This is a genomic window from Litchfieldia alkalitelluris, from assembly GCF_002153425.1.
Classification (GTDB): Bacteria; Bacillota; Bacilli; order Bacillales; family Salisediminibacteriaceae; genus Evansella; species Evansella alkalicola.
Window position 1 is genome coordinate 4,129,437 of record NZ_KZ119600.1, and the last position, 57,671, is coordinate 4,187,107.

Sequence of the window (57,671 nt, forward strand, 5' to 3'; positions counted from 1 at the left end):
AAAGTGTACTGTCTTATATACTTCAGTTTCATTTTTTCTCTATTTCGAGATATTTTCACTACTTTTGCCAAAAAACAAGAATACAGTCTTATATACTTCGGATTCATGTTCCTCTATTTCTAGATAACCCCGCTAGTTTTATAAAAACCTAAGTATACAGTCTTATATAATTCAGTTTCATTTTTCTTCATTTCGAGATAACCCCGCTAGTTTTGTAAAAAACTAAGTGTACTGTCTTATATACTTCGGTTTCATTTTTCTCTAATTCGAGATATCTACTCTTTTTTTTCGCCAAATTGACGCTTTAAATATCTCAATTCCATTCATCTTTAATTCGAGATATCCGCGCTGTTTTTACATAATAAGCATTTATCTACGCAGTTTTCACAAAAGAATCATCGTTGTCTTGGCCTCTAAAAATTAGTTGGCCAATTGACAGCAGCTTGCTACCATTCAAAACTAAGTAAACAGCCATGATCAGTAGAACAAGATCGTAGGCATACCCATCTAAAAATCCTGCGGCAAATTGTACAGTCACAATTGCACCAATCATGATCAACCCTATCAAAGCAGAAACAATTCGCGTTCCGATACCTAGGATCAAGGCAATTCCCCCAACTAGTTCAATCGTTGCTACAACGTAAGCCAGTGCTCCTGGTAAGCCGATACTTTCGAACCAGCCTACAATATTTTCAATTCCACCTTGGAATTTAGAAGCACCATGCGCTAGGAACACAATCCCTAACATGACACGCAATAATAGTGCCCCAATTTCATTTTTGTCTGACACACCGCTCTCCTCCTACACAATCAATATTTTTAGCATGAATCAAATATCACTATTTAGTATATTATCATTTAATATATTACGAATTCAAGATATTTGTTTTAGAAAAAAATAGTATCATGGTTTTACCCTTGATTTTACTAACAAATTGCCTAACTTTCTTTTCAACGAACCTCCAGCTTTCCCAAGTTTTCTTCAATTAATCCTCGATGGGCTTCATACTGCTGAGGTAACATCAAGTTTTTCCCCATCGTTTCATGAGTTTCATCATGGGAAAAACCAGGTGGATCCGTCGCAATCTCAAACAATAATTCCCCCTGCTCCCTAAAGTAAATGGCATTGAAATAGTTTCGGTCTTGCACTGGTGTAACCCTATAGCCAAAGTTTTCAACAAAAGCCTTCCACGCCAGTTGATCTTCATCATCACTCGCTCTCCATGCAATGTGATGGACTGTCCCAACTCCCATTGATCCACGGGCCACAGGAGATCGCTTCAGATCAATGATGTTTCCAATATCTGCAGTTGAGCGGTAGCGAACCATGTCTCCCTCTTCTGCAATCAACTCTAACCCCATCGTTTCCACTAACAGTTTTGCTGTTTTCTCAGGGCGAGTCGAGAATAGAGTTGCGCCCCCGAATCCTTTAATGGCAACGTCTGAAGTTACCCCTCCAGAGCTCCACGTATTGATATCCCCCTCTTCCCTTTCCACGATCTCCAGTTGAAGTCCATGGGGGTCATCGAACTGCAAATATTGCTCACCGAACCGCTTTGTTTTTCTAAAAGAAACGTTATGCCTCTCTAATCGCTCTTCCCAAAACTCCATAGCCCCTCTAGGAACAACATACGATGTGACGCCAACCTGTCCACCTCCAATTTTGCCTTTGTGAGCACCAGCCCATGGGAAAAATGTGATAATTGTCCCTGGTTTCCCGCCTTCATTCCCAAAATAAAGATGATAAGTCCCAGGGTCATCAAAGTTAACAGTTTTTTTAACTAAACGCAGCCCTAATACCCCAGCATAGAAGTCTACATTCTCTTGCGGGTGCCCAACAATCGCCGTGATATGATGAATCCCCATCGTTTTTCTACTCACTTCCTTGCACTCCTCTCAATTTAAATTAATTTAGAACAAACCTACTTTTTGAAAAAATGTAGTGTTACGTTTGGGCAAAAATGTTGTGTTGCGTTTTGAAAAAAATGTTTTGTTACGTTTTGAAGAAAATTGAGTTCTACTGTTTTTGAAAAACTAAGCTCCGAAGTTGTCTTTAATTAATATATTACTAATTCGAGATATTATTTTAAAAAAATTAGAGTTCTAAGCCTTGAGCATGATACCCTAACTTTTTTAACTGTTCGATCAAGTTCTTCTTTTCATCCAAATCTAGACCTGCGCAAATTTCTTGAATCGCAGTTTTATGTTTTGGAAAAATCTCATTCATTAGTTCAGTTCCATCTGTCGTTATTGCAGCATAGGTAATACGGCGGTCTTTTGGACAAGGCTTTCTCTCTAGGTATTTCTTCTTTTCCAACTTGTCGACCACATATGTTATACTGCTGCTCGCAATCAATACTTTATCACCGATTTTCTGAATGGGCTGCTCACCTTTGTTATAAAGCAACTCAAGAACGGCAAATTCCGTTGGATTAAGGTCAAAACTCTTTATATCTTCTTCCACACGTTTTTTTATTGACTGCAATGATCGGGATAAAACAACAAATAACTTTAATGACAAATCCTCGTCTAATTGTTTATTGTTTTGAATATCCATAACAATCATTCCTTTTTTATTGTCTCGAATTCGAGATAATTATATAACAATTTATTTTCTAGTGTCAACCTAAAAACACAGGGACGGTTCTTGCGTTCACAAAAACGCAAGAACCGTCCTTTTTCTGTCTCATCTGTGTGTGGTCTTCACTACCATTGCATATCCTGCACTTACTACTTACTACTTATATCGAAGTCCGCCACCCATTGGATTCCCTAAGTGATGGACCTCCCCCAATGATTAAGGACCTACGTGAACGGAAGAACCGTCCCTGCGTTCACTCTAACAAAAAGCTATCAAGTAATTCACGCACTTCGTCTGTTGACTCTGTGTTCATTAATTCGTTTCTTAAGCCGCTCGCTCCTCGGAAGCCCTTAACATAAATCTTAAAAAAGCGATGAAGAGCCTTGAACGGGCGCAGCTCTAAGCCTGCATATTTATCATGGAGATCCATATGCAAACGCAAAAGATCAAGCAACTCCTTACTGGTATGATCTTTCGGCTCTTTTTCAAAGGCAAATGGATTATGAAAAATTCCGCGGCCAATCATAACTCCATCAACCCCATATTGGTTGGCGAGCTTCAAACCAGTTTGACGATCAGGAATATCCCCATTGATCGTCAAGAGCGTGTCGGGCGCCACCTCATCGCGAAGTTTTTTAATCTCGGGAATCAATTCCCAATGCGCATCAACCTTGCTCATTTCTTCCCTTGTCCGCAAATGAATGGAGAGATTAGCAATATCTTGTTTCAGAATGTGCGTGAGCCATTCACGCCATTCGTCTACTTCTGTAAAACCAAGCCGAGTTTTTACACTCACAGGAAGCCCTCCAGCCTTTGCTGCCTGTATTAACTCTGCAGCGACATCTGGGCGCTGGATAAGGCCACTTCCCTTCCCGTGCCGCGCCACATTGGGAACTGGGCACCCCATATTGATATCGATACCCTTAAACCCAAGTTCCGCCATACCAACACTCATCTGCCGAAAATTCTCAGGCTTGTCCCCCCATATATGGGCCACAATCGGCTGTTCGTCCTCCGTAAATGTCAACCGCCCGCGCACACTTTGGTTCCCCTCTGGGTGACAATAACTCTCACTATTTGCAAACTCCGTAAAGTACACGTCTGGCCTCGCTGCTTCACTAACTACATGGCGAAAAACAACATCTGTCACTTCTTCCATTGGTGCTAGTATAAAAAATGGTCGTGGTAAATCACGCCAAAAATTTTCTTTCATATCTATATTCAAATCCTCTCGTGATGTAAATGTGTTAATTGGGCAGGTTTCACTTAGGTTATTCTGCTATCCCTTCGCTGGCTTTCTATCTCAGAGAAAAAATCCAAGTAAAGATTTATAAGTGTAAAAGTCCCTGCTCCTTTTACACTTATACCATGCTTAAGCACCGAGTATCAAGATGAGCGTGACTTTTTAGTGAACGCAGGGACGGTTCTTGCGTTTACATAAATAGGTGCTCAGCCAACTAATCTCACTTGTTTTATCTTTGAAGAGAGTGGAGGCTAATCGAACGCGAAATCTTGATTTTACATGAAGTTCGCGTGAGATAAGGGTTTAATCGAACGCGAAATCGGGATTTTACATGAAGTTCGCGTGAGATAGGAGTTTAATCGAACGCGAAATCGAGATTTTACATGAAGTTCGCGTGCGATAGAGGGCCGATCGAACGCGAAATCGGGATTTTTCCTGAAGTTCGCGTGCGATAAGGTGCTAATCGAACGCGAAATCTTGATTTTTCCTGAAGTTCGCGTGCGATAAGGTGCTAATCGAACGCGAAATTGGGATTTCACCTGAAGTTCGCGTGAGATAGGAGGCTAATCGAACGCGAAATCGGGATTTTTCCTGAAGTTCGCGTGAGATAGAGGGCCAATCGAACGCGAAATCGGGATTTTACCTGAAGTTCGCGTGAGATAGGGGGCTAATCGAACGCGAAATCGGGATTTTTCCTGAAGTTCGCGTGAGATAGAGGGCCAATCGAACGCGAAATCGGGATTTTACCTGAAGTTCGCGTGCGATAAGGAGTTAATCGAACGCGAAATCTTGATTTTACTTGAAGTTCGCGTGAGATAGAGGCCCAATCGAACGCGAAATCGGGATTTTACCTGAAGTTCGCGTGAGATAATGGTCCAATCGAACACGAAATCGGGATTTTACATGAAGTTCGCGTGAGATAGAGGGCCAATCGAACGCGAAATCGGGATTTTTCCTGAAGTTCGCGTGAGATAGGGAGCTAATCGAACGCGAAATCTTGATATTTCCTGAAATTCGCGTTCGATAGGGATCTAATCGAATTCGAACGCGAAATGAGCACCTACGGCCACACCCACTTGCGTTCGTGTTCCCCCACCACCCCACTTCGTAAACATCAGAACCGTCCCTACGTTCACCCACCCCTGCACTCCGCCCCGCCTTTCAAAAAAACAACATTTTTCGATAAAAAGTTCTTGTACTATTTTTCCAAGTATACTAAACTAGTAAATGCGGATATATAGTATTGCAGATAAATAAAACAACTACATATTGTGATATACCAGTAGAAATGGTGCTGTTACGGCTTAATAGGGAATCTGGTGAAAAACCAGAACTGTCCCCGCAACTGTAAGTGCAGACGAAATAAGTAAACCCACTGTCGAGAGACGGGAAGGACTTAAAGTAGAGGAAAGCACGAGTCAGGAGACCTGCCATTTTTATTTTCTATTATCTTCCTCGGGAGTTGGGAAGGTGGAATGAGGGTATGATGAGATAGAAGCAAGTGCTAGGTCTATATTTGCTTGTCCTATCTAATTTATATACTAATTCTACTTTTTAAAATCCATCTTCGGAAAGAGATGGATTTTTTTATATTCCCAAAAGCAAAACTTCAATGCTATTTCACCGCGAAAGCAAAAAAGTATTAATGGGTAATGAACATTGATCACAAAAGGAACTAACATAATTCCCCATCAGCAATCAGCACTATACTATCAACAATCTCTTTAATCAGGATTCAGCATTAAAATATCTGCAATCACTTTAGCAAGCAGCACTAAGGATTCAGCACTATACTATCAGCAATCACTTTAACAAGCAGCATTCAGGATTCAGCATTAAACTATCAGCAATCACTTTAGCAAGCAGGATTCAGCATTCAGGATTCAGCACTAAATTTATCAGTAATCACCATTCACATTCGCAACCTGTTATTACCATTCGCAGTCAGCAACCTGCAATCACCAAATTAGTAATATCCATTAACAATAAACAACTATTCAAGGGAGATGGATTAGATGACTATCGAAATCGAAACAAAAACTGAAACTTACGAGTACAACATCATTAAGGAAATTACAACGAAGTACGAACTGGACGATTCATTTTTACAAGAAGAAAAACTGAAAAAGCTAGATGGCCCTTCCATGTTTTCAGAAGTGCTGCACTATGCTCTAAATAGAATCTCAATGTCTGAGCCAGACTGGACATATGTGGCTGCACAAGTTCATTTGCAACAGTTATATGCAGAAGCAGCAAAGGTACGTGGATATAACCACTATTCCACAGCGTATGGAGATTTCTATTCTCTCATAAAGAGATTGACCGATATCGGCATTTATTCTAGCAATCTACTAAATGACTATACAAAAGCAGAAATTAAGGAACTAGGAAGGGCGATTGATCCAGAAAAGGACCACCTATTCCAATACGTTGGCCTGTTTTTACTGGCAGATCGCTATCTAGCTAAAGATTATGAGGGGAATTATGTGGAGTTGCCTCAGGAACGCTTTATGATTATTGCGATGACATTAATGAAAGATGAGAAGAAGGAACGACGAATAGAATTGATCCAAGAGGCATATTGGGCACTGAGCAGCTTAAATATGACAGTGGCAACACCAACTTTAGCTAATGCCGGAAAAAGTTATGGTCAGCTATCTTCCTGCTTTATCGACACCGTCGATGATTCATTAGACAGTATTTATTTGAATAATTGGGATGTTGCGCGGCTGAGTAAGGATGGCGGTGGCTTAGGAATTTATTACGGGAAAGTCCGTGCTTTAGGCTCTGATATAAAGAAATTTAAGGGGAATTCTTCTGGAGTGGTTCCTTGGATTAAGCAAATCAACAATACTGCAGTCAGTGTCGATCAGTTGGGACAAAGGCAAGGTGCGATTGCGGTTTACTTAGATGTTTTTCACAAAGATATTATGAATGGCTTCCTTGATTTAAAAACAAATAATGGTGATGAGCGAAGGAAAGCCCATGACATTTTTACTGGCGTTGCTATTCCCGATTTATTTATGAAACAACTTGAAGAAGTCGATGAAAATGGAAAAAGCATTGGCGAATGGCATACGTTTTGCCCACATCAAGTGAAGCAAATCATGGGTTGGAAGGACAATGACGGGAACGCACTTGGATTAGAGGATTTCTATGATGAAACAGACAATGAATTTTTTACGAAAAAATATGAAGAGGCTGTTAATCATCCAATGTTGCCACGAAATACGTATCGGGCGATGGACATTATGGCAAGGATCATGGTTTCACAGCTTGAGACAGGGACCCCATATATGTTTTATCGAGATGAAGTCAACCGACAAAACCCGAATAAACACATAAACGGCCAAGGGCGAACATCGATCTATTGCAGTAATTTATGTACTGAAATCGCCCAAAATATGTCTCCGACTTCAACGGTGAAAGAGTATCAAGATGACGAAGGCAATATCGTTATTGTTAGAAAACCAGGGGATTTCGTCGTATGTAATTTGTCGTCAATTAACCTTTCCAAAGCAGCAGTTTGTGCCGACACGTTAAAGCGGGTAATTAAGATTCAAATGAGAATGCTCGACAATGCCATCGACTTAAATACGATTTCTGTTGGACAAGCAGAAATGACAAATAAAAAGTATCGAGCCGTAGGATTAGGGACATTCGGCTGGCACCACCTTCTTGCACTTCGAGGACTATATTGGGAGACAGAAGAGGCCGTGGATTATGCTGACCAACTCTATGAAAACATCGCTTATTACACGATTCACGCATCGATGGAGTTATCCAAGGAAAAGGGAGCCTACTCTTGTTTTGAAGGCTCGGAGTGGGATTCTGGAAAGTACTTTGATCGTCGAAGCTATGACTCGGAGCGCTGGTCTAAATTACGCCAGGAGGTTCACCAATATGGCGTCCGTAATGGCTGGATGATGGCCGTTGCTCCGAATTCCTCTACGGCAAAAATCGGTGGTTCAACGGACGGAATTGATCCATTATATGCAGTGGAGTTCGCGGAGGAAAAGAAGAACTTTAAGTTTAAAGTAACCGCTCCAGATTTAACTTATCAAACCTATGCTTTTTATAGAAAAACAAGGCATGCACTCGATCAACAATGGAGCATTCGTCAAAACGCAGCTCGACAGCGCCACGTGGACCAGGGAATCAGCTTTAACCTATATGTTCACCATGAAATTCGAGCTAAGGAATTATTGAATTTACATTTGGAAGCTTGGAAGCAGGGCTTGAAAACGACCTACTATGTTCGAAGCACATCTCAAGGAGAGATCGAAGAGTGCGAGGCTTGCCACAGCTAACTTGTGAAGGCTGGTAGGCTGCAAACACACAGCTCAACGATGAAAAAACGGGAGGAAAATTGAAGATGAATGTGAATACACCTATGGAAAAAATAAAGTTGCTGAACCCTGAATACCCAAATAAATCAACAGGAATTATCAACGGACAATCATCGGGATTGCTGAATTGGAATGATATTGCCTATCCACAAATGTACACCCTTTATGAAACATTGCTTTCGAATTTCTGGAAAGCACAGGAGATTAATATGCAAGATGACATCAAACAGTGGGACAAGCTGAGTGAGGAGGAGCGCGATGTGTTTTTACGGATAAACACGCAGCTCGCTTCCCTTGACAGCCTACAAACACCAACGATGAGCCAAGCGATGGATTACGTAACCGACTCGAGTTTTAAAGCAATATTTGCAGTCATTTCACAGCAAGAAGCCGTGCATAATGAGTCTTATTCGTATATATTAAGCTCACTCATTCCACTGCCGGAGCAAAACGATCGCTTTAATCAGGCAAAAAGCGATCCTCTTATTCAAAAGAGAAACCAGCTCATTCTAGATGCATATGAGCAATTCAGACAGAAACCATCACCGCAAAATTTACTAGCACTAGCGGTCAACTCCATCGTACTGGAGGGAATTTATTTCTATGCCGGTTTTGCGTTTTTCTACCATTTAGCGAGAAAACAGCAGATGTTAAAGACAAGTACGATGATTAGTTACATTCAACGGGACGAAATGCAGCACGCCTACTTTATGGCACAATTTATTCGCGCACTCTTAACGGAAAACCCAAGTCTCCATACGCAGGAAAACATCGATTACATTTATAAAGTGATTGGTGAAGCAACTGCACTCGAAAAAGAATGGGCTCATTATATTTTAAAGAATATCGACGGAATAGATTTACAAGAATTTGACGGTTATGTGGAGTACCTCGCAAACAAAAGACTGCGTCAGCTTGGGCTATCAAACCTTTACGAGGAAAGGGCGAACCCAATGCCTTGGATTCACGTGTTCAGCGATGAGATGATGAATCAAACAAAATCTGATTTTTTCGAGCAAAAGTCCAGAACGTATTCAAAGGTCAGCCAGTCCAATGGATTTGATGAGCTTTAAGGAAATATTTTGTGATCAGCTAAATGGAAATTTTTGATCGACAATAAGGAAGTTGGTTCGATGAGTTATAAGGAACAGATTTGGTGAGCGATAAGGAAATTGGTTCAATGAGTTATAATGAACAGATTTGGTCAGCTTTAAGGAAGTGAATCCGTTGAGCTATAAGAAAATAGATTCTCAGAAAAAAGTGGTGATTGTCTACTCTTCCATCACTGGAAATACGGAAAGTTTGGCAACGGAAATCTATCACTATTGCACGCTTTTCCAGCAAAACGTAACGATGAGTAACATCAGCGATTTCACCTATCACCAGCTAATAAATGCCGATGCTGTTCTAGTCGGGACGTACACATGGGGAGATGGAGAGCTTCCAAAGGAAATGCTTCCTCTCTATCGCGCCTTTGAAACTATGAAACGAAAGACATTAGTTACTGGGGTTTTCGGTACAGGGGATAGCTTTTACCCTAACTTTTGCGGAGCAGTAAACGAATTTCGCGACATGCTCTACGAAAAAACAAGTTTAGCCGCTACATTAAAAGTCGAATTACTACCACAGTCAACAGACTCTATTCGATGTGAAAAATTTGTGCAAGCTGTCTTAAGAAAGTAGCTTGCACATAGGTAAAGGTGGGTGAACATGAAGTTCGCGTAAGGTAGGGGGCTGATGTCACGCGAACTTGAGATTTGGCTTGTCATTCGCGTGCGACAAGGGGTTAATCGAACGCGAATTTGTGATTTTACCTGAAGTTCGTGTGAGATAGGCGTCTAATCGAACGCGAAATCGGGATTTTACCTGAAGTTCGCGTGAGATAAGGGGTTAATCGAACGCGAATTCTTGATTTTACCTGAAGTTCGCGTGAGATAAGAGGTTAATCGAACGTGAAATCTTAAAATTACCTGAAGTTCGCGTGAGATAGGAGCTTAATCGAACGCGAATTTGGGATTTTACTTGAAGTTCGCGTGAGATAAGAGGTTAATCGAACGTGAAATCTTAAAATTACCTGAAGTTCGCGTGAGATAGGAGCTTAATCGAACGCGAATTTGGGATTTTACTTGAAGTTCGCGTGAGATAAGAGACTAATCTCACGCGAATTTGTGATTTTACCTAAAGTTCGCGTGAGATAAGAGCTTAATCGAACGCGAAATTATGATTTTACAGGAAGTTCGCGTGAGATAGGAGCTTAATCGAACGCGAAATCTTGATTTTACCCACAGTTCGCGTGCGATAGGGTCTAATCACATGCGGAAAAGAGAAGAACTCTCGACTATAAAAACATAATGCTAGTTATTTCAAAACAACACTAAAATAGTCGGCAGGATTAAGGTGCATTCCCCTTTATCCTGCCGACTTTTCACATTACCATCACCTTGTAAACGCAAGAACCGTCCCTGCGTTTACCAGCCCGTGAACATCAGAACCGTCCCCCCGTTCACTCCCCCACTCCAATAAATATATCTCTGCTTGTTTACCTATTTTTAACCTTTCGTTGCTAATATTTGAATGATAGTTTGTATTTTTGTAAGTTCCTATTAAAAATGAGAGGGAGAATGGGATGCAAAAAGCAGGAGGGTTAAACAGACTGGCTAGGAAATTCATTGTCATGTTGTCGTTCATATTTGTTTTTGGGGTATTAGGAAGTAGTCTGATTGTATCTGTTGGACAGGCAGAAAGCACATCGAGCTCATCAGCTACAACGAGCACAGCAAACAACTCATCCACATCAAACACACCAATCATTATTACTAATGCAGAAGGCTTGAACGCCATTCGGGATAATTTAGATCGAGATTATATACTCGGTGCTGACATCGATCTAACTAGTTATCCAAACTGGGAACCTATCGGCAATTTTAGTAGTGATAATAGATTTACTGGAAACTTCGATGGGGCAGGTTACAAGATCACTAACCTAAACATCGACCGGCAAAGCCAAGACTATGTTGGACTATTCGGATATGTTGAAAATGGAGTAATTAAAAATGTCACTCTTGAAAATGTAAATGTGAAGGGAAAGAACAACGTAGGTGGTATAGTCGCACTCCTTGATGGTGTTAATAGTCAACTAGAAAACGTCCACATATCTGGTAGCGTAGTTGGAGGAAGCTATCTTGGAGGACTTGTTGGATATGTGAAGTTTGGTAGTATCCAAAAAAGCAGTTCCAGTGCATCTGTTACCTGTTTACAAGAATATAATTGTTATGCAACTGGCGGATTAGTGGGGGATATAATACCTTCTAACACTTCTCCAACCATCAATGAAAGCTTTGCGACTGGTGATGTTACAGGAGTAAGTAGAGTTGGTGGCCTTGCGGGAGTTGTCGGTCAACGCGTTATAGTAAAAAATTCCTTTGCATCAGGTAAGGTCGTTGGTATAGATGTTGTAGGAGGACTCGTCGGCTCCAACAGTGCTCCTATTGTTAACAGTTACGCCGTTGGAACCGTAAATGGGGAGTCAAATCCTGGTGGGTTAATAGGAATAGGTTCTACTGGTTCATCAATAACAAACAGTTTTTATGACTCAGAAACATCTGGCCAATCGGACACTGGTAAAGGAGTGCCTAAGTCCACTGAAGAAATGCAGGACAAGGGTACATTTACGGGATGGGATTTTTCAACAGTATGGTTTATGCCATCAGATAACTACCCACAATTACAATGGGTCAACAACCAAGCGCCACCTGCACCGTTATATGTCTTGGCTGTTCAGGTCTTCGATGATATACGAGTCCCGATTGGAACAGACTTAAGCACCATCTTTTTTCCTGAGGAAGTCCGAGTCATCTTAAGTAATGAGCACAAAATTAACGTTCCAGTCGAATGGGACGCAGGCACACCTATGTTTGACCCAAATATGGTAGGAGAATACACCTTCAATGGAACAATAACCTTGCCTGAAGGAGTTACGAACCCTGAAAACCTAAGTTCTAGTCAAAAAGTGCGTGTCTCAGCCGATGAACAGGCGCCATTATACGTCGCAAATGTGGAAAGCCTCGAAGACCTTGAGGTGGTATTCGGAACTGCTTTAGACGATATCCCCTTCCCTAACGAAGTGGAAATAACCCTTAGCGATGAGAGTACAATGACAGTTAATGCGAACTGGGTTAGTGGAAAACTTGAGTATGATCAATATCAACCAGGACCATACGAATTCATGGGAGAACTAGTTCTGCCAGAACATGTTGGAAACCCAGATCATCTAGCTGCTAGCTTAACCGTCATAGTTTTGCCAGCACAGCCCCAATCATTAACCGTGGATTCTGTGGAAGAATTGGCGCCAAATACAGTCGTTTATGACACGGACAGGGATTCCCTCCCCCTCCCTGAGGAAGTGGAAGTGACCCTAAACGACGGCAGCAAGCTGACGGTGGAAGTGGCGTGGGACGATGGTGCACCAGCTTATGTCAAAACGACGGCGGGCGAGTACCAATTCGTAGGCGCACTTCATTTACCTGAAGGTGTGACCAACCCTGAGGAACTTGTGGCAAAAATAAAAGTGGTTGTTCTTCCACTTCCAAAAGCAACGGACGAAGAAGAAGAGGAAGAAGAACTAGAGGAAGAATTGGAAGAAGATGCAGATGACGAGGAAGAGGAATCAGCAGGAAAAGTTGGTTCAACTGACAATAAAAAAGAGAGCGGCAAAAAGCTCCCTGCTACTGCTACTAACCTATTTAACTTACTTCTCATAGGAACTTCACTTCTCATAATAGGTGGCCTACTGTTCTTTATCCGTAAAAAGAAAGCTACATTATAAGTTGCGTGGGTGAACATGGGTGAACACGGGGACGGTTCTTGCGTTTACACAAAGACGCTAGAACCGTCCTATTTTTATTACCAAAGTTTCCATCGAACGCGAAAATGGGATTTTACCTGAAACTCGCGTGAGATAGGAGCTTAATCGAACGTGAAATTGGGATTTTGCTTGGAATTCGCGTGCGATACGAGGTCCAATCGAACGCGAAATCGTCAGTTTACTTGAAGTTCGCGTGCGATACGCGGTCCAATCGAACGCGAAATCGTCAGTTTACTTGAAGTTCGCGTGCGATACGCGGTCCAATCGAACGCGAAATCGTCAGTTTACTTGAAGTTCGCGTGCGATACGCGGTCCAATCGAACGCGAAATCGTCAGTTTACTTGAAGTTCGCGTGCGATACGCGGTCCAATCGAACGCGAAATCGTCAGTTTACTTGAAGTTCGCGTGCGATACGCGGTCCAATCGAACGCGAAATCGTCAGTTTACTTGAAGTTCGCGTGCGATACGCGGTCCAATCGAACGCGAAATCGTCAGTTTACTTGAAGTTCGCGTGCGATACGCGGTCCAATCGAACGCGAAATCGTCAGTTTACTTGAAGTTCGCGTGCGATACGCGGTCCAATCGAACGCGAAATCGTCAGTTTACTTGAAGTTCGCGTGCGATACGCGGTCCAATCGAACGCGAAATCGTCAGTTTACTTGAAGTTCGCGTGCGATACGCGGTCCAATCGAACGCGAAATCGTCAGTTTACTTGAAGTTCGCGTGCGATACGCGGTCCAATCGAACGCGAAATCGTCAGTTTACTTGAAGTTCGCGTGCGATACGCGGTCCAATCGAACGCGAAATCGTCAGTTTACTTGAAGTTCGCGTGCGATACGCGGTCCAATCGAACGCGAAATCGTCAGTTTACTTGAAGTTCGCGTGCGATACGCGGTCCAATCGAACGCGAAATCGTCAGTTTACTTGAAGTTCGCGTGCGATACGCGGTCCAATCGAACGCGAAATCGTCAGTTTACTTGAAGTTCGCGTGCGATACGCGGTCCAATCGAACGCGAAATCGTCAGTTTACTTGAAGTTCGCGTGCGATACGCGGTCCAATCGAACGCGAAATCGTCAGTTTACTTGAAGTTCGCGTGCGATACGCGGTCCAATCGAACGCGAAATCGTCAGTTTACTTGAAGTTCGCGTGCGATACGCGGTCCAATCGAACGCGAAATCGTCAGTTTACTTGAAGTTCGCGTGCGATACGCGGTCCAATCGAACGCGAAATCGTCAGTTTACTTGAAGTTCGCGTGCGATACGCGGTCCAATCGAACGCGAAATCGTCAGTTTACTTGAAGTTCGCGTGCGATACGCGGTCCAATCGAACGCGAAATCGTCAGTTTACTTGAAGTTCGCGTGCGATACGCGGTCCAATCGAACGCGAAATCGTCAGTTTACTTGAAGTTCGCGTGCGATACGCGGTCCAATCGAACGCGAAATCGTCAGTTTACTTGAAGTTCGCGTGCGATACGCGGTCCAATCGAACGCGAAATCGTCAGTTTACTTGAAGTTCGCGTGCGATAAGAGGTTAATCGAACGCGAAAATGGGATTTTACCTGAAACTCGCGTGAGATAAGAGGTTAATCGAACGCGAAATTGTGATTTTACATGAAGTTCGCGTGCGATACGAGGTTAATCGAACGCGAAATTGTGATTTTACATGAAGTTCGTGTGCGATAGAGGTCTAATCGAACGCGAAATCGTGGTTTTACTTGAAGTTCGCGTGCGATACGAGGTCCAATCGAACGCGAAAATGAGAGTTCACCTGAAGTTCGCGTGCGATAAGGGGTTAATCGAACGCGAAATCGTAATTTCACCTAAAGTTCGCGTGCGATACGAGTCTCGAAGAACTGTTGGCTATATCAAGCACTCTTTTTTACAAGCTTTAAATTTCAAGGCAGCCTACTGTACATCTATATTTAGCTAAACAATAATAGTATTAAATATTGAGTACATATAATATGGAGGGAATTGGAATGAATAGATTTTTAAGAAACATATTACTTTTACTTTTCATAGTTTTTATTCTACATGTAACTACTAGCTGGATTATTCGCGGAATTCATTATACTTTGTTCCAATCCCACCAATACGTAACCTATGTCATCCCTATGCTTCATTTAACTAAGTATTTCGCCATTGCAATGCTTCTTCTAATTATACTTAGGAAATATGCAATTTTAACCCCCGCAGGCAATATACTCACTTTCACGGGGCTAGTTATATCCATTACGATGTTAGTTACTACCTCTCTATGGTCTCATGGAGCAAATCAAGAGCAAATTATGAGGCATCGCATTATTTTACATCAAACCATATCATGGGATGAAGTAGAAAAAGTGTCCACAGAAATCAAACAAAAGTCTAGGCATGGGACTTTTAGAACTACCAAGGTGATTGGTGAATATAATTTGCATCTAGAGGATGGCTCCGTCATCAATATATGGAGTGACGTTTCGTCAATATACGATTTACATCAATTTGTTACAGGGAAAGGTATACAGGTAGAATATTTAACAAATAATATACAAAACTTTGATCAAAACTACACGTATTATTTCAAAAATTCTTTGGAAAAAGCACATCAAATATTTGGAGTGGAACAGTAGGGACAGAATTTCCCTGTCCTGCTGTGCACCTCCAATTCCTGGCCTCCTTAACCGTTCAGGATCCCAGAAACCCTATATGCAAAAAACAACCGGCAAACAGGGACTGTCCCTGTTGACAAAAAAGTCGGCAGGGTTAAGGTTCATTTCCCTTAATCCTGCCGACCTTTCATTTCTATCAACTTGTGAACGGTAGAACCGTCCCCATGTTTACCTGCGTTTATTTTTCCAGGGCGGCGATGCCGAAGCCGCCTGGGCCTGCGTGAGTGGAGATCATAGCTCCTGCTTGGATCCATTTTATGTTTTCATAGCCCATTTCTGCCGCTAAATCATTGATTCGTGGTTTGAGTCCTTCATCGAAGCCCAAAGAGTACATGAAATATAGCTGTTCTTTATCTATGTCATACGTAGTGAAATAATCACGCATCAGTTTATCGATTATTCTACCCATTTCGCCGCGATATTTCTTCGTGGAAACAAGCTTTCCTTCCTTCAACTCGATGAGTGGCTTCATTTTTAATAGAGTCGCCCCTAAATAAGCAGCATTACTTACGCGTCCTCCTGCTTTCAAAAAATCTAGACTGCCAGGTACGAATGCAAGCCTTGATTTGGGAACAGCGGCTTCAATTTTTCCCACTAAAGCAGCAGGTTCAATCGTAGGCTCTTTCTCCAGCAAGCGAGCCGCATACATGACAACAGCGCCTAGTCCGCCTGTCACGTTCAGGGCGTCGATGAGATGGAGATCCTCGAAATCCTTGGCTGCTAAAACAGCACTCTGGAAAGATGCAGAGGCCTTGGAAGTGTATCCGATATGAATAATGATGCAATCTGGAAAACTCTCTTTTATCTTTGTGAAAAATTCAGTGTATTCGTGGGTATTGGTGGCGCTTGTAGTAGGTATCTTCTTCGTACGATTATAGTAATCGTAAATATCCGGCACTGGTAACTCGCCGTCCAAATAATCGACTCCGTCCATGATGACATGCATTGGGACAATCTGTATATCATACTTGTCCGCTAAATCTACTGGTATATCTGCTCCGCTCTCGGTGGATAAAATAATTCTTCTCATCGTATCGTATATCCCCTTCCAGTTATGTGGTCACCATGGATTTCAGGCGCCGCTTTGCTGATGTCGTTATACTTTACTATACCCCATAAATGGTGCGCATCATAGCACTGATTGTCGACATAGTAAACGTGGGGACGGTTCTTGCGTTTACGCCCCTTCTTTCGTTGGAATGTTCCTTACTTTGTGAACGCAAGAATCGTCTCGGTGTTCACCCTTGTTTCTTATACTTTCGGATAATAGTAAAACTTCCATAGCCTCTGCTACACTTTGTTGATGAAACCTTTATACAAAACGGGGGATTAGAGATGAAGAAAGCATTATTGGTCGTTTTTACTTTGTTGATGTTTGGCATGATGGCAGCGTGCAGTGATGATGACGAGGAGGCAATGGATAATAACGCAACAGAAGAAAATGGAACGGAAGATGTGGTTGAGGACGGAGAAGAAGTAGATGAGAACGGCGCTGATGAGCAAAGTGAAGAAGATATCGCAAACGAAGCTGAGGAAGCTAGCAACGAAGAAACAGATGAGGGAAATGTAAGTGACTCACAGGAAGCAGCTTCCGACGAGGCGCATGAAATGTTGTTACAATCCTCTGAAGCTATGGATAATTTAACGAGTTATAAGCTGGAAATGGAAATTAAGGAAAATGACGCAAATGCTGAACCGATTGACTCATTGATGGTGATGCAAATGGCTTTTTCCGATGACGTATTTACGATGTATGTAAATGTCTCTTCCAATTACGAAGATGAGCAAGCAGAGTTTTACCTTGCAAGTGATGCCATGTATGTTAAAGAAGATGTGTGGTATGAGATGCCGAGAAGTGGCGATGAACATGCTTATACAACATGGACAGATACAGGGTTGCGAGAAGTTGGTGACTTCACAGAATTCAGTGATCAATTTGACATCATCGATAATGGAGATCATTATTTGCTGAGGTTGGAAGCTGACGACTATGATTCATTCTGGCTTGACGATTTACGACACTTTGGTGCCGGTCAAATGAGTGATGATGTAAAAATCGAAGGCTTGTATGAATTGAGGATTCAAAAAGAGTCACTTTACATGCTTGGTTATAATATGGTTATCAAGGCGGAGACTAGTGAAGGCGAGCTACTCATGGATTATGAAGCAACCCTCACCATGAGCGATTTCAATGAGTACGACGAAATCACACCACCTGATGAAGTTGTAAATGAAGCCGTTTCTTTTGGGCAATAGTTAGGTGTATACTGAGTGTAAACGCAGGGACGGTTCTTGCGTTTACACTTGTCACTCTTGTTTGAATTTTCTGACCTCCGTAAACGCAAGAACCGTCCCCATGTTCACCACATGTTCTCCCAAGTTTAAAACTCAAAAATCAACGTTTTTAAAATCCAATACGCACCGACAAATATAGGAAGCATAAAGAAAAATTGATTAAATACGGTAAAAAGCAAAACATTAACAAGATTAGATTCCATCACATATTCCTTAGCTACCATATAGTTGGGTAGCAAAAACAAACCACATGCTATAGCAGCAAATATAAGCGCACTAAGAATATGTGCCAATCTATTGGAATCTACAATTGCAATTGAAAATGGTAGAAATACAATGGTGACTATACAAGCCACAAAAAACATAGCAATCGAAAATAAATAGATATACCAATAATGAAAGTGTGTGATGAAGAATAACTTAACGTATTCTGCCACTATTACTCACCTACTAATCGAGTTTTATTACCTCGAGCTAATTGATAGATTCATTAATACCTCCTCCTAAATCGTTTTTTCCAAATATAGTTAACGGTTCATAGATGGAGATAGTAGGGAGAAGGGGATTGCAGTTCCTGAATCAAAATGCCTGTCCAAAAACAACTGATGACATATGTGAAGAAAGTTTATATAGTTAATAAGAGAGGTGAGGTGAAATATGGGTTTATTTCTAATGTTCGTAGTTTTCATTGGATATTTTGTATTCAACTTTTTCATTCTAAATAAAGTGCTTAGTAAAGACTTAACCACCATTATTATTATAGGTCAGGTTATTCTTTTTCCAGCGATCGCCGTTCTTTTAGACCCATTACTAGAAAGAACATTATACAAACACCCCATCTTTTTTAGTGAAGGAATTAACATGTTACGAGTAATAGTCCCTTTTGTACCACCAGTTATCATTATTCTCATGACAAATATACTTATTTTCGTTTTGAAAAAATGAGTAAAAGCTAGAATGTAGTGCCCATGTTCACAACCGCGAGCCCATGTTCACCTATATCTCCAACTTAAATGCCTTCACTATAATCCCATCATCTGCTGGTTCGAAATCATACTTTGGTACACGCTTAAATCCGAATTGCTCATATAAGGCAATCGCATTTTTCATAAACTCACCTGTATGTAATCCAATGTATTGATACCCCCGCGCTTTAGATCGCTGAATACACTCCCTAATGAGAGCTTTCCCTACACCTTTCCCCCTGGCGTTTGGGCCAACAGCAAGCATGCGAATTTCTGGATAATCAAGCTCTTCAACATATCCCTCGTAAGCATCTGACTTAGGCGGAAATAGGACAACGCTCCCCAGCAACTCACCTGTTTCATCATCCTCTGCCACAATCAGATCTACACCAGATTGCATATCCGCTTCTGATGAGATTGCTGCCTTTAAGCCTTCCCAATGGTCATTGGGGATTTCCCGCCGATGCTCAAGGTATGCCTCGATCCGCTGTTCCCTTATTGCATGTATTTCATTCTGATTAGCTTCTCTTATTATCATTCATTATCCCCTTCCAGTTCTCCATGATTAAAGCATTCGCATCTACCATAACAGTGTAAACGCAGGGACGGTTCTTGCGTTTACACTTGTCACTCTTGTTTGAATTTTCAGTTCCCTGTGAACGCAAGAACCGTCCCCATGTTCACCTATATAAAAACTTCTCCTTCTTCCCACTCAACGTTTCTCTCCCATGAGATGTATGGAAAACTGATAAGTCAGGTCCTTTTGGGAGTACTTTCACATCATTTTTTTCCGGATTGATTGTAATGGAGAGGTGGTAGTGTTGTTTGATCGCATCAAAATCAGTCGTCTCGCCAAAACCTGTTGTCTGATACAAGTCCCTCAAATAACCCCATAAGTTAGGAAATTCGCGAATTAGATTTCGATTTGTATTAAAGGCGTTGTAATATGCGACATCGAACCGCACCAACGTTGCGTAGAGCCTCACATCTGAGTCAGTAATATAATCCCCAAACAGGAATCTTTGGTCCGCCAGACGTTCTTCAAGCAGATCCAATCTCTTGAAAAGCGTGTCATATGCCGCCTCATATGCCTCTTGTGAGTGAGCAAACCCGCATTTATAAACCCCATTATTTATTTCGTGAAAAATCGTGTCGTTCAGCTCGTCAATGGAAGGACGAAGCTCTTCAGGGTATAAGTCAGGCGCATTGTCTTGATGATAAGGTGCCCAAACTGTTTCAAGGTAATTGGTAAGCTTAAAGTAGTCATTGTTGACAGCTTTCTTTGTGAAAACATCTACCATCACCGGCACCGTTGGTCTACCATCATAATCTGGGTCCGTATTCAGATAAACCTCACTGATATACTTCACTCCTAAAACAGGATCCGCTCCATTTTTATCTAGAGAAAACTCCCAATCCACCCGTGGAATATTCGGCCGCATAGGACTCGCTGTCCCTAAACTAATCACATTTTCCAGGCCTAAAATTTTGCGGACAATAACAGAACGGTGCGCCCACGGACATGCAGGTGACCATAGGAGACGATAACGCCCCTTCTCCACTGGAACTTCACCTTGTCCATCACCAAAAGGAGTCGTGAATCTATTTTTCTGCCGCTTAAAAGAACCATCCTTAGATATTTCCTTTGGATTCTTTGGATTTTCTTTATCCTTTACTTCCTCTACTGTGTTTTCAATCTCTTCAGTCGACATTGGTATCCTCCCATTCTTCGGTAAACGCAGGGACGGTTCTTGCGTTTACAACTGTCACACTTAGCTGAATTTTCTGAACTCCATAGACAGTCGAACCTCGCCTGCATTTAGACAACACTAAGCAGGTCCTAAACCTCGCCGCCCTTTGTAAATCAATTGAAACATAAAAATGACCTGAAGTAAACGCAAGGGCATTCTCGGGTTTAGAATGAGGAGAGACAAGGAATGTCCCCCTAATCCCACAGCACAAAATATCACTCTTATCTGAACTATAGAATTTATAATTCTTTATAAAAGGAGGAAGAGGCATGCTGCCCTCAGTCCTCCCCACATAAATGAAGGAGGAATTGTGCGTGGAAAATGTGTTGAGGTTTTATAAGGAACATGGACCGATGACAGAAATAACAAATATGAAAGATATGGTTCGGGATATCCCGAAAGATGTAGCGACGATTGTAATCTATGTACAAAATATTTTTATACACCAGCATTGGAGCAAAGCGTACGGGTTAGAACTGTCAGAGGAAAGAAAGCGAGAGCCGTTTATTCGAAGTTTTGGAGAGAAACTTCAGTTTTTACAAAGTGTGGGACAAGGAACCTGTCCCCTAGTCCCCCTAGGTCCGAGGCCTAATGAGCAGAAAATGATTTCTATTTGTCGGGACTTCTCAGTTGCTGCGGTCGCTCTTTGCAGGGAAGCTGGAATTCCAGCGAGGGCCAGGTGTGGATTTGCCAATTATTTTGAAAAAGGAAAGTACATTGATCATTGGGTTTTAGAGTACTGGAATGAGGAGCGGAAAAAGTGGGTCATGGTGGACGCACAGCTGGATAATCTGCAACAAGAGCACTTAAAGATCCCTTTCGATCCGATGAATGTTGGTGAAGACTTCTTTTTTACAGGACCAAGGGCTTGGCAGATGTGTAGAGAAGGAAAAGAGAATCCTGAGTTGTTCGGAATTTTTGATTGGTGGGGGTATATCTACTTAAACTGTAATTTGATATTGGATGCGAACTCGCTTCTAAAGATGCCAATGCAGCCATGGGATATGTGGGACGGATATAAGAGCCTGCCAATGGAGAAGTGGCACGAGAAGGACTATAAACTGATGGACGAACTGGCATCTCTCGCATTACATGTTGATGATAGTTTAGAAGATTTAATCCACTTTGTTCAACAGAATGATAAAATAAAAGTACCGGAAGATTTAGGAAAAATAACAAATAGTTTGGAGTAGAGGCCCATGTCTTATCTATGTTCCCTAGAGAAAGCCTTAGGTTATATCGAAAGTCACCTCCATGATGATATGGATCTTTCCGCTATTGCCAAGGAGGCTGGCTACTCTCTCTATCACTTCCACCGTATTTTTAAAGGAATAGTTGGAGATTCCCTTAAAGACTACATTCGAAAAAGAAGGATGACGGAAGCTGCGAAGGATTTGGTTGATACGAGGTTGCCCATAATTGATATCGCCATCAAATATGGGTACGAATCGAGGGAGGCATTCAGCAGATCCTTTGAAAAAGTATATGGGAAAGCACCCTCAGAAGTGAGAACTAGCAAACTACTTTATTTCATTCGAGAGCCAATGGATATCAATCATCTTTTGTTCGAATATAGGTTACGAACAGAAGGGATAACACCTCAATCCCTAACGCTTCCAGACAGATATGTGGTCGGAAAAAAGTGGAAGATGACGGCTGACGGAAGCAACCTTCAACAGATTCCCCTCTTATGGCAGGAATGGAACTCGAAAAATGTGTGGGAGGCGATTCAAGATAAAATATATCCTAAGAAGGTGATGGGAATTTGCCTACCTTCAGTGGGCGTAACGTTTAATTATATGATAGGGTATGAAGTCTCTGGTGTGGAGCGTGTCCCACCAGAAATGGAAGTGCAAGTATTGGAACAGAGTGATTATGCGATTTTTAGAACGATGGGACCAATTACAGAGACGGTGCAGAAAACTTGGGATTATATCTACTCCGTTTGGTTGGTGAAATCGGAGTATCAACATACAGGCACTCATGACATCGAATACTATTATTATCACCAAGGCAATCTGATTGCAGATCTTTACGTGCCGATTAGGGGGACATAGGTCCCTTGTTCCGTCTCCTCCCGCTTCCTCAGATGCCGATTATTATTGGGTAGTGAGACCTTATTTTTAAATGGAGATAACAAATAAAAAGGAGAGTTTGCTCATGACTGGGGAGAGTGAAAAAGAAAGATTGTTAATAGATAGCGAGCAAAAGTTCAACGCATTGCTTGATATAATTGAATCCGTACCTAGCAGAAAAAGAAGCACTTCTATAGAAACACAAGACAGAGATAAGAATTTCCGTGATGTAGTCATGCATCTTTATGAATGGCATGCCATGCTTGAGAGGTGGTATAGAGAAGGAATGGATGGTGATATTCCTTTTACACCAGCTCCAGGTTATAAATGGAGGACACTTAAGCAACTTAATATGAACATTTGGGAGAACTACCAAGAGGTAACATTAAATCAAGCATTGAAAAAACTGATGTTAAGCCACGAAAGAGTAATGAGCATAATTAAATCTCATACGAATGAAGAACTCGTGACAAAAAAATACTATAAGTGGACAAAAACAAGTAATCTATATAGCTACTTCGCGGCAAACACATCTGACCACTACATGTGGGCCATAAAAAAATGTGAACCCATTGCAAAGTCAATCAAACAAGGGACATAGGGAAGGACCAGTGATATGCCCCCTCCACCTTGAATGACGCCAACATAGTAATGTATAATAATACTAGATAGCACATACACTAAAAAATACCGAGTGCTGCCAACACCCGGTCACTGCAACTACATGCCGCATGAAGAGCGGCTGACCGCAATTAAAACGATTACGAAAAAAGTAACCATCCACTCACCTTGGTCTGGCGTAGGGACGGTTACTTTTTTCTTATTTCTTTGACGATTAGAACCACCAACGTAACCAAACTTATCAACAGCAAGTTAGATTGCATCGCAAAAGCAAGTGCTTCATATATCGTCATTTATCCACCTCCCTTCATTCAGGAGATGACCAACCGCCCAACCGCTTTATGTAGTTGCTTATCCAATTATACCAAACATATGTTCGATTTTGCAATCTCATTAGTAGAAGTAGCAACAATAAAAGCTAGCAAAAATTGAGAATGCCTGATTTGCCCTTAAACGCAGGGACGGTTCTTGCGTTTATAACCGTCGAAATTAACTAAATCTTCTGATCTTTGTAAACGCAAGAACCGTCCCTATGTTCAGAAAGTCGACTAATAATTCTCCCCCTGTGTTCCAAACCAGTACCTCCTTTAAAAGAACACTAAGCAGAGGCGGATCAGGTAAGAAATACATATTTCGAAACTCCGGTTCATTGTAAACGCAAGAAAAGAAAGAATTTAACCCCAGAGACCTATAGTCTAGTGATCTTCTAGACTGCAGTCCTCTGGGATTTTCTTTTACATATTGGGATAAACTTAGTAATCATTATAACTTTCCTATTTAACTATTAAACGAACCTTCAGTTCTTCGCAACGCAAGAACCGACTCTCCGTTTACTTTATTCAGCTCTTCGTAAACGCAAGAACCGTCCCTGCGTTCACTCAAATTTATTGCGATAGTTACTTAATTCATCCAATACTTGATTTTGAAAGTCTGTATCCTCTGACTCTATGTTCCCAAGGATATAAGTTTCGCCAGATTCAACAGGTTCGCCATTTTCTTCACCTTCGCCATTCACTTCATAATACAACATAATTAAAGCCGTTATTTTTGCTTCTTCTTCTTTAAGCGAATCTTCTGCTTGGATATTAGCTAACAACTCTTTCAAGTCCGATACATTTCCCATCTTAAAGTATGCTTCCCCAACATATTCATAGACTTCCGAATTAAAGGAAAATTCACGACTATTATGATCTGATCCTATCGGGTTTTCCTCAAACTCCCTGACAGTACTCTGATAGCGATCATATACCTCAATCGATTTTGTATACCAGCTGTCGCTCATCACTTCAGAGTTTGCTAGATATACAGCATTGATAATTGCTCTTGTATAGGATTGGTCATCATATTTATCAAACTCAATAGCATCATAATAATGATTAAATGCTTGTTCATTTAAACCTAATCGATCATACCGTATGCCGACCCTTGATATAACATTAGAGTTTTTAGGTTCTACATTTACTAGATTCTGAAGTACTTCCTCAGTTTTCGCTAGATACCCTGATTCGTGTTGAATCATTTGACTATAATTATCAGCTAAATTAAATAAATAATTAACATTATAAGGATTAAAGTTAACTGCTTTTTCCGAATGACGCATTATTTCAGCTAATCCCGATGAATCAGTTGCTTGCTGATAATGATTCTCCGCAGTCATAAACCTAAAAGAAAATACACCTGCAACTAATACTAGTATCAAAAATAATGTTAATAAATATGTCCGAATCTTTGTTAATATTGTAAAAGTATAATCAAATTCAATTGAACGAATCCCCATTGTAATTAACCAGAACACAAAAAACCATACTGTTCCATAAGACAAATTAAAGTCAAAGAAACTATGTGAAAATATGACTGAAGATGATAGAAGAACTGCTATTGGGATCGTTTTATTTTCAGATTTCAAACAGCCATGAGCAATTAGAAAGTATAAATAAAGAAAGATTCCACATTTAACAATCAAACCAAGCCAACCAATATCCAATAACCACTCTAAATATTCATTGTGTATTTTGTTAGATTGGTACGGTAATTGCTGATACCCTCTATAAATAGTGGACCAAGCTTCACCTCCATGGCCAAAAACAGGAGAATCCTTACTAACGTTAAGGGCGTCCTCATAAAAAATAAATCTTTCACGAGAAGTTGTACTCTCCCCTATGCTTACGATCCTTTCTTGAATCCCATCAGGCAAGGCCTGAAATACCAATCCCTTATTAGCAATGTCTAGTACGCCTAAAATAGCCACTACAAAAGTTACAACTACGATTATATACTGTGAGTACTTTTTTTTGTTCGAAGGAATCGAATCAATAAATAATTCCAACTTGTTTTTACTGTATTGATGAAACAAGTAAATGATTAGAGTAGCAAGCGCTGAGGCGATGATCACGACTAATAAACCAAGATAATCGTTGTTCGCGGAAGGATCACCTATTTGAATCACCGAATAAACAATTAACGAAATAAGGCATGTAACTACACTCACGACTATATACTTTATTTGGTTTATACCCTTAAATAAGAATAGGCCCATTAGCCATATGACTGGAAAAATGATATACATTGTTCTAGAATATGAGGCGAAAAAACTTAAGAAGAAAAGTACTAACGGGCTTGAATAGAAAATGATAGCCCCTCGTTTTATATCACTATGCATCAGCATAGAAAGTGAAAAAACAAAAAATGCAGCCATCATCATACCAAAAGTATTAGGATACTGAAAGAAACCAGAGAATCTCCCCTGTACAACAGCCTGATGAAAATTAACAAAACCGAAGTTTTCAAGAAGCATATAGAGTGCAATCCACCCCCCAGCTACAACAAACACAATCGGTAATAGTCTTTGAATTTTTCGTTTTTCTACTGACCAATATAGTAAAAAGAAAAACGCTATATAAGTAACCCAGCGTAAGAAACTGTCCCACGCACCTTGAGGAGATGCAGCATAAAAGGTTGAAATTAAATAAACAACTGGTAAAAAAGCTGCAACACTTATCAGAGTCAGCTTTTCCATACCTTTATGTAATAAAAAACGAATGAATAACGTGATAAATAAAGTAAAAATAATAATCTGAAATCCATAAAAATCTTTATGAAAGTACAGTCCCTTTTCGTACGATGAAAAAATAAAAAATAATGACAAAACCACAAAGGTAAACCAAGCCATCTTTATCCCTCAAATTCACATTGTAATAATACAAATTATTATACCAAAAAACACCTTTTACCCATACCTATCTTTAGTGAACACTCCACACTTCTTCCATATATGTATTGATCTTACTGATAAAGCAGAAAATAGAGTAGCCATGAGGACTACTCTATTTTTCTACTAAAATACTATCCCTATCCTTAAAGTGCAGTAGCAGACTTCCTTCTAAATACCATTACTGTTGCACCTGCTAGTAAGAACAGGATACCAACTAATAGAAGGTTAAATGCATTTGTTGCAGTATTTGGTAGCTTGTTTTCTCCATTAGAAGAACCATTCTCAGTTGTAGTAGTTGTTGTAGTTGTTGTAGATTCCTCTTCAGATGAACCAGTTCCACCTGTAGTAGGTGTTACAGTTTCTTCTTCCTGAGTCTCTTCATCTTCTTCTCCAGCAACTGGAGTTTCTACAGTATCATCATTATCTGGGTCTTCTTCATCAAAGATTCCAGCAATTTCAAACACACCATAGACACTAAAGTGGGATACTTCTGCAGTTACAAAACCAGTGATAGGATCATATGAAATTGGCTTTATGTATTCTTCCTTTTCCCCATCATCATTAATATATACAACTGCAATATCTTCCCATTTTTCTACACTATCAGGATTAACATAAAATAAAAGCGTTACTTTGAAATCTCCAAAATCAATACTACTTGTTTCACCATTCTTAGTTAGTGACAATCTATGAAGTGCACTCTTTAATCCTTCTTGATTTTTACTAGCAATTGCTTCCTCTACGTCACCAAATGTTAAAGTAATTTCATCCTCTTCAAACAGTTGCAATAATGCTACAGGTATTTGAACATCAATCGCAGTTCCACGTATTGCTACAGAATAATCAGGTTCAAAATCTTGAACGTCACTAATAGTCACTGCACTACTATTATATTGTGGTAGAATCCTGTATACCTTGTCCGCGGGTTCAGAATAAACAAAATCTGGTACACCATATACATCATCTCTTACATCATCATATACATCTTCAGTTACTTCACCATATACGTCATCTCTTACATCACCGTAAACACCATCTGTAACATTATAAATGTTAGCAAGCACATCTTCAGAGTCACCATCATATGAAGCAAATGTAGTTGAGAACGGCATTACTAGTAATAAAAATGCAGTAAAACCACAAATAAATGATACCTTGTTTTTCATAGTTTCAAATCCTCTCAATTTTAGTAGATCTTTCTTCATAGTCATTTCCACCTCCTTCCATCGACAATACTACCAAAGAACTAACAAAATGTCCAATAATATTACATTTCTTCAAAAATATTCAATAACTTATTTATAGATTTCGGAGGGCTTGAAGATTATACTACTATTTCAATCCGGAGTTATCTCACATAAGACATGAGATATTTTAAAGATCTAGTTTTGTGCATTTGGTGTAAAGGGTAGTTGTGTAGTGGGCATTATTAACGAATTCATATAAAGGATTAATGAGGTAGAAAAACTATCATATGGCTAATCGTGGTAACACTTGAGTGCGTATCAAACAAATTCTGAGTATACTTTGTTGAATATTGTTGAATTTTAGTATCATAGGTATATATTACCACGAGTGAATTCATTAGCGAAACCCAAAATCGTTTATATACATATAATTGTCAAAAAAATTTAGACAAAGTACCCATTTATGCATACGCCCTTTCTAAAAACAAACGAGTAATGTTCCTGTTTCCATCAAATAAACAGGGGGCAAGGTTGATTACTTCATACGTTAATGATTTTGAACAATTCTAGCGTTATTGAGAAAACATAGTCTTTCATTCTATCTTAGCGAATGGGGGAATAGTTTCTATTAGAAAGTCGACTAAAAAGGCAAACGAGAATCACCCCGTTTGCCTGTAAACGCAAGAACCGTCCCTGCGTTTATAATTCCCAATTTTTAAAGGTCTTGTAACAACTCCCTTTCTTTAATTAGCTTAGATTCTTTTGCTAAAGCTAATAACCCTGCACTACTTGGATACAGTAACTCATCCTCAAGCATTTGAATTAACTTATTCGCTTTCACTAATTGAAAGTCAACACCTTCGAAGTTAACTTTGAAATTCTTTTTGATAAAATAAGAATTATCTATTACTAACAAAAATGATAATTCCTGTCGTAAGGACATCATGTCGGTAACATTACCTAAGAATTCAAGGTGTGCTTCTTGATTTTTTAAATACGAATCTAATTCTTCTATAACAGGGTGTTTATGAATAATATCATTTACTTCCCCCTCATCATTAGACTCATAATCCCTTCCATTAAAAACCTCTTCTAGTAATTCTCTATATAGAGTCAACTCAACATCAAAATTGTCTTCAATAATACCTTTGTTTGTAGTCTCTTCTTTCTCAAAAATCTCAAAACCACCAGCAGGTACAATATGCCAGTAATTTGGCTTAATTGCTACCTCTTCCGAACGCTTAATAATCGGAACTCTATACGTTTGTTTCTTTTCGTCCCAACAAAAAATTATCATTTGAACACTCAGTAAAGAATGTCGGTTTTGCCCTTTCAAAACAACTTCACTATTTGTTTGACCCTCATGTATTTTTGACCTATAATGCAGCTTCTTCAAAATTTCGTTCCCTGACTTTTTTACTATGCTTTTATTTCTTTTATACAATCTATAAAGCTCATACTCTAATATGTGACTTGTTGTAACTGTTTGCTTATATGTACATGCATTTGCTGAAAATCCTAGTATTTCTTGTTTATCATTTAATTTATATTCGTCTAATTCAAAACCAACTAAATTAGGCTTCTTTATGTTAGCTTTCATGACCTTATAATATTTTGATTGATATTTATCTAATGTACTTTCTTTTACTTGTGGATTTTTTAAAACTGCAATCTTCTCCATCGTTCCAGAAAGTGGGTATCCTATATGATGAGCTACTCTATGTACAACAGCCAAGTGCGATTTACCAAATAACTTAACCATCTCCAAATCATCATATATCTTTATTAAAACTTTATTTTGCCAATCTGCGAACTTTTCCGTACTGGCTGTTTTATAAAAAATTTCTCTTTCCCTATTATATCTTTGATCTTTATTCATACCTCGAAAGTATTGAAACAATGGCTTCAGCATATTAAGATCAAATTGGACAATAAAGAATTTATTAATAGCTAAAATCACTGAGACCACTATAATGATAGTTCCTACCATTGGGTGAATAGAAAAGATGTACTCCAAAAGGTCCCCAAACACAGGTATTTCATAAAAATACTCCCTAATTGCCTCCATATTTCCTCCTCTTATCATATTTATTTTATTCATAAAACCATTGTATCATTGAATAGGACTAATCTCCTGTTTTATTTTTTGTAATATTCTAAAAACAAATACCATTATCCTATAGCTAACTATCATTTACAACACAATATTAAACCCAGGGACGGTTCTTCCGTTTACAACCGTCGCAATTAACTAAATCTTCTGATCTTCGTGCACTACAGAACCGTCCCCATGTTCAGCCATGTTTACATTGTCATGACCTTTGTCCCCCTCCTCACTTCAATTTGTTTAGAAACCCTTCAAAGGAGTTACTAATCAACTCCAGCTCTTGTTTTTCATGATCCCAAAACTGGACCGTTGGCTCAGCTTTAGCCTTAGCTTCTTCCCCACCTTCAACCTCCGCCTTAGCCTTTTCCTCCGCCGCCTCCCCATCTGATCCTTCAAACTTAAAACAATAATAATTTCCAAATGGATCGTTGGCAAATGGAACCGTTCTTTCAGGAAGTTGGCCCTCCAGCCAACTCAACACGTCCATTACTCCACCCTTTGCAGTAGGAACAGCATTTAGAAACGTTTTTATGACTTGTTCCTTACCGGAGACAAGTTGTACTTTATTTTTGTTTGGCCGCGCCCCGTTATACTCTTTTACGAGTTGACGATAAGCAACGGGTAATGTGACACCTAAATAGTTTTCCAATTTCCCTAGCATCTTGTCTGTTGCTGGATCCTTCACAAATCCCCACTTCAAATTAGCGTGCATCTGATCCACCTCCCCAAATGGTTCGCCCGCCGCTATGACCCGACTTGGCGTGAATCTCTTCATCTACTAGCTGAATTCTCCCGAGATCCTCATGATGATGCCACGTAAAACCGTCTGGAGTCTCCCCGGCATAGATTTGCTCGAGCTGCATGCCCGTAAACTCATTGGCTAAACTAGGATCAGCATTCACCATCTCTACTAATTGTTGATTGGCATAGGAAAAATGAAGGTAATCACTATCTTGATACATCTCTTCAGGAAGATAGACATCTGCAACGCCCTCAAATACAGGGAAAACACCGACCACTTCCGCGCCATTTTCCAACTCCACCGTTTGTGCTTCATAGAAAACACCCGTTGTAGGATGGTGTTGCCCATCAAGGTGACTGTTATGCGTCATGAGGAAATCCCCGTCGGTTGCAGCGGATACATCGTCCCCCTCTATAAGGTCAAACACCGTTACGGCTACAGCCCCGACAATGATGACCTTTCCAACACCCTTTAAACCAGTTTTAACCACATCATAATCTTTATGATAGAAACCTTTGACCACTGCTGTACTGTTTTTCAAGGTAAAAGAAGCGGTTTTGACGAAAGCCCCCACTGTCCTTCCCCCTACAGCAGTGAACTCTCCGAAGCCCTCCTTCACTCCGCCAAAGTCCTTCGTGACCGAACCTTGGAGAGTTTTGTAGACCCCTTGAGCGACCTGACTCCCCGCTTCAGCACTGAATTTGGTGGCCCCATGGAGGGAATCACCAACCTCCCCCACGTATGGAGTGTTCGTTTTATTAGCTAGGTAATTCAAAGGAATACTAAAACCCTTCCCAACAGTATCCCCCGCTTTTTCACCAAATGAGTGAAGAGACCCTTTGCCAGTTGTGGTCTTTAACTGCCGATCCTTTTCATCAAAATTAGTGTAGAGCTTCTTGGCCCCTGCTTTCGTTTTCTCTACACCAGACTTAACATAACCGAACCACTTATCCTTGCCACTCATCTTTCGCCCCCCTTAATAGAGAAAATCTCGTGCTGATAATCTAATAGTACTATAAAAAAGAGAGAGGTTATGTCGAAACATGTAAACGCAGGGACGGTTCTTCCGTTTACAACCGTCGCAATTAACAAAATCTTCTAATCTTTGTAAACGGAAGAACCGTCCCCATGTTCAGAATCGCCCCTGCGTTCACTTGATAAGTAGGAAAAATGGAAAATAAATTCAGTTACAATTTTGTGAACTGCAAAGATAGTTTTTGCTTGTTTTTAAAAATAGTTATGCTTTTTCCACTACTTTTTCCTACTTATAGTTTGAGGAAGGTTATTAAAAAAGGAGAGTGGTAGATATGGATACATGGAAACGAGTCGTTATCAAGGAAGAAAGGAGAACCCCACATAGTAGCTGGATCTGGGATCACATGATACAGTATCTTGTGGATTCATTAAAACTGCAGACGGATTTAAATGGACGAGGATACACCCTAAAAGGGAATCGTAAAAGCCTAACGTAACTTTCGAAAAAAGGAGGGAACAAAACGAAAATACAAAGAGAAGTAGAAGCGCTTCTAACGGGAGAAAACGAAGCTCCCAAGGACGAAATGGTCGGAACAATATCATAGATTATTACAGAATTAAAACAGAAACTAAAACATATAAAAAGGCAGGAGAGAACCACGCCTCTAATTCTCTCCCGAGAGTCTAAATTCGAATCGACACTTAAGGGGGATGGATAAACAGAACTATGTCAGTCTGTCCAGCGAACGAATCTTCGGTCCTTTGTAAACAAAAAGAACCGTCACTGCCTCCACCTCCCACTGTGGTCAACACACTGGGACAATGAACCTGTCCCTCCGCCCTCCTTTTACGATATTTTTCAAAGAAAAAATAGCGTAATGATTATAATTAAGGTATTATAGGAAATAATAATAAGATAAAATAGCATTGGAGGTGTTAAGAAGTGAAAAAGCCATATCATTTACCATTCCTCCCCATTACCTTTGATCCAGAGACAGAGCTTTTGTTTTATAAAAAAGTCGTGGAAGCAACTGCAGAATTAGAAAAGTTAAAACAAAAACTACATAATTCTTTAGTAAAGGAATCTTTTATTTCACTTCTTACACTGCATGAGTCTGTCCAGTCTACAAGAATTGAAGGAACACAAGTCACATTTAGTGAAATGCTTGAGGACAAGGTGGAACAAAAATTAGAGTGGGAAAAGATCGAAGTGAGAAATTATCAAAGTGCACTAAGTATGGGTGTCGAGACGATTAAGACAGGATATCCACTAACTGAACGTCTCATTCGTGATATGCATATAAAACTAATGAAAGATGCCCGTGGTTCAACGAGTTCTTCGGGTGCATATAGAAAAATCCAAAACTTTATCGGCCCAACAAAAAATATAAAAGATGCATCATACATCCCACCTGAACCTCAATTAATGGATGAATATATGTCAAACCTTGAAAGATATATCAATGGACACCCTTATCAAGATAATGAAGGTGATACACTTCATTCTTTAATAAAAGCTGCCATTATTCATGCTCAATTTGAATCTATTCACCCATTCTTAGATGGAAACGGCAGGTTAGGTAGAATATTAATTGTTTTATATCTCCTCCAAACCGAACTAATAGATTCACCATTCTTCTTTTTAAGTGAAGAGTTAGAAAAAGAGAAATTTAAATATTACGCTATGTTAAATGGCGTTCGCGCAATTGGGCGTAAAGAGCCTGACTGGAAAAGTTGGATTGTATTTTTTCTAGATGCGACAATACGAATGGCCAAAAACCAGTATAGGAAATTAGATGAGGCTGAGAAACTGTTTAATGAAGGTCTTTCTAAAATAGGGCAACCAGCTACTAAAAAAGTATGGGGAGCCTTATTTTCAAGTCCAGTCGCAACTGTTCATCAGCTACAAAAGGAAACTGACCTAGCACCTCCAACTATTAGAAAATGTTTGAAACAATTAGTAGAGTTAAATATGATATTTGGAGATGACAGAAGAAGAAACCGTAGATTTTATCAATATGATTTAATAAGAATTATGTCTGAATAATTAAAAATATGGGGACGGTTCTTGCGTTTACAAAACGTAAGAATCGCCCCTGTTGGTTCTGGTGTAGAAGCTTAGACAAACAAGGACTGTTCCTTTTGAATTCCGGAACTTGAAACTGAAACAATACAACAATGTCAATATACATGACCACATTATATTTCAAACACAAGAGGAGGAATCATAATGTTAGACTCGTTTTTAGACTGGCTCACTCAAGCTTCTTGGAAAACCGTTCTCCCTCTCCTACTTCTATTAAACACTTTTATTTTATTGAGCTGTATCATTATTGGAAACAAAATCGTACAGTGGTTTTACAAGAGAAGAGTTGCCTCCCTTATCACTACCAGACCAACAGAAATCTATTTAGCCATAATGTCTGTTCTACTGAATACAGGTGTAACCGTTCTAGGTTATTATTTATGGACCAATGGTGTCATAGTTTTGAGCACTAGCTTTGGCTTCTTTAACTGGTTGGATATAATAGTCTTACTCCTCATCATGGATTTAGCGATGTATATTTTTCATCGCTTTGCACATCACAAAAAAATCTACCCCACTATTCATCGTACCCATCACCGTTTTGAAGATCCTAGACCCATTACGCTATTCGCCTTAAATCCACTAGAAAATCTTGGTTTCGGTTTACTTTGGCTCGTTGTCCTAACCATTTATCCTGCCTCTTGGATTGGGATAGCTGGCTATCTCTTTCTTAATGTTGTATTTGGGCTCATTGGTCACCTCGGAGTTGAGCCTTTTCCTCAGTCATGGGTGAAACACCCAGTACTCAAGTGGATTTCCACAAGTACCTATCATGCACAGCATCATCAGCAAGAGCATTACAACTATGGTTTCTACACGATCATTTGGGATCGAATATTTGGCACACTCTCCCCAAATTATCCATCTCATTTTGGAGAAATAGTGGAGAAAGGGACAGAGGGACCTTGTCCCGATTCCAAGCCCACCTAGTCCACTCCCTTAACATATGGTATAACGAAAAAAAGGGACAGTCCCTGCTGAGCTACATTTACCATTTACCTACCATTTTTTTATGAAAACAAAGCATTATTCCCTTACAAAGTGTTAGGGGAAAAACTCCTTTTATGAGTTGAGTGTTTCATTGTCCCCTCGTTTTCAAAGAAGAAACCCGTTTTAGAAGCGACACTATAAATGAAAGAATTTAACACCAGAGGCCTGCAGTCTAGTGGTCTTCTAGACTGCAGGCCTCTGGGTAAACGCAGGGACATTCTTGCGTTTACAAGAAAAAAACATGGGGACGGTTCTTGCGTTTACAAAACGCAAGAATCGCCCCCATTGGTTAATACTACGTCAAACAGGGACTGACCCTGTTTGACCTGCTGGACGTCTCATTGCATGTCATGATGAATCAGCAATAGCTCTTTCTGACTTAGCAATCCGTCTCCGCGTTCAACACACTGGGACAAGGAACCTGTCCCTCCGTCCCGTCCCGCCGTCTCCCTCCGTCCCCCGTCACTTAATCTTTCTTCATCTTTTTAGATATACTTTCTGTCAGACGATCAAGTAAAATGGCTAGAATAACGATTCCTAAACCACCGACAGCACCCATTCCAATGTTAAGTGTCTGCATGGAGCGTAACACGACGTTTCCAAGACCGCCGCCACCAATCATGGAAGCAATAACGGTCATGGCAAGTGCCATCATGATACATTGATTAACCCCAGCCATAATGGTTGGTAATGCAAGAGGTAATTGAACATCTTTCAATGTTTGCCAACGACCAGATCCAAATGCTCTCGCGGCTTCTACCATTTCCCCTGATACTTCACGAATACCTAAAGTAGTTAGTCGGACAGCAGGAGGCATTGCGAAAATCATGATGGCAACTAAAGCAGATACCTTACCCATTCCAAAAAACATGACCGCAGGAATGAGATAAACAAAGCTAGGTAGTGTTTGCATAAAGTCCATAATAGGCCTCAGAATTCGTTCTACTACCTTACTTTGTGAAGCAAAAATTCCTAAAGGTATTCCAACTAGTAGTGAAACTGCAGTACCGGATAAGGCTAAAGCAACCGTAGACATAGTAGGCGCCCATATATCTAAACCGGCTGTGAGCAAAAGTCCTACAAATGCAAAGATAGCCAAACGATAGTTAGCCAACCACCAAACTAATAGTGCAACGACAGTCATAATGACAATTTCAGGTGGCCAAAGCAAAAGAGTTTCAAAACCATCAATAAGAGTTCCTAGGAATCCACTTGCAGCCCGTAGGAAAGGACTAAGAAAATAGCTTACTCTTTCAAACCCTATATTAATCCAATCCTCTAGTGGTATGAAAAAATCAATCATTGGCATTACCTCCCTCAGCAAGCTTTGCCATGACAGTTCCACGTACAACAATGCCTTTAAATTTGTAATTTTCATCTACAACTGCAAGTGGCAAATTTTTACCGGTCATCAGTGTAAACATTTCCTTTAACGGTGTATCCGGTAACGCTGTTGGAATATCCTTTTGAATGATAGTATCCAGGCTTGTTTCATTTTTTTCAACAGCTGTTAAAGCATCTTCCGCCATCACGATTCCAATCAGTCGGTTCTGTTTATCAACGATGAAAATACTCGAAATATCATTTTCTTTCATTCTGTGCAACGCCACACGTGGCCCATCTTTTGGATAATGTATAATGGCTGCCGATTTTTTCATAATCATTTCAGCAGTTAGGACCCTTGATCTGTCAACGTCTTCAACAAACTTTTCCACATATTCAGTAGCTGGGGACATCATAATTTCCTCAGGTGTACCAATTTGAACAATCTCTCCGTCTTTCATAAGGGCGATACGATCCCCTAATCGAAGTGCTTCATCTAAATCATGTGTAATAAAGATAATTGTTTTTTGGAGTTTATCTTGGAGCTCTAATAGTTCTGATTGCATGTCTTTTCTGATTAAAGGATCAAGTGCACTAAAGGCCTCATCCATCAGAAGAATATCAGGATCTGTAGCTAATGCACGTGCAAGACCAACACGTTGTTGCATACCACCACTTAATTTAGAAGGATAATATGTTTCCCAGCCTTTTAAACCAACTGCTTCCAGGGATTCTAGAGCCTTTTTTTCCCTTTCTTCTTTGACAACACCCATGACCTTTAGTCCGTATGCAGCGTTTTCCAACACTGTATAATGGGGGAAAATGGCAAAGTTTTGAAAAACCATACTTACATTTTTCTTACGCAATTCGCTAAGTTCTTGTTTATCCATCTTAGTGATATCTTTATCATTAATTGAAATAGAGCCAGAAGTAGGTTCAATAAGGCGATTAAGGCAGCGGATAAGTGTAGACTTTCCGCTACCAGATAGGCCCATTACAACAAAGGATTCCCCCGGTTCAACTTCGAATGAAACATTATTTATACCGATTGTTGTACCCGTTTTTGCCATGATTTCATCTTTTTTATAGCCTTTTTTGACCATTTCAATTGCTCGTTTTGGTTCTTTACCGAAAACTTTGTATAGATTTTCAACTTTTATTATCGCCATTTATGTCACCCTTATTTTTTACTCTGCATCTAACCAAGCATCGATATCTGAACGATTATCATCAATCCACTGTTGAGCTAATTCTGTCACATCTTTTCCCTCATCCTGATTATTGTAGAGGTACTCTTCAACGTCTTCGATACTCATCTCAAAATTAGTAACTAAGTTGTAGATTTCTGGTGCCTTATCTTTAAAATCATTACTTATACCCCATTGAAAACCATCTGTACCCCAGTAGCCTTCTTCATCTTCAAGGATTTTAAGATCATAATTTCTGAACATAGTATGTGGACGCCAGCCCAAGAATAGAATTGGTTCTTCCTGACTGATGGCATAATCCACTTCTGCCATCATAGATGCCATTGTACCAGAAACAACTTCAAGGTCTAATCCATGAGCTTCTACAACTTCTTCAGTAGTAAGCATCATGCCTGATCCAGGTTCAAAACCAATTAGTTTTCCATTTACAGCATCTTCGTTTCCTACTAACTCACCAATTGTGTCTACTTCGACATATGTTGGTACTGCCCAACCAGTTGGAGCGTCATCAAAAATCGTACTTCCAACTTCATAATCGCCTTCGAATTGTTCCTTGTAAGTTCTGTGTATACCAGGCCAAATACCAGGCCAAATATCTATGTCATCTTGGGTCAAAGACAAGAACATAAAAGCAATGTCACCCTCCATCACTTGAACCTCGTACCCAAATTCTTCAGCAATCAGTTTCGTTATTTCAATTGGCGGCGTTTCGTAATCGTAAGGCGCATTACCAATTGTAATCACTGTGCCATTTCCTGTAGCACCATTATTGCCTTCGTCGTTGTCTGCTGCTCCACAAGCGCCCAATAAGCTAGCGCTGATTATTAAAAATAAAAACAAAGTTAATTTCTTCATATTTTCAGCTCCTCGTATAGTTTTGAGTTATGATCATCAATAAAAAATTCCTGTAGCATATTAGTCCATTATTATGTACAAACAAACATTCCTTTCGACTTTTCAATTTTAAAAAGTGTTTTTAGATTTTAAATGGGGCGACAGTCTATTATTATATATTATAAGGAAAAGTTGCACAATTAATTCACAGGAATCAAGAACGAACCGCCCCCGTTGTCCTCAGCGATATTCCATATGATATCCCCAACGTAAAGCCATTAGCGGGGATCCAACCACGACGATTACCGAAATCGAATTAGATCCCTTCGTATATTGTATCGTGTACATAATGACCAACAACTAATCACTGTTATTGATACTTGTCGCCGAGATTTCTCGTACCATTTTAAATCGGGATCTTGCATAGATTCAATGACTGTCTTCGCCTGCCCACGTAGAGATTCATCACTTAGAAAATTAAAAAGCAATTGTTTAGTTTCTTGCTGTTTGCGTACTCGATATTCCTGTGCGAAAAAGCCTTTTATGAAAAACACAGTAGACTTTTCTTCATAAGATTATTGGGGGTAACGACATCTAAAGAATGCGATGCTTACCATTCTCCCCCTGTGTTTCAAATCAGTTGTCCATTTCAGTTACAACACTAAATCACAAGTAAGGACGAAACAAGTAAAATCTCTTTCTACCGTTCCGCCCTTTTTTTTGAATACTCAGTTCATTATAAACACAAGAACGGCCCCCGCGTTTTCGTTCTTTAATCAGCTAATAAATCCAAGTAATATTTATCATTTTCTTCTATCTTTCTTAAAAATTCTTCAAGAGAAATCGCAATTTGAATATCATAATAGTAAACTGCACTTCTAACATTTTCATTCAATTCTATTGACATTAAGACTGATTCACTGCCTTCAAAAATATTAGTTTGTTATTCTCGAATTCATCATAGATTTCTATGTCGGGGTAAAACTCATAATCATTAGTTCTTAAACGAAAATCTCTTACTGAATAAGGATCCATTAAACGGTTAATATTAAACTCTGAACCTTTAATAAATCCATAGCCAGTTTCCACATAAAAATTAACTAACTCCTTAGGAAATTTTAAATCAAGTTCCTTCTCAACCTCTTTTATTTCGTTTTCAGTTACAGGATAAAAACTATTTTCTTGTTTTGCCGTAATAAATTTATAGCTCATTTCTTTTTACCTCCTCTAAATAGGGTATTGCTGGAGAACCTGCTCCATGAATACCAGCTTGATGCTCATTTGGAAATTTTGCAGGATGTATATTCCACCATACATGCTCTCCTCCAAAAGTATTCTCAATATAAAAAACACAGGGCAATTCCTGCGTTTTTTAACAATTGTAATTATATTTTTGGAATGTCCACCTCTTCCCCTGGAGATTTACTTATAAGAATATGAGGAAGTTCTGGGTTATTCTTTTTCAACTTATATTTTTGAATTTTCGTTAATTGAGGATCAAAAGAAATATTACGTGATTGAAATTCTAGTTTGGTAAGTTTATAATAAACCTTACTCAAAAAGTTTTTCCAATCTTCTAATGAGGTACTTAATACTTCATCTGGTTTTTCTAACAAGCGATAACCGTCAGCATAATAAAACATTAGTAAACCAGTCCCTAAATCACAAGCCGTATTTTCTAAAATAACTTGGGGTACATCAAACCCACTATTCCAATTATAATTTGCAGCAAAATAATGGAGTAATAAAGAGTTGTCTGTATCTTTTAACTGAGTTACTATGAAATCCTTATCTGAATTGTAAAGTAACTGTTCAAGATAATTAATATCTTCTTTCTTATTCATTTGAATCTCCCCCTTACCCTAACTAATCATCCTATTATTTTTCCAATTTTCTAAGCATCCTTTCCCAAAGTTCTACTGTTGCACCTTGGCTAGGATACAACGGTAAACCCGACTCCTGCAATATCCTTAAATTATTTTGTAAATCATATACTTGTTTCTGTAAATTATCAACGCTTTGGTTAATATCCATTCTGTTTAGTGCTCTTTCAACTACCTCATTATAAACAGAATGATATCCGCTGTGTCTAGACATGACACTAATATCGTTAGCTGGCACCCTTAGGAAGATTCCATTTGTAGAGTCATCGAAGTTCATTCCAATTTTTTGAATAACAGGGTTATTTGCCATTTCAGAAGGAATAATATGTTGAGCTTGATAACCACTCCATCTGGTAGATCGCTTAAGCCCCATATCTTCCAACATATTCTTACCTAACTTATTGGAATTACCTCCGGTAATAACACATGAGCTACCTGGAATTAGTCTTATACCATTCCCTATAACATTACCACCCATTAACTTATCAACTTGTCTTAAATACCTCACTGCACCAATGACAGGTATTACACCAATTGCATCAAATCCAGTTTTTCCAACATGGCCCCAAGACCATTCCCAATGCTGTAAGTCATGGAATAAGTCACGAACATTTGCAGGAAGATCTAACCCCCATAATCCTAATCCAATCATAGTACCAGTGCCAAGAATGGTGACATCATCTTCTTTATAATGGCCAAAAATAATTTGGTTCAATGTTCGGTGGAGGTAACCCTTTTCCTCTGTTACCTCTATTTTACTTCTGTGGCACGCCTTCTTCAACGCATCTGTACTCAGAACATTCTGTATTTGTCGAAATGCTATTTCATTCTGAGCTATAATAGGACTTGTAGACGCTATTTGTGTCCACCGATTTTGGAAGTGGACATTAATATCAAAAGGATCCCCCGTTTTCATCAATGTCTCAAACTTCGGTTTTATCACACTTTTCCTAAGATTGTTAAACCCTCCAAACATCAAGATAGGTTGCGCTGTGATAAGATTTAACCGGTCCAAAACGGGTATCATTAATCTTTGAGTCACATTCAAAACGTCCGCCATTATCCTATAAAATACCTTCATCAAAACCCCAGTGCTTAGGACATTTGCCACACTTCCTATTTTTTGCCCGTTCATGATCTGAATCGGCAAGATTGAAAATTTATCGTCGATTAGCCATCTCGATAATTCTCTAAATCTCGCTAAATCAATTTTGCTAGAGGAGAGATTTTTCCCCTTCATCAACTCTTTCATTAAAACCATGAGCTGCTTTTCAAACCAGTCGCTACTTCTAACTTTACTTCGGCCGCCACTCTTTTTCAACAGCGACTCAATTTTTTCAATAGACGATTGCGCACTTGAAATATCCCTCTTCCCGACACTCGTAAACGAATCTAGCCTCTTCCTTGATTTGACAACGACCCCTTGAGCGTCATTTGCACGGTCTGGCACAGGCGTAAGACTTGGCGCGCTGACGGAACTGATGTCCGAAATACTACGAATGATCCTGTTGATCTCATCTGCCTGTCCCTCTAATTGGTCATACCGCTTCTCCAACTCTAGCTCCTGGTCCATCAAATAATTGCTTTCCAGCCTCGCCGATGAACTAGCATCTACACTTTCAGAAAAAGCGTTTAGGTGTTGCTGGAGATTTTGTTCTAGGGTTTGGAAGAGTGTTTCAAACTCATCCAAGATCACCCCATGATATTGGGAAAAATAAAGTTTAGCAGCTTCCGCCGTTTTCCCTTGAAAGTCCTTCATCTTACTAATTTGACTAATGTTTTTCCTTATCGCATGGATTCCCTCTATGATTTGATCCGTTTCACGCTTCTGCATGTCATAAAATGACTTCACCTCAGAAATGTCCACCCTATTACCCAAACCATGCCCTCCTTCCGATCACAAAGCTATCAATATTTTCCATTTTATTCATGATAAGATTTCTTGGAGGAAAAAACAGCGTAATTTGGTACTAATTACCACTAGTAGTTTTTTACTATTTTTTTAGTAGAAAGTTTAAGATGAACGTACTTTAGGTGCAGGAGGCGTTTCTAGGCAAGTAGGGACAATCATTGAATCAATGTTTCACTAACGAATATATAGTTTGTACCTACATTTTTTAGGACCGAAAACCATGCTTTGGAAAAACATGGACCTTGGTTCTCCATTTAGTGAAAGGGGGTGACCTTCTTTTAGAAGGTTAGCCGATAATTCTCCCCCCGTGTTCCATATGAGAGTGTTTCCGTTTCAAACAACACTAAGCAGAAGTGGAACAGCTAAATCATACATATTACGAACCTTCGGTCCTTTATTAAACACAAGAACCAAAAAAATTTAACCCAGAGGCCTGCAGTCTAGTGGTCTTCTAGACTGCAGGCCTCTTGAGATTTCCTTAAATATATTAGGGTAGACTTGGTGATCTAAATGACTATTCTAGTTAACTATTAAACTTCCTTCGGTTCCTTTGTAAACGCAAGAACCGTCCCTGCGTTTACTTCCACGGTTTCCTCTGGGATAATATGGTTGAAATGATTCTATATAAAAGTTATTTATAATGAGGGAGGGTTTTAGGTGACCATTAGCAAAACACACCTTATTCAAATCGAATGGGAGGGACCTTATCATTTAATAGACTTAGTATCTCTAACTAACGAGGAATATGATAATGGTGTTTATCAAATCTATGGTAAGCACCCTACATATGGAAGCGATGTATTATTGTATATTGGCAAAGCCGATTATCAAACACTTGGTAAAAGAATCTCTCAAGAAGATTGGCTGAACACCAATGATTCTAATAATACAAAGATATATATTGGTAGATTGCATGGTCCAGTGATCCCCTCAGAAGAACAGTGGTCAAAGGAAATTGATTTGGCTGAATGATTACTAATATACTCACATAAACCTGCTTATAATTCTAGAAGCATCCTGTCACTTCCAGATGCCGAGTTACAGGATATCCATATCCTTAATTGGGGACATCATAGAGATTTACAACCTGAGATTTCAGGATTAAGGTGGACAAGCAGATTAGATAGTTTTGAATACGTTCAATATCGATTAAGTTAGGACAAACAGAGGCAAACAGGGACTGTCCCTTCTGACTATGAAAACAAAAATAATAAGGAAAAGGTGCGAGTAATAAATGCCCATTTCAATAAAAGTTTTGTTAACATTACTAGTTTTTGCTGGACTCTCTCTCTATTATGGGGGTTCTTGGCTGTTTGGATTAAAGGAGATAGCTTGGGGTTCAGCTAGAAAACGTTGGCTGGAACTCCTACTCGGTTTTACCATGTTTGGGATAGGTGCATATATGATACTGCCTATCACACTAGATGTTATCGGAAATGAGGAAGAGGTTGCCATAGTCTACGTCGAAGATTGGCACGTCCCCTCCCCTTCTAGTATAGTTAAAATTACCATTAGAACTGACAAAGGGAATTTCGAAAATTATTATCGTACCTTTCGTTTAAGAGTTGGGGAATACTATGAAATTAAATATTTACCCCGATCGAAAGTTATTATCGATGCGAAAAGACAAGAGTAGCATATTTGGAAGACGAGTAGAAGACAGGGACTGTCCCTGTTGACTCAGGATTAAAGCTTATTAATCTAAGGGAGTTACAACATAATGAAGAAAACTTTTAATTTTAAAGCTAGAAAAAAATTTTATTTAATTGGTGGCATCATTGGTGCTTTAGCTGCCCCTCTGGTTACTCTTTCTTCTGAAGATGGACCCCGGCCCTTAGATACCCCTGGACTTGTGGAAGCTATAATTGGAAACGTCATTTTCTTTTCAGTGTTCTTTATGCTTGTGTTAGGAAATGCCTTCTATTATGCATTTGTAGAAAAATTAACTTTTTATGCTGCTGGGATAAAAGCATTAAAATGGGTTGCATTGGGGTTAGTCTGGTTTGTGATTGCTATCGTATTCAATATATTTACAATGCTACCGAACTAACCATGTACTAGCGCCAGGGAAGTTGGGAAAACTGGGACTGTCCCTGTTGACTTCCCTATAACAAAAGTATTTAATAGCCGCCCCCTGCAGTCTAGCGATCTTCTAGACTGCAGGGGGCTGGGGTCTACTAGTTTATTGAGTGTTGATACTTATCATGTACAAAATATTGTTTGAAAATGATGAAAGTAGAGTCCTATATAGTTAAATGGGAATCGTTCATAATATGATTGCATTTCAATATATGAGATAAGACATGCTATTAAAAGAGCTTGCTTGGTTAACACTTGAACGAACCTTCGGTCCTTCGTAAACGCAAGAACCGTCCCTGCGTTCAACACCCTGGGACGATGAACCTGTCCCTCTGTCCCACGTTCACCATTTGAGCATGTCTGAGCGGTAGCCATTTGCCTGGCGCAGCTTCTTGATTGCCGATTCGCGCAAATGCTTTACTTGATTTAGATGGTAGCCATGCCGCTCAGCATAATCCTTCACACTGTAGCCATGAATGAACTCCCCGATGACATACTCCTTCTCCTCGTCCGTTAACCTCGATTGCCCAATCCAGAGCCTTAAGATAATACGCTGCTCCTCATTCCGCGCCAGAGGTGACAAGCCTGTGAGAATAACAGGATCATAGACAACATGATGCCTGCCGAACAAATCATTCTCCCGGAGAGCCTCCTTTATTCTGCCACTTACATAACTGTAGGCAAACGGAGCAAAATCACCGATACAAGAGTCGTACCGTAACCACGCCTCATAAATGGCAATCCGACCAATTTGCTCGAACTCGTCCCGATCAATACGTAAATTCCATTTTTTGATGAGGGAATACACCATCGGCATCATCTGCTGATAGTAATCCTCAAATCGCTCATCTCTATCCAATTCCTTAACAAATTTCTTATCCAAGGGAACCTCTCCCACTTGGAAGCGCGCTTCCGCTCATTCCGCGGTAAGGTAAGTGTATGACTTTTCCTGGAACGTGACGAATGACATTAAAAGACGTTTCCCTAGCGAAAACGAGTAGTTTTCGTAAAAGAAACAGCACGTTTCTATAGAAGAAACTCGCTGTATCTATACAATTTAAATTATTTTTTCATGTTGATAAGATAACTGCTTTATTTGGAAAACAGAGAAACTAGTTTTTTACGAAGTCGAGTGGGGTGTGTCCTTGAAATACAGAGATCCTCCTGTTCCCCCTCCATGTTAAAGAGAGTAATAGGATCTTAAGCAACACTCCTCATAGGGCCCACAAAACCTTTTTAAACCTTTCAGTGAAAACCAAGTTCCCCCTTTCACTTAGTAGCAATTTCCTCCCCACCAAACACAGATCCCACCTCATATTTCACAAATCCACCCTATTTTTTTATACAAACCCACCACATTTTTCACAAATAAAAATAATTATCCAAGGTAAACCATATATTTCCATAACCAGACATTCACGCTGTGTAAACTTCTTTCATTCGGCTCCATAATTAAAAGAAAAAGGAGCAGTTCCATTGTCAGAACAGCGTTTTGATTCAAAGGAAATGAGACAGTTTATCGGCATGAAGGTCCGTGATATTCGCATTGAAAAGGGCTTAACACATGAAAAGGTTGCCGAAGATGCTGGCCTTAATGAGAAGTCTATTAGTAGAATTGAAAAAGGCGAGACGGACATTAAAACATCTACTCTCTTTAAATTGGGGAAAGGGTTAGGATTGACGAACCCCTCTTATATATTAGAAGACGCAATAAAATATTTATATTCCAAGGAAAAAAATGATAACTAGGACTATAGACGGATTCACTCTTTTCATATATAATTAAGTGAAATGGTGAGCATACTTTCTTTCAGAGAATTACTATTCTCTTCAATCACGCCCTTCAGCTTTTGGAAGGGATCTATTTATGCTCATCAAACCAGAATAATACATATTTGTTATAAAAAAGCACTTATCATGGTTGCTAATTGGAAAATACCTACCTACTTCCACTAACAGTCCCAGCAATTTTCCAAGTACAATATAATATCAATAGGAATAGGAGTGTGCTTTATTTGAAAAAGTCGAAAAAGGTTATCATTCTAGAAAACTATTTAATTAACAAAAGCACAAAAGCGTTAGTACCTGCTTCACATCCTGATTATTGTACAATTGTTTTTGAAGGCGAGAACATGTTTTATGTGAAGAAGCCTTGTTTTGCCATTATTGAGGGTTCCTGTTTACCTGGAGGTTCGAGTTACATAGGTCGTCGTACTGCAGCAGTTCACGAAACAGATGCAAAAAGGAAAGTCCCTATTGCAATTTGTACCAAGGAAGAAATTTATGCCATTCCAACGAAATCACCAAAAAGCTTCAACTGTACTTGGCTTTTCTATCACCATGTCCAGAACTTCACAGTAGACGAAAGCCGACATGGCAAATGCATTGCTAATATGACTGACGGAATACAAATATCACTAGACGTTTCCGTTGCTGTCATGAATAAACAGCTCTCCCGCACCGCCCGATGCATTATGCTATTTTCAAAGCCAACGAAATAAGTTTACTGTTTTCATAAATTTTCAAATAGAATTAAAGGTTTTCATATTATAATACGAGAGCCCAGCAGTCTAGTGATCTTCTAGACTGTAGGGCTTTGTTTATAGTTTACTACTTCATATTAGGGAATTATATATACTCACGTCCCTGCCTTGACATGCATTAATAGACACTATCTCAACATCTTTTACTTCATTTTTTTCTTCTGAATTTTAACACCCTAGGGACCAGATATGTATTAATGTTATTTTTGTTGTAGTTCTATTATAATCTTATTGTAATCCTGTATAAGTTTTTCTAAAGCTATAATCTCTTCCTTTTCTTTTTTCGATCCGTACTCCGAAATTAATCTTATACCCTCATTAATATAACTTTTTAAAGTGATTGTATTATATTCCCCTTGATTAAGTTCATATATTTCTTTTAATTGATTATAAATATACTTGTATAAAATATTTTTGGCCAATAAAAACAATTGAACACTTTCAACAGCATTATCTGATAAGTTAAATTTAATATCTTGTGTGCCCTTAGGACCTTTCCTTTTAAAAATATCCTTTAAATAGTCAGCATTAAAATATCGAGATATCGAGATAAATTTCATTATTAAAAGGTCTAAATCTTTCAATAAACTTTTATGATAGAAGCTAAAACTTAAAAATTCCTCTAAAATAGCATCATCTTTATCATCTTTTAGCCAATTCCCAACAAAACTCTTTATTTCATCTGTTTCTAAGAATAATATACAGTTATCCCATATTAACTTAGCATCGAATTTTTTATAACTTTTACTAAAGACTTTAGCTGTATTATCTCTATATCCGTCAATTACTGCTTGTTTTAATTGATTTTCCGAAGCTTCATTTAATAATGGCCCCAAATATTTATAAATACCTAACACAAATATAATATTTGGAAAATCCTTATACGTGATATTGTAACTCATGTTTGAATAAATTTCCCTAGCTATCAATTTTGCTAATGACATAATACTATTAGTATATTCTCTATCATCCTCAATATTATATCGCTCATTAAAAACATCAAAGAGCAATTTTATAAGGAAGACTTTACTTTCTATTTCTCTTAGTCTATGTTCAAGTTTATTGTTTACTTCATGAATAGTATACATATCTACATAATACAAGTACTTTCTCTTACTTTCTTTTATTGGGTTATTATTAAAAATAGCAATTAGTTCACTTAATTCATTTTGGGAGATAAATTTCTTCGGAGTTCCATACATGTAATACTGTTCAAAAAATTTATCTGAACAAATTCTTTTTTCACTAGTCCATTTAGTTCTTTGAGTATCACTATATCTTGACAACTGTTCTTGAAAAATTTTTGGACTATATGGGAATAAAATTTCCAGTATCTCTTTGTAATCGTTTATATTTTCCATCTCCTTAAAACTAGCTATACCTTCACTGTAAGATTCATCTAATAAAATTCTTTTACGTTCATATATTAAATGATATAGTTCTGGTGAGCTTACTTTTAAAACTAGCAAATACATCAAATCTCTTGAGTTTACTTCATCTCTAAGTATTGGTAGATAGAATTTAATTAAATTCATATAAGTAACTATATTTCTTGGTGAGAATTTTAAATTAATTAAAACAGAAATAAGACGTTCATCAAAATTTTCGGATACTCTATTATGCTCTAGAATATTTTTTAAGTACTTCCAACAAAGTTCATGTAACGTTTTAGGGTCTATCTTAGGAAGGTAAATTGGAACCTGAATAAATTTTTGAATATATTTCTTTGCAGCTTCATAATCATTACCTTTATCAAAATAAACTGATGACAGTGACTTTTTTACAACTGCTTCATCTAATGCAATAATGTAAGTTACTTTTGGAAAATCTGCAATTAAACGGACTAATTTAAAAATCATACGGATTTCTGATCCCTCTAACCGGTCAATATCATCAATGTACACAACTATTCTTTTGGGGAATTTTCTTAAAATCTTATTGATATCGTCTTTTAATTCTTTTAAGGTAGCTGTGTTATTTGGGATAGACAAATCTAGTATTTTTTTAAAATTATCAACAATACTTCCATCTCCAAGACTAATTGATGATAATTTATTTGCATATTTTTTTATAACATAGGCTAAATGGGGGTTATAGCCTCTTTCAGTTTTTAATTTATTTAAAAAATGATCAAAAAAGTGGTAAATAATATCATGATTGGTTTTCCCAAAATACCATGGTTTAAAATCTACAAACATTATATTTTCATTACTACTACCTTTTATTAAATTAATAACCGAACTCTTCCCAGCCCCCCACTCACCAAATATACCTATTGTTACTGAGTCGTTTTGTTGGTTTCCAATCACATGTGAAATTTTATCAGCAAAAGGTTTCCTATTTAGAATATCATCTTCCTCAGTTTCAATAGGTAAATCCGAATTAAAATACTGTTCATTTTCTCCATTTTCCTCTGAGTCTTTTCTAAAACACCTAATTAAGATACCACCAACAAAGTAAATAAAAACTAGAAAAGAAAATATCATGACAATGTCAAAAAGATTGGACATAATTTTACCATTCCAAAAATTGTGGTTCCCATCTATTAACCAATAATTCATAATAATGCTTGAAGTAGCTATCAATATTATATAGTCAGAAAATAAAACAAATGGTTTCACTCTCGAAGTTATGGCATTTAGTGTACTAATAACAACAACTAAACTAAATAAGAATATTAGAATAATTATTAATATATAAAAAGCAAACTCAACATTATCTGATTTAAAAGTAAATAAGTTTATGTCATGAAACTTTTTACGTGTTAATATCATTAAAATGTTGATTAATATTATAGTAAATATGCTAGATATCATTTTTAACAAGACTGACAACAAAGATTCCTTACTAGGCACATTTTTTTTAGTTTTCATTTTATCCCCGTGTCCTCCAAACCTTAAATTTCTATTATACTATCATTAACCTATGTAAAAAATAAACCATAGATTGATAGAAAAATGTCTTTTATAATACTAGACTTTTGAGATGATGTTTATTTAACAAATAGGGCTTTAATATAAAGGTAATACTCTAATAGGCCTTTGTAATATTCCCCAATATATTTACTAATTAGAGTAATTCTAACTTTTTATGGAATATTAGCTGTTTACATTTATAAAATTTTTCGACATTTTTTATAATATCCCTGCTTTAAAATTAATTATCATTCGTTTTCTTCAACATAGTTAATTAAGACAACCAGGGACTGTCCAAGTTTGTCAAACTCTGTGTTGGAACCTGTTATAGAAAACTATAACAAAAGCAGTTATATCCATAGAGCCCTGCAGTCAGTGATCTTCTAGACTGCAGGGCTCTGTTTGAGGTTTCCTACTTAACATTAGGTAGTTGTTTCTTATATATGACAAAATGTTATTTGACTATCATTTTTAAAGTAAATATCTTTCTACATAAAGAGAACCGGCCATACTATGGTTACTTTACATAAAATGACATTATGATTTTAATAGATTTTCTCGTTAGCTAATATTCGAACCTTCGGTCCTTTGTAAACGCAAGAACCGTCCCTGCGCTTACCTTCATATACTTCTTTAAAAATTGCTTAAAGCATAAATAAAAAGTAAAATAGGAACGGCAATGGAAAAACCAAATGCCCCCTTTTTAATTAACCCTTTATTCCTCTCGCTCTTTCTAATTAGATTTATTGAACTAATTAACTCTGATTTTCTTTTAGGGTTTTCTTCATAAATTAAGTCCAAACCTTTTAGATAACCGAAATCAAATGCATACGTTAGTACACTAGAAAAACCACCATTAAATATGCTGTCTTTTATTTTACAGTTCTCAAAACAATACTTCTCTAACTCGACCTGAAAATCAACCATGATATCTTCTACTTCACGAAAAGGGTGATTAATAATACTAGGTAAGATTTGCTTTTTAATCTCCATTGGTTTTAAGGTACCTATTATTTTACTTACTATCCCGTCAAATTCAGAGACTGTTCTATGTTTATTTTCTTGATGCATTTTTTCCATAACTAAAGCGACATTTAACCCCCTTTCTGTCATTTCAGTCACTGCTTCCTCGACAAAGGAAAACTGATGACTATTCAAGCTATGCTCTTCCTTCTTAGAATAAAGAAGCCAAGTTAATTTTTGAGTTAGTGGATTATCTAAATCAGGAAAAAAGGAGGATAATGGATCGCTTTGAAAGTCAATATTGTTCCTAAATGCGCTTTGTTCCATCCAGTCACAGAAATTTTCCCAAAGACGCTCATGACTTTTCGTCCATCTTGTAATTCCATCTAATTCTGGTTCCTTTCGCTTAAAAATACAGCCATGATTACTATTCCTCTGACTAGGATTGGAATATTGATCACTTGTCTCTTCACTAGAATCACTTTGTTGTTGACCAGGATGCCCCTCCTGCTGATTAGATAAATAATAATCGTATCCCTTTCTCTTTTCTAAATCACCTAATGTTTCATAAGCAATGATTATACGTTTTAATTTTTCAGGATTTCCACCAACATCTGGATGATATACCTTCACCAATTTTCTGTATAAAGCTTTGATATCCTCATCACTTGCATTCCGGTTTATCCCTAGCTCTTCATAATAATTCACTACTCCCCCACCCTACTTTATATAAATGCCAAAACATACTTCTATAGCGCATTTTCATTTACTTGTTGTAGCAATTGATTATTAAAACATACTCTTTCAACCATTAGTTTTTTGCCATATATATTACAGATTAATGGTATAAAGACTTAAATACGACATTTTAACAAATATCCCTGCCTTTTTTAACTCTTTTTAGACAAGATTCAACAATACAAACTTTACACTTAAAAATTGCTGCAAACTTTGGTTAGTTCTCGAAAACCTTTTATTTTTTACGCAAACAGGGACTGTCACTTTTGACTTTATGCAATCAGATCAATTATCTCTTTTAAGTCTGTAGGATCTCCCCATGCAGTTCACCTTTCTCATTCAGACCCATCAGCATTACTTAAACACAAAATCCGGCCGGGTTCATACCTCGGAGGTAGACACATTAATTACTTACTATTTTTTGAATACAAAGCAAAATCCCCTTACAAGCTGTTAGGGGCAAGCACCTTTCATTTTCTAATGGTTGTCTTAACAAGGACGCCGTGAAGACGAATAAATAAAAATTTTAAAATATATTATTAAGAGAATCCGAGTTTCTACTATTATACAGAGCAGCTATTCTTCCTCCTTTCACTTTTCAGCACTCTTTCTGCTCTGAGTTAAATGACTCCCCTAAAAAAAAAAAAAAATGACCCACCTCCAAGATTGAAGCTGAGCCTGATTAATTGTTTTTCTTCTCTATAAAATGCAATAATAAATATGTTTCTTAATGCTTTTTCTCTAATCATCAAACCCCATTTCCAACTAATTATTCTACTTTTTAAGTACCCTTCCTTATATGTAAATATTCTAATTCCTGAATAGGACGGATCATAATTCTCCATTCTGCCTCTTTATAACCACGAGCAACAGTTTCACCATTTTCATCTTCATAGGATAATCTAAACTTATGTATTATTTCATAAGTTGTATGCTCTTCTTCTCTTTCAAATTCTAGTAACATTTCAATTTCACTAATTGCAGGTGCGTTATCATAAACGTTTACTAATTTAAAATCTACCAATTTCTTACCTATAAAGATTTCACGAAGTTCGCCTGCTAACTTTCCTACTGTCTTATCTTTTGTAATATGTTTCGAAACCTTCTTAGCCATTTTGCCATAGTTCTTCTCTACTAAGTAATAATGAAATTCAATTAATGCCCGTTCAGGTGTGTTCTCGCTATAATCACTAACCTCTCCCTTTTCAGACAGATCCTCCCCAACCGTTAATTCTCTTTTCACCCAATTGTTCATATGCTCTTTCTGCTTTTGGGTTTCCTGATATTGTTCTAAGAAACTTGCAACCTGTGTCATTGTCTCTTCAAAAGATGGTGGGACGAATTCTTTATCGATACCTTTTTTACCAGCCTTAATCGCATCTGCCCAGTCTCTTAATGCAAGTAATGTAGAAAGCGCCTTTGAGGAAACTTTTACATTGGCATAGCCTAAATCTCTACCATGTAAAATTCCATTCCTATATGGTAAGTTAACTTCCTCATCTGTAGTTTTCTTGCGACTTTCACCAAATATTTTAGTAATAGCACCTAAACCACTATCATGTGCTGCAATTGTGTCCCATACTGTAAGTTCAACATTTTCTGCAAAGAAACCGATATGTTCAAAATCATTCACGAACCCATCAATCATCATCAAAAATAATGGAACACTTGCATGGTATCTCCCGCTAAAGTGATCTTCTAATGCGTTTAACATCAAGGTTCTCCTTGGCTGAAATTCTTTTAGGGCCATAAGTCTATTAGCCAGGAAATTTACTTGCTTCCTATTAGTGAAGTATTTGATTAAAGCATCCTCTGCTTCAATAGGATTTCCTTGTTCAGCAAGCTTGACGCACTTTTCCATTAACGGGAAGTTTAAATTCTCAAATGCAATCCATCCCTTTTTTGCAAAGAAATGATTAAATCTGTCCGGTATTATTTTCAGTACCTTATATTGATTGTAAGACTCTTCAAATTTTTGAAATGCTTCTTCAAACTTCGGCTCCTTAAGCCCAAACTCTTTAGCTAATAAATATAATTGTTGAAAATCATGTGCACCTTTAAAAGTCATGTCCATTTCTTTGAAACTATAATTGTCCTTAATTTGTTTTTTATTCTGCTTCCTCGTTCTCTTTTTACTTTTGTTTTTCTTTTTACCCATTTCAACTACTCTCCTCTCGCAAATCCCTATTAACTGATTTTACCATATATGTACATTACAAAACTCACCAAGTAGCACCTAAAACCTAGACGCTTATTAAGACTATGACTGTTAGATAGGTCAAACAGGGACTGGCCCTCTTGACTTTCTTTTTTGTTAAAACAAAGCCAAATTCTCTTACGAAGTGTTAGGGGGGAAGGCTCCTTTTATGGGTTGAACGTTTCATTCTCCCCTCGGTTTCAAATCAGTAATCTGTATTAGAAGCGACACTATAACAGAAGAATTTACTTCCAGCCCCTGCAGTCTAGCGATCTTCTAGACTGCAGGGGGGGGGGGGTCCTATTTGTTATTAAATTACTTTTACTTATAATGTATATAACGTAATGCGAAAAGTATTTTTAAAGTAGTGATCTATTTACATAGATAGGAATCGATTAGAATATGATTTATTTCAAAATAAGGGATAAGAGATGATGGTTTAAATAGCTTGATTGGGTAACTATTAAACGAACCTTCGGTCCTTTGTAAACGCAAGAACCGTCCCTGCGTTTACAGGCTGAATCAGAACAACTGAGAAGTACGGTACCAATCCCAGTTCACACCTCAATAATGGGGTCTGATTTTAGAAAGAAAGTAAACAGTTTAATGGATTATATTTAGGCCTGTACTTTACGAATAGGACAAACTGTAGTATCATAATATATAACTAATAGCGGTGTATAGCTTCGGCTTACACTTAAGGGGACTGGATGCGTCTGGTCCTCTTTTAATTTTGTCTAAAAACATAACCCTTTAACCAAACAAAAAAACCACCAAGCAGCTGCATTAGCATACTCAGTGGGTTCCTTCATATATAATATTTATGCTTTCTTTGACGTTCCGGCAACAATTTCTTCTGCAGCTTTCCTATCTTCGATTAATGGTAGCACTATGCTTTTTCGGAAATAGAGACAAACAGGGACTGTCCCCTTTGACTCCTCTCCTCTTGAGCGATGCTTCCGAAAATGGTAATCATTAATTCACTATCGGAATCTTTTGTGTGAATATTCTCTTCTCGAAATAAACCCAAGAGTCGAGATAGATAAAAAATTTATATATTGATTTTTACCTGTTTCAAGTTGCTATATATTGTATCTGTTTCTTCTTTTTTATCTTTATATAATGATATTTTTGCAGTCTTGAACACTATGCTTGGCAGATGTATTTTAAATAGCAAATATAACAATCTATTTTAAAGAATATAAAATAAACCCTATACCATATTCGGTAAGGGTTTATTACAATTCTTTTACTTTTTGATTAACTAAATCTGCTAAATCAATTGCTCGTTTTGACTTGTTTTTAAAGTTATTAAGCTTTTGCTTATAATCTGCATCGACTCTTTGTTTCCTTAAACGGTCTCCATTAATATATATTTCATTAGAAATAAAAGAATAAGAAGTCCACACTTTCTTATGAAGGCTTCCATCATTATTATCATAAGGAAAAGAGTTATCATCAAGATATTTCCTTGCATTACCAAAGGCTGAGTAATACGCTCTACTTATTGCTGTCCGATGATATTCTTCTTCCTCCTTTTCAGTTAACTCTTTTGCTACCTTTAAATTATTACTCCAATCAAACATTCTATTCTAACTCCAAATCTATATTCATTTTCCCTTTGGATTTATTAACATTATGAATCCACCATTCTTGATCAAGAGTGTCAAGGTTTTTATATGCAGTATCAGAATCATTATTACTAATAATTAATAAATAAAGCATATCTTCTTCTGAATCAAGTTCTAGTTTTAAGGAAAAAGAACCTTCAAAGCGCTTTTGGATCTCCAGATAAGCACTTAAAATTATAGATAATAGATGATGGTTAGATTTAAGGAAAGTAATTGTCTCATAGTAGCTATCAATAAAAAATAATTGATCTATAAGTTTTATTGCTATTTGTGATGGATCAGAATTTTCCCAAGAAAATACATTGAAGTCAGAACCTGATGGTTTAAAGGTAAAGACTTCTCTTAAAGATGTAATTGCATTAGATATATGAGAAAATGCACCGTTATCTTCCCAACCCGAAGAAACTGAAAAACCCATTATCTATTCTCCTCCCCAAAGAAATCCCTTAACTTATCAGTAATACACCCTTCAAATGTTTCGATAATTCGAGAATGAGCTACATCAAGCCAAGGATATATTTCTTCAATTGATATATATTTTGAGTCTGTTACGAAATAATCTAGATCTAAAATTAATAACTGGTTTTTATTTGTTAATTGTAACTTAAGATTATTTTTCCCTTCATCAAAAGGTAATTGTACTCCCGTGATAAAAGATCCATAATCTCGATTTAAACTTCCCCCTAAATGCGGATAAAAGTTAAAATAATCATCTAATTCAAATTTTGTTCTTTGTAAATCGATTTCGTTAGTGTATCTTAAACCAATTCTCTCTATGTCTTCAGGGCAGTTTATTTCGGCATATACTGAAAAAGATTTATCAATTAATTTTAAGAAGTTTTCCCAAGAAGTATATGGATTCACATGGGATATTATGAGACGGTATGGACTTATGTTAATGGAAGCTTCCTCATTTTCAGTTTTAATCTGTAAAGATTCTGACAATTTAACATTATGCTGAAAACCATCTGGTCCAGGGCCAATCTCAGCTTCTATACTGTTTACTTGTTCTTTTTTTGGAAAGTCACTTTTTAGCCTTTCATACATTAATCCAGGTATAGTTGCATCCCAACTCCCTACACGATTAAACCTTAATTCACAAATAACCTCTCTTACTGGAGGGTTCTTGTAGAATTTTCTATCCATTTAACATAACTCCTTATTTTTTCCTTATAATTATATACAATTATACTCTATGTACATATATACTTCAATCAGCAACTATCTATGCATTTTCAAATAAAAGTATCTAACATCTATAAAATGGAAGCAATTATTTTTCACCATTCTTTAATAATGAAATAACCTATAAGATTATTTTGATAAAGCTTAAATACCCTCTTCCTGCTCTTTCTCCATATACTCCTCACGTATCTGAGAAAGGGTCTTCCCGGTTTCCTTGTGAACAGCAAACACATAGGTTTGTATACTAGACCAGCCAAATAGCTCCTTCAACCATTTTTGCATGGAGATTTCTTCACCATTCACTTCTACATTTCCATTAGCCAATAGCGTTCCTTCATCATCACGTCCTTTGGCAACAATTGTGTCACCATCCTTTATTACACCCCATACAAGCATCTCACCAATTTTAGGGAGTGCTCTCCGAGTAAAGCCTTTTTTCTGTACACTACTTTTTATTGGACTATCTAAGAAATTAACGTAGTAATCTTTATATGTACTTAAGGGCAAAACTTTTTCAATGTTTATGTACACTTCATCCTTGATTTTATATGGGATCATTTTAAAGCAGCTAATATCGACATTGTTACTATTCAACCATGCAACCGCCGATAGGGTCTGTTCATCATAATCAGAAGCTACCAGTATAATTTTTTGACTCACATTAAAGTTACTCTCAGCACCATTTTCCTGTAAAAATTCAGTTAACTTGCGAGCTCCAAGTTCAGCGCTAGTTAAAGATCCATCTTCAAATTCATTACGATACTTTTCAATGTATGGAGCGTAGATTTTGTTCACTAAGTCCTCTGGATCTTCAATCGTTGCATAGCTGGCTGCATAGCGAATCGCTTGAAATTCAAAGGCTTCTTTTCGCCCCTCAATATCTTTACGATCTCTTTTAATCTCAACTAAAACAAGATTTCCTTTGTTGTCGACAGCGGTAAGATCACTAATTCCATGCTGAGCGTTTCTAACTTGCTTTCCCGACAATTAACATTGATTCTTCTTCATCGCATATCATATCGATGTTCTTTCTTAACAATTCTTCAATATCGTTTTCTTTGTAATCTAGTTCCGAAAAAGTCGTAACACTTATTTTGGTCGCCTTATCATTGGATACATTGTACATTTTAATAGCCTCCTAGAACAGGACTTCGTTTAGATAATTTCATCAATATTATTAACTTAATAGATTCCTTTGATACTCATATTTGAACAAAAAAGGATTCCACCGGCAAAAAGGGACTGTCCCTCTTGACTTCTGTTGAATTTATGCTTTATATACTAGATTCACTGATATACCTAATATTCTTGCGGCTTGTTTTTGGGAGATTCCGTCTATCTTCTTAATTTTTCTTAATATCGGTGTTCTATGAACTTTTGATAATGTTTTTACATGTGCTATTTCCATCGTTCCAAGGATCCTTTTTATTTCTATTCTCACTTCTTCATCTGATAACCTTCGTACATAGTGATGGTCATCAAGGCACTCATCATGATTACTTCGTTCATTAAAATCTTTGAATAATTCCATTGCTAAAGGGCGATCATCGGAGAACATTCCTAATAC

46 protein-coding genes, 2 pseudogenes and 1 riboswitch (1 of these 49 only partly in view) are annotated in these 57,671 nt (G+C 38.1%); of the genes and pseudogenes, 18 read left to right on the forward strand and 30 right to left on the reverse strand.

The annotated features are described in order from the left end of the window. Nucleotides 1–373 precede the first annotated feature (373 nt). The 4 genes from BW724_RS19510 to BW724_RS19525 form a co-directional block, all read right to left on the reverse strand. Entirely contained in the window at nucleotides 374–790 is a 417-nt protein-coding gene (locus BW724_RS19510; RefSeq protein WP_088076793.1) for a DoxX family protein, read from the reverse strand. A 161-nt stretch (nucleotides 791–951) separates the two neighbouring features. Then, on the reverse strand, nucleotides 952–1,881 hold the full coding sequence (locus BW724_RS19515) for a ring-cleaving dioxygenase (protein WP_088076794.1): 930 nt from the start codon (nucleotides 1,879–1,881) through the stop codon (nucleotides 952–954). A 214-nt stretch (nucleotides 1,882–2,095) separates the two neighbouring features. Continuing rightward, nucleotides 2,096–2,557 carry a MarR family winged helix-turn-helix transcriptional regulator gene (locus BW724_RS19520; RefSeq protein WP_088076795.1) on the reverse strand — a complete coding sequence of 154 codons (462 nt, stop codon included), beginning with the start codon at nucleotides 2,555–2,557 and terminating at the stop codon, nucleotides 2,096–2,098. A 277-nt stretch (nucleotides 2,558–2,834) separates the two neighbouring features. Next, complete coding sequence (locus tag BW724_RS19525) at nucleotides 2,835–3,794, reverse strand: tRNA dihydrouridine synthase (protein WP_088076796.1); 960 nt, start codon at nucleotides 3,792–3,794, stop codon at nucleotides 2,835–2,837. A 1,302-nt stretch (nucleotides 3,795–5,096) separates the two neighbouring features. Beyond that, a riboswitch (cobalamin riboswitch) is annotated at nucleotides 5,097–5,274 on the forward strand. A 565-nt stretch (nucleotides 5,275–5,839) separates the two neighbouring features. Between BW724_RS19525 and BW724_RS19530 the strand changes: the two genes are divergently transcribed. From BW724_RS19530 to BW724_RS19550, 5 genes are all read left to right on the forward strand, one after another. Next, a complete protein-coding gene (locus BW724_RS19530; protein ID WP_088076797.1) occupies nucleotides 5,840–8,134 on the forward strand; it encodes a ribonucleoside-diphosphate reductase subunit alpha in 2,295 nt (764 codons plus the stop codon). Between the two features lie 65 nt (nucleotides 8,135–8,199). Next, nucleotides 8,200–9,246 carry a ribonucleotide-diphosphate reductase subunit beta gene (locus tag BW724_RS19535; protein WP_088076798.1) on the forward strand — a complete coding sequence of 349 codons (1,047 nt, stop codon included), beginning with the start codon at nucleotides 8,200–8,202 and terminating at the stop codon, nucleotides 9,244–9,246. Between the two features lie 154 nt (nucleotides 9,247–9,400). Next, nucleotides 9,401–9,856 carry a flavodoxin domain-containing protein gene (locus BW724_RS19540; protein ID WP_235849024.1) on the forward strand — a complete coding sequence of 152 codons (456 nt, stop codon included), beginning with the start codon at nucleotides 9,401–9,403 and terminating at the stop codon, nucleotides 9,854–9,856. Between the two features lie 943 nt (nucleotides 9,857–10,799). Then, on the forward strand, nucleotides 10,800–12,998 hold the full coding sequence (locus tag BW724_RS19545) for an Ig-like domain-containing protein (protein ID WP_088076799.1): 2,199 nt from the start codon (nucleotides 10,800–10,802) through the stop codon (nucleotides 12,996–12,998). 2,018 nt (nucleotides 12,999–15,016) lie between these two features. Then, nucleotides 15,017–15,649: a hypothetical protein gene (locus tag BW724_RS19550; RefSeq protein ID WP_088076800.1), complete on the forward strand. Its 633-nt coding sequence runs from the start codon at nucleotides 15,017–15,019 to the stop codon at nucleotides 15,647–15,649. A gap of 217 nt (nucleotides 15,650–15,866) precedes the next feature. On the opposite strand, the gene BW724_RS19555 is transcribed toward BW724_RS19550, so the two are convergent. Continuing rightward, nucleotides 15,867–16,718 carry a DegV family protein gene (locus tag BW724_RS19555; protein ID WP_088076801.1) on the reverse strand — a complete coding sequence of 284 codons (852 nt, stop codon included), beginning with the start codon at nucleotides 16,716–16,718 and terminating at the stop codon, nucleotides 15,867–15,869. A 305-nt stretch (nucleotides 16,719–17,023) separates the two neighbouring features. Here BW724_RS19555 and BW724_RS19560 point away from each other — a divergent pair, with 305 nt between their 5' ends. Beyond that, nucleotides 17,024–17,944 (forward strand): DUF6612 family protein, encoded by a 921-nt coding sequence (locus BW724_RS19560; RefSeq protein ID WP_088076802.1) that lies wholly within the window; start codon nucleotides 17,024–17,026, stop codon nucleotides 17,942–17,944. 125 nt (nucleotides 17,945–18,069) lie between these two features. Here BW724_RS19560 and BW724_RS19565 read toward each other — a convergent pair whose 3' ends face one another. Further along, nucleotides 18,070–18,420 carry a hypothetical protein gene (locus BW724_RS19565; RefSeq protein ID WP_088076803.1) on the reverse strand — a complete coding sequence of 117 codons (351 nt, stop codon included), beginning with the start codon at nucleotides 18,418–18,420 and terminating at the stop codon, nucleotides 18,070–18,072. 220 nt (nucleotides 18,421–18,640) lie between these two features. Here BW724_RS19565 and BW724_RS19570 point away from each other — a divergent pair, with 220 nt between their 5' ends. Further along, a complete protein-coding gene (locus tag BW724_RS19570) occupies nucleotides 18,641–18,928 on the forward strand; it encodes a hypothetical protein (RefSeq protein WP_088076804.1) in 288 nt (95 codons plus the stop codon). A gap of 51 nt (nucleotides 18,929–18,979) precedes the next feature. Here the strand turns inward: BW724_RS19570 and BW724_RS19575 are convergent, their stop codons facing one another. Both BW724_RS19575 and BW724_RS19580 read right to left on the reverse strand, forming a co-directional pair. After that, a complete protein-coding gene (locus BW724_RS19575) occupies nucleotides 18,980–19,486 on the reverse strand; it encodes a GNAT family N-acetyltransferase (RefSeq protein ID WP_088076805.1) in 507 nt (168 codons plus the stop codon). A 142-nt stretch (nucleotides 19,487–19,628) separates the two neighbouring features. Continuing rightward, complete coding sequence (locus BW724_RS19580; protein WP_088076806.1) at nucleotides 19,629–20,660, reverse strand: glutathione S-transferase family protein; 1,032 nt, start codon at nucleotides 20,658–20,660, stop codon at nucleotides 19,629–19,631. A gap of 353 nt (nucleotides 20,661–21,013) precedes the next feature. Here BW724_RS19580 and BW724_RS19590 point away from each other — a divergent pair, with 353 nt between their 5' ends. The 3 genes from BW724_RS19590 (at nucleotide 21,014) to BW724_RS19600 (ending at nucleotide 23,375) form a co-directional block, all read left to right on the forward strand. Then, nucleotides 21,014–21,892 carry a transglutaminase-like domain-containing protein gene (locus BW724_RS19590; protein WP_088076808.1) on the forward strand — a complete coding sequence of 293 codons (879 nt, stop codon included), beginning with the start codon at nucleotides 21,014–21,016 and terminating at the stop codon, nucleotides 21,890–21,892. 6 nt (nucleotides 21,893–21,898) lie between these two features. Then, entirely contained in the window at nucleotides 21,899–22,756 is an 858-nt protein-coding gene (locus BW724_RS19595) for an AraC family transcriptional regulator (protein WP_088076809.1), read from the forward strand. Nucleotides 22,757–22,859: 103 nt separating this feature from the next. Then, a complete protein-coding gene (locus BW724_RS19600; RefSeq protein WP_088076810.1) occupies nucleotides 22,860–23,375 on the forward strand; it encodes a ClbS/DfsB family four-helix bundle protein in 516 nt (171 codons plus the stop codon). Nucleotides 23,376–24,269: 894 nt separating this feature from the next. Here the strand turns inward: BW724_RS19600 and BW724_RS19605 are convergent. The 5 genes from BW724_RS19605 to BW724_RS19625 all read right to left on the reverse strand — a co-directional run bounded on the left by BW724_RS19605 (nucleotide 24,270) and on the right by BW724_RS19625 (nucleotide 31,606). Further along, the gene (locus tag BW724_RS19605; protein ID WP_088076811.1) at nucleotides 24,270–26,564 is read right to left on the reverse strand and encodes an O-antigen ligase family protein; all 2,295 of its coding nucleotides are present in this window, start codon (nucleotides 26,562–26,564) and stop codon (nucleotides 24,270–24,272) included. 185 nt (nucleotides 26,565–26,749) lie between these two features. Continuing rightward, a complete protein-coding gene (locus BW724_RS19610; RefSeq protein WP_088076812.1) occupies nucleotides 26,750–27,817 on the reverse strand; it encodes an LPXTG cell wall anchor domain-containing protein in 1,068 nt (355 codons plus the stop codon). 691 nt (nucleotides 27,818–28,508) lie between these two features. Further along, on the reverse strand, nucleotides 28,509–29,861 hold the full coding sequence (locus BW724_RS19615) for a hypothetical protein (RefSeq protein WP_088076813.1): 1,353 nt from the start codon (nucleotides 29,859–29,861) through the stop codon (nucleotides 28,509–28,511). Nucleotides 29,862–30,126: 265 nt separating this feature from the next. Beyond that, on the reverse strand, nucleotides 30,127–30,612 hold the full coding sequence (locus BW724_RS19620; RefSeq protein WP_176371482.1) for an SMI1/KNR4 family protein: 486 nt from the start codon (nucleotides 30,610–30,612) through the stop codon (nucleotides 30,127–30,129). Continuing rightward, nucleotides 30,602–31,606, reverse strand: a complete 1,005-nt coding sequence (locus tag BW724_RS19625; RefSeq protein ID WP_088076815.1) for an HNH endonuclease — start codon at nucleotides 31,604–31,606, stop codon at nucleotides 30,602–30,604. Before BW724_RS19625 ends, BW724_RS19620 begins: the two co-directional genes overlap by 11 nt. Before the next feature lie 343 nt (nucleotides 31,607–31,949). Here BW724_RS19625 and BW724_RS23755 point away from each other — a divergent pair, with 343 nt between their 5' ends. The 3 genes from BW724_RS23755 to BW724_RS19635 all read left to right on the forward strand — a co-directional run bounded on the left by BW724_RS23755 (nucleotide 31,950) and on the right by BW724_RS19635 (nucleotide 34,633). Continuing rightward, nucleotides 31,950–32,114: a hypothetical protein gene (locus BW724_RS23755; protein WP_176371483.1), complete on the forward strand. Its 165-nt coding sequence runs from the start codon at nucleotides 31,950–31,952 to the stop codon at nucleotides 32,112–32,114. Nucleotides 32,115–32,560: 446 nt separating this feature from the next. Then, entirely contained in the window at nucleotides 32,561–33,664 is a 1,104-nt protein-coding gene (locus BW724_RS19630; RefSeq protein WP_088076816.1) for a Fic family protein, read from the forward strand. Nucleotides 33,665–33,847: 183 nt separating this feature from the next. Further along, nucleotides 33,848–34,633: a sterol desaturase family protein gene (locus BW724_RS19635; protein ID WP_088076817.1), complete on the forward strand. Its 786-nt coding sequence runs from the start codon at nucleotides 33,848–33,850 to the stop codon at nucleotides 34,631–34,633. 526 nt (nucleotides 34,634–35,159) lie between these two features. On the opposite strand, the gene BW724_RS19640 is transcribed toward BW724_RS19635, so the two are convergent. From BW724_RS19640 to BW724_RS19670, 7 genes and pseudogenes are all read right to left on the reverse strand, one after another. Beyond that, a complete protein-coding gene (locus tag BW724_RS19640; RefSeq protein WP_088076818.1) occupies nucleotides 35,160–35,996 on the reverse strand; it encodes an ABC transporter permease in 837 nt (278 codons plus the stop codon). Next, nucleotides 35,989–37,185, reverse strand: a complete 1,197-nt coding sequence (locus BW724_RS19645) for a quaternary amine ABC transporter ATP-binding protein (RefSeq protein WP_088076819.1) — start codon at nucleotides 37,183–37,185, stop codon at nucleotides 35,989–35,991. The genes BW724_RS19640 and BW724_RS19645 overlap by 8 nt, the downstream gene beginning before the upstream one ends. A gap of 18 nt (nucleotides 37,186–37,203) precedes the next feature. Further along, a complete protein-coding gene (locus tag BW724_RS19650) occupies nucleotides 37,204–38,079 on the reverse strand; it encodes a glycine betaine ABC transporter substrate-binding protein (RefSeq protein ID WP_088076820.1) in 876 nt (291 codons plus the stop codon). Between the two features lie 751 nt (nucleotides 38,080–38,830). Continuing rightward, nucleotides 38,831–39,270, reverse strand: a pseudogene (locus tag BW724_RS19655) (SMI1/KNR4 family protein). Continuing rightward, nucleotides 39,267–39,400, reverse strand: a pseudogene (locus BW724_RS24165) (hypothetical protein); the annotation flags it as partial. The pseudogenes BW724_RS19655 and BW724_RS24165, both read right to left, overlap by 4 nt. 43 nt (nucleotides 39,401–39,443) lie before the next feature. Further along, on the reverse strand, nucleotides 39,444–39,902 hold the full coding sequence (locus tag BW724_RS19665) for a DUF4274 domain-containing protein (RefSeq protein ID WP_088076821.1): 459 nt from the start codon (nucleotides 39,900–39,902) through the stop codon (nucleotides 39,444–39,446). A gap of 34 nt (nucleotides 39,903–39,936) precedes the next feature. Next, the gene (locus BW724_RS19670) at nucleotides 39,937–41,820 is read right to left on the reverse strand and encodes a T7SS effector LXG polymorphic toxin (protein ID WP_088076822.1); all 1,884 of its coding nucleotides are present in this window, start codon (nucleotides 41,818–41,820) and stop codon (nucleotides 39,937–39,939) included. Between the two features lie 690 nt (nucleotides 41,821–42,510). On the opposite strand from BW724_RS19670, the gene BW724_RS24170 reads away from it, so the two are divergent. The 3 genes from BW724_RS24170 to BW724_RS19685 all read left to right on the forward strand — a co-directional run bounded on the left by BW724_RS24170 (nucleotide 42,511) and on the right by BW724_RS19685 (nucleotide 43,903). After that, nucleotides 42,511–42,825 (forward strand): hypothetical protein, encoded by a 315-nt coding sequence (locus BW724_RS24170; protein ID WP_235849025.1) that lies wholly within the window; start codon nucleotides 42,511–42,513, stop codon nucleotides 42,823–42,825. A gap of 262 nt (nucleotides 42,826–43,087) precedes the next feature. Then, the gene (locus BW724_RS19680; protein WP_088076823.1) at nucleotides 43,088–43,489 is read left to right on the forward strand and encodes a hypothetical protein; all 402 of its coding nucleotides are present in this window, start codon (nucleotides 43,088–43,090) and stop codon (nucleotides 43,487–43,489) included. Nucleotides 43,490–43,573: 84 nt separating this feature from the next. Continuing rightward, nucleotides 43,574–43,903: a hypothetical protein gene (locus tag BW724_RS19685; RefSeq protein WP_088076824.1), complete on the forward strand. Its 330-nt coding sequence runs from the start codon at nucleotides 43,574–43,576 to the stop codon at nucleotides 43,901–43,903. A gap of 372 nt (nucleotides 43,904–44,275) precedes the next feature. Here BW724_RS19685 and BW724_RS19690 read toward each other — a convergent pair whose 3' ends face one another. Beyond that, complete coding sequence (locus BW724_RS19690) at nucleotides 44,276–44,815, reverse strand: sigma-70 family RNA polymerase sigma factor (RefSeq protein ID WP_088076825.1); 540 nt, start codon at nucleotides 44,813–44,815, stop codon at nucleotides 44,276–44,278. Between the two features lie 593 nt (nucleotides 44,816–45,408). Here BW724_RS19690 and BW724_RS19695 point away from each other — a divergent pair. Both BW724_RS19695 and BW724_RS19700 read left to right on the forward strand, forming a co-directional pair. Further along, nucleotides 45,409–45,681 carry a helix-turn-helix domain-containing protein gene (locus BW724_RS19695; protein ID WP_088076826.1) on the forward strand — a complete coding sequence of 91 codons (273 nt, stop codon included), beginning with the start codon at nucleotides 45,409–45,411 and terminating at the stop codon, nucleotides 45,679–45,681. 266 nt (nucleotides 45,682–45,947) lie between these two features. Then, a complete protein-coding gene (locus BW724_RS19700) occupies nucleotides 45,948–46,433 on the forward strand; it encodes a competence protein ComK (protein WP_176371484.1) in 486 nt (161 codons plus the stop codon). 242 nt (nucleotides 46,434–46,675) lie between these two features. Here BW724_RS19700 and BW724_RS19705 read toward each other — a convergent pair whose 3' ends face one another. The 9 genes from BW724_RS19705 to BW724_RS19740 form a co-directional block, all read right to left on the reverse strand. Then, the gene (locus BW724_RS19705) at nucleotides 46,676–49,348 is read right to left on the reverse strand and encodes a KAP family P-loop NTPase fold protein (protein WP_088076828.1); all 2,673 of its coding nucleotides are present in this window, start codon (nucleotides 49,346–49,348) and stop codon (nucleotides 46,676–46,678) included. A gap of 675 nt (nucleotides 49,349–50,023) precedes the next feature. Then, nucleotides 50,024–51,061 (reverse strand): J domain-containing protein, encoded by a 1,038-nt coding sequence (locus BW724_RS19710; RefSeq protein WP_088076829.1) that lies wholly within the window; start codon nucleotides 51,059–51,061, stop codon nucleotides 50,024–50,026. 811 nt (nucleotides 51,062–51,872) lie between these two features. Then, nucleotides 51,873–53,249 (reverse strand): hypothetical protein, encoded by a 1,377-nt coding sequence (locus BW724_RS19715; RefSeq protein ID WP_088076830.1) that lies wholly within the window; start codon nucleotides 53,247–53,249, stop codon nucleotides 51,873–51,875. A gap of 1,277 nt (nucleotides 53,250–54,526) precedes the next feature. Next, nucleotides 54,527–54,874 (reverse strand): hypothetical protein, encoded by a 348-nt coding sequence (locus BW724_RS19720; protein ID WP_088076831.1) that lies wholly within the window; start codon nucleotides 54,872–54,874, stop codon nucleotides 54,527–54,529. Between the two features lies 1 nt (nucleotide 54,875). Continuing rightward, entirely contained in the window at nucleotides 54,876–55,337 is a 462-nt protein-coding gene (locus BW724_RS19725; protein WP_088076832.1) for a hypothetical protein, read from the reverse strand. Beyond that, the gene (locus tag BW724_RS19730) at nucleotides 55,337–56,065 is read right to left on the reverse strand and encodes a TIGR04255 family protein (RefSeq protein ID WP_088076833.1); all 729 of its coding nucleotides are present in this window, start codon (nucleotides 56,063–56,065) and stop codon (nucleotides 55,337–55,339) included. The genes BW724_RS19725 and BW724_RS19730 overlap by 1 nt, the downstream gene beginning before the upstream one ends. Nucleotides 56,066–56,248: 183 nt before the next feature. Further along, on the reverse strand, nucleotides 56,249–57,091 hold the full coding sequence (locus BW724_RS19735; RefSeq protein WP_235849026.1) for a hypothetical protein: 843 nt from the start codon (nucleotides 57,089–57,091) through the stop codon (nucleotides 56,249–56,251). Beyond that, nucleotides 57,072–57,230: a hypothetical protein gene (locus BW724_RS24175; protein ID WP_235849027.1), complete on the reverse strand. Its 159-nt coding sequence runs from the start codon at nucleotides 57,228–57,230 to the stop codon at nucleotides 57,072–57,074. Before BW724_RS24175 ends, BW724_RS19735 begins: the two co-directional genes overlap by 20 nt. A gap of 141 nt (nucleotides 57,231–57,371) precedes the next feature. After that, nucleotides 57,372–57,671, reverse strand: the 3' end of a protein-coding gene (locus tag BW724_RS19740) for a transposase (protein ID WP_088076834.1). Its footprint extends 477 nt past the window's final position; 300 of the gene's 777 nt are visible here — the last part of the coding sequence; its start codon lies beyond the right edge, outside the window; it ends in the stop codon at nucleotides 57,372–57,374.

Coding starts and splice junctions, on each gene's coding strand:
- BW724_RS19620 (WP_176371482.1), bottom strand. CDS start 30,612: ATGCACGCTAATTTGAAGTGGGGATTTGTGAAGGATCCAGCAACAGAC.
- BW724_RS19610 (WP_088076812.1), bottom strand. CDS start 27,817: ATGACTATGAAGAAAGATCTACTAAAATTGAGAGGATTTGAAACTATG.
- BW724_RS19545 (WP_088076799.1), top strand. CDS start 10,800: ATGCAAAAAGCAGGAGGGTTAAACAGACTGGCTAGGAAATTCATTGTC.
- BW724_RS19555 (WP_088076801.1), bottom strand. CDS start 16,718: ATGAGAAGAATTATTTTATCCACCGAGAGCGGAGCAGATATACCAGTA.
- BW724_RS19680 (WP_088076823.1), top strand. CDS start 43,088: ATGCCCATTTCAATAAAAGTTTTGTTAACATTACTAGTTTTTGCTGGA.
- BW724_RS19605 (WP_088076811.1), bottom strand. CDS start 26,564: ATGGCTTGGTTTACCTTTGTGGTTTTGTCATTATTTTTTATTTTTTCA.
- BW724_RS19525 (WP_088076796.1), bottom strand. CDS start 3,794: ATGAAAGAAAATTTTTGGCGTGATTTACCACGACCATTTTTTATACTA.
- BW724_RS19580 (WP_088076806.1), bottom strand. CDS start 20,660: ATGTCGACTGAAGAGATTGAAAACACAGTAGAGGAAGTAAAGGATAAA.
- BW724_RS19530 (WP_088076797.1), top strand. CDS start 5,840: ATGACTATCGAAATCGAAACAAAAACTGAAACTTACGAGTACAACATC.
- BW724_RS19625 (WP_088076815.1), bottom strand. CDS start 31,606: ATGAGTGGCAAGGATAAGTGGTTCGGTTATGTTAAGTCTGGTGTAGAG.
- BW724_RS19725 (WP_088076832.1), bottom strand. CDS start 55,337: ATGGGTTTTTCAGTTTCTTCGGGTTGGGAAGATAACGGTGCATTTTCT.
- BW724_RS19535 (WP_088076798.1), top strand. CDS start 8,200: ATGAATGTGAATACACCTATGGAAAAAATAAAGTTGCTGAACCCTGAA.
- BW724_RS19645 (WP_088076819.1), bottom strand. CDS start 37,185: ATGGCGATAATAAAAGTTGAAAATCTATACAAAGTTTTCGGTAAAGAA.
- BW724_RS19640 (WP_088076818.1), bottom strand. CDS start 35,996: ATGATTGATTTTTTCATACCACTAGAGGATTGGATTAATATAGGGTTT.
- BW724_RS19715 (WP_088076830.1), bottom strand. CDS start 53,249: ATGGGTAAAAAGAAAAACAAAAGTAAAAAGAGAACGAGGAAGCAGAAT.
- BW724_RS24175 (WP_235849027.1), bottom strand. CDS start 57,230: ATGTACAATGTATCCAATGATAAGGCGACCAAAATAAGTGTTACGACT.
- BW724_RS19685 (WP_088076824.1), top strand. CDS start 43,574: ATGAAGAAAACTTTTAATTTTAAAGCTAGAAAAAAATTTTATTTAATT.
- BW724_RS19635 (WP_088076817.1), top strand. CDS start 33,848: ATGTTAGACTCGTTTTTAGACTGGCTCACTCAAGCTTCTTGGAAAACC.
- BW724_RS19575 (WP_088076805.1), bottom strand. CDS start 19,486: ATGATAATAAGAGAAGCTAATCAGAATGAAATACATGCAATAAGGGAA.
- BW724_RS19550 (WP_088076800.1), top strand. CDS start 15,017: ATGAATAGATTTTTAAGAAACATATTACTTTTACTTTTCATAGTTTTT.
- BW724_RS19665 (WP_088076821.1), bottom strand. CDS start 39,902: ATGAATAAGAAAGAAGATATTAATTATCTTGAACAGTTACTTTACAAT.
- BW724_RS19615 (WP_088076813.1), bottom strand. CDS start 29,861: ATGGAGGCAATTAGGGAGTATTTTTATGAAATACCTGTGTTTGGGGAC.
- BW724_RS19600 (WP_088076810.1), top strand. CDS start 22,860: ATGACTGGGGAGAGTGAAAAAGAAAGATTGTTAATAGATAGCGAGCAA.
- BW724_RS19595 (WP_088076809.1), top strand. CDS start 21,899: ATGTCTTATCTATGTTCCCTAGAGAAAGCCTTAGGTTATATCGAAAGT.
- BW724_RS19720 (WP_088076831.1), bottom strand. CDS start 54,874: ATGTTTGATTGGAGTAATAATTTAAAGGTAGCAAAAGAGTTAACTGAA.
- BW724_RS19705 (WP_088076828.1), bottom strand. CDS start 49,348: ATGAAAACTAAAAAAAATGTGCCTAGTAAGGAATCTTTGTTGTCAGTC.
- BW724_RS23755 (WP_176371483.1), top strand. CDS start 31,950: ATGGATACATGGAAACGAGTCGTTATCAAGGAAGAAAGGAGAACCCCA.
- BW724_RS19560 (WP_088076802.1), top strand. CDS start 17,024: ATGAAGAAAGCATTATTGGTCGTTTTTACTTTGTTGATGTTTGGCATG.
- BW724_RS19570 (WP_088076804.1), top strand. CDS start 18,641: ATGGGTTTATTTCTAATGTTCGTAGTTTTCATTGGATATTTTGTATTC.
- BW724_RS19730 (WP_088076833.1), bottom strand. CDS start 56,065: ATGGATAGAAAATTCTACAAGAACCCTCCAGTAAGAGAGGTTATTTGT.
- BW724_RS19520 (WP_088076795.1), bottom strand. CDS start 2,557: ATGGATATTCAAAACAATAAACAATTAGACGAGGATTTGTCATTAAAG.
- BW724_RS19650 (WP_088076820.1), bottom strand. CDS start 38,079: ATGAAGAAATTAACTTTGTTTTTATTTTTAATAATCAGCGCTAGCTTA.